The following is a 57,671-nucleotide window of genomic DNA, read 5'->3' as shown; positions in this document are numbered from 1 at the left end:
ATTTCATAGCTTTTAAAACTCTTTCATTTTCAGTAACAGCATGTCTAACTCTAGGTATAGCTTCTTCAGAGTTTATGAAATGTTTTGTATTTTCAAATTTTTCTGAATCCATATCACAAAGAGTATTAATGTTAATACCATTATCTTTTAAATCTTTTAGTGCATTTTCACAAGAAGCTCTTCTTTCATTATATTTAGATTCACCAAGACCTCTTCTTTTATTTGTATTTGCAATAATAATAGACGCATTATTTAAAATAAATGGAGCATAAGAATATTCAAGCGTATTACAGTCTAAAAGTATAGCGTGATCTTTCTTACCCATTCCAATAGAAAATTGATCCATAATACCACAATTAACACCAATAAATTCATTTTCTGTTTTTTGACTTAATTTAACCATATCAACCATATTAATATTTAAATTAAATAGAGATTTAAGAATAACTGATGTTAAAACTTCAATAGAAGCAGAAGATGATAAACCTGCACCGTTTGGAATATTTCCAAAGAATAAAACATCAAATCCACTATTTATATTAAAACCAGAATCTAAAAAAGTTTTTACAACACCTTTTGGATAATTAGCCCAATCATCTTTTTTGTCATATATTAAAGAATCTAAAGAAAATTCAATAATTCCTAACTCTTTAAAATTTTCAGAATACATTTTAAAAATTTTATCCTCTCTCTTAGTTACAACTGCATAAGTACCAAAATCTAAAGCACATGGGAAAACTTTACCACCATTATAATCAATATGTTCTCCAATTAGATTAACTCTACCTGGTGCAAAGAAAACTTCAACTGAAGTTTTCTCATCTTTTTTAAATTCTTTTTTAAAATTTTTTACTAAGTTATTGATAAGTTCCATAAATACTCTCCCCTTTGTTTTGTTTATTTTGATTTGAGTATACTTTAAAAATAGATTACTTAAAAGTAAAAATATAATTTTAGAACAAAGTTAATTAAAAAAGTTAAAAAAGTTAGTGTTAAATACATTGACTTAGAGACTTGGATAGAGGTATTATAAATTATATAGATTTAGGGAGGAATATATGGATTTTACACAATCTCAATTAAGAATATTAGAGATGATTAAAAATAAAAACAAAATATCAAGAAAAAGAATTGCTGAAGAGTTGGAACTAACTCCAGCAGCTATAACAAAATCAATTGAACCTTTATTACAATGTGGAATAGTTTTAGAAGTATCTCAAAGAGAATCAACTGGAGGAAGAAGAGCGATAGATTTATCTTTAAATAAATATTGGGTAGGAAAAATTTTGGGAATATCATTAACTCCTACATCGTTGGTAATATCAGTTGGAAATGTAGCTGGAGAGATAGTTAAAACAAAAAGTTATAAAATATCAGAAGATAAAGAGTTAATAGATTATTTAGAAAAAATTATTGAAAAAGAGTTAGAAGAGGAAAAAGGAATAAAAGTTATATCGATGGCAATAACTGGACTTATAAACTCAGAGAAGGGGATTATTATATTTTCTCCTCACTATAAAAGAAAAAAAATTGATATAAGAGATAGGATTGAAAAAAGATTTAATTTGCCGACACTAATAGAAAATGATGTTAGAGCTATGGCCTTAACAGAAAAATATTTTGGTGGAGCTCAGGATAGTGAAAATTATGTAGTTTTAAATGTTTCAGAAGGAATTGGAAGTTCAATATTTGTAAATGGGAATTTATTATCAGGTCATGGATTTATTTCTGGAGAGATTGGTCATGTAGTAATGGATAGAAGTAGTTTAAGAAGATGTTCTTGTGGAAAAAGAGGGTGTTTAGAAGCAGAGGCATCAAATAAAGCCATAATAAATAGACTTATTTCTATGATTAAATTGAATAACTATAGTTCGTTAAAAGAAAAATTAAATACCAAAGGAATAATTGGGATTCTAGATGTATTACAAGGAGTTAAAGAGAGAGATTTTTTAAGTACAAAGGTTAGTACAGAAGCCATGGTTATAATTGCTCACAGTATAGATATGATAATTTCTTTAATAAATCCAGAAAAAATAATTTTAGTAGGAGAGCTATTTAAAGAAAAATTACTTTTAAATACTTTGAAGTTAGAGTTACAAAAAGTTACTTTAGAGGAACAAAAATATGATTTGATAGTTTCAAATATGTTAGATGAAATGCATACTTATAATCCGATATCGGTTGTAAGACATAATTTATTTAAAAAAAATATGTGGAGGGATGAGATTTGAAATTAAATATTACAGAGTTTGGAACAACTTTGAATGGTGAACAAGTATTTTTGTATAATTTGAAAAATGAATTTGTTGATTTGGAAATTATTTCTTTGGGAGGAATTATAAAATCTTTAAAAACTTCTGATAAAAATGGAAATTTTGAAAATATAGCTTTAGGATATAAGACTTTAGAAGAATATGAAAAAAATGAATATTTTTATGGATGTATAACAGGAAGAGTAGCTGGAAGAACAAAAGACGGAATTTTAAAAATAGGAAATAAAATTTATGAGTTGCACAAAAATAATGGGGGAAACAATTTACATGGAGGTCCTAATGGTTTAAATACAAAAGTGTGGAAGGGTGATGTAAAAATTTCTGAGGATAAAGGAATTTTAACATTAACATATAAAAGTCCTCACTTAGAAAATGGATTTCCAGGAGAAGTAGACTTTAAAGTTGTATACACTTTAGTGAAAAACAAATTGAAAATAGAATATTTTGGAGATAGTGATAGAGATACATATATAAATTTAACAAACCATACATATTTTAATTTGAGTGGAGAAGCAAAATATGATATAAAAGAACAATTTTTAAAAGTTAATGCAGAGGGGTATGGTTGGGTAGATGAAAATACAGTTCCTTTAAAAATGGAGAGAGAAGATAATTTTATTAACTTTGAAAACTTTCAAAAATTAGGAGAGATTTTACAGTTACCACATAAACAAGTAGAGATTGTTGGAGGAGGAATTGATCATCCTTTTGAATTATCAAAAAAATATAATTTTGATATTGAGTTAAAGGATGAGGAATCAGGAAGAAACATTAAAGTGAAATCTAGTGAACCTGTAGCAGTTATTTATACAGGAAATTTCTTAGATAAAAAGCATAATGGAATATGTTTTGAAATGCAAGATTATCCAGATATTTTTAACTTTATGCCAGAAAAGGCTAAAATTTATAATAATAAAACGAAGTATTATACACATACAACATTCGAATTTAACAACTAATTGTAGAATAAATGTAAAAAAAGAGTTAAAAATAAACAAAATAGTTGAAAAAAATAAAAAGATGCTATATAATAACCTCAGATTTAGTAAAAAACAAGGAGGAAGAATTAATATGGCAGAAGTAGTACTAAAAAAAGTAGAAAAACAGTATCCTAATGGATTTAAGGCAGTTCATGGTATCGACCTTAATATTAAAGATGGAGAGTTCATGGTATTTGTAGGACCATCTGGTTGTGCAAAATCAACTACTCTTAGAATGGTTGCAGGTTTAGAAGAAATTACAGGTGGAGAAATCTATATAGGAGAGAAGCTAGTTAATGACTTACCTCCAAAAGATAGAGGAATCGCAATGGTTTTCCAAAACTATGCACTATATCCTCATATGACAGTTTATGATAATATGGCGTTTGGACTTAAAATGGCAAAAGTTCCTAAAAATGAGATTGATAAAAGAGTTAAAGAAGCAGCTGAGAAGCTTGAAATTACAGATCTTTTAGATAGAAAACCTAAAGAGATGTCTGGAGGACAAAGACAAAGGGTTGCTGTAGGAAGAGCTATTGTGAGAAAGCCAGAAGTATTTTTATTTGACGAGCCATTATCAAACCTAGATGCAAAATTAAGAGTTTCTATGAGAGTAAGAATAACTCAACTTCATAAGCAATTAAAAGAAGAAGGACAAAATGCAACAATGATTTATGTAACTCATGATCAGGTTGAAGCTATGACAATGGGTGATAGAATTTGTGTATTAAATTATGGAAAAATTATGCAAGTAGATACACCATTAAATTTATATAATACTCCAGCAAATAAATTCGTAGCAGGATTTATTGGTTCACCAGCTATGAATATAGTTAAAGCCTCTTTAATTTCAGACGAAGGAAAAACTCTTGTAAAATTGGCTAATGGAGACAAATTAGAATTACCAAAAGAAAAAGCTGAAAAAGCAAAAGCGCATATAGGAAAAGATGTATGGTTTGGAATAAGACCAGAAAATGTAGGAAATAAAAATACAGCAAAACCTGGTGATTCATCGTTAGTAGGAAAAGTAAATATAGTAGAGCAAATGGGTAATGAGGAGTTTATCTATTTCTTTATAGGAGATACTCAGTATACAGCAAGAATTCCAGCAGAGAAATCTACAGGAGCAAACTTTAATCAACAAGAGAATTTCTATTTTGAAATGGATAAGTGTCATTTATTTGATATAGAGACAGAAAAGAATATAACAATTTAATAGTATGAATATAAAAAGAGGTCTTTTTAAAGGCCTCTTTTTTGTATTAAATTTATTTTTTGATTTCTACTGTAACAGATAACAAATCTTCGTTTAATTTATAAGCTGTAAAAAACAAAGAACTTGCTTCTTTTGAAAAGAGATTAGGTGTTCCCTCTGGATAATAATCTTCAAAGTCATCTGAGTCTTCAACAATATATGGAGATTCTAAAAAATCAATAAACTCTCCATCATTAAAATATTGTTTATAAATTTTTAAAGCTTCACTCTTATTCATTTCCATTTTTATTCCTCCCTTAGCCTAATTAGCTTATGTTACTTTCTACTAAAGAATTGATAAAAATCCTACAAAGAATTTTATAGTTTTTATTGTATTTGACAAAAAAGAAAAATTAAAGTATATAGAGATATTGAAATAACTCAAAATAGGAGGAGATTTATGAAGAAACTTATCAATAAAAAAGAGAATATCGTAAAAGAGATGATTGATGGAATGATAAAAGCATATCCAAATAGTATTGAAAGTGTGAAAGATTTACCAATTATTGTGAGAAAAGAAAAGAAGAGTGAAAAGGTAGCTTTAATCAGTGGAGGCGGAAGTGGCCATGAACCAGCTCATGCAGGATTTGTAGGATATGGGATGTTAGATGCAGCAGTAGCTGGAGAGATATTTACTTCTCCAAGTGCTGATAAAGTTTATGAAGCAATAAAAGCAGTTGACTCAGGTGCAGGAGTTCTTCTTATAATTAAAAATTATAGTGGAGATGTAATGAACTTTGAAATGGCTGCAGAAATGGCAGAAATGGAAGGGATAAAAGTAGGGAAGGTAATTGTTGATGATGATATAGCAGTAGAAAATAGTACATATACAGTTGGAAGAAGAGGAATAGCAGGAACTATATTTGTACATAAAATTTTAGGAGCAGCAGCAGAGGCTGGATATTCTTTGGAAAAGCTCGAAGAGCTTGGAAAAGTTGTTGTAGAAAATATAAAAACAATGGGAATGTCTTTGAAATCATGTATGGTATTTACTACTGAAAAAAATAGTTTTGATTTAGCAGAAGATGAAGTTGAAATTGGATTAGGAATACATGGTGAACCAGGGACTCATAGAGAAAAATTTGTAGATGCAAATACACATGTAGATCATCTTTTAGAAAAAATATTGAAAGAATCCAAAGTAGAGAATGAGAAAGTAGCGGTTTTGGTAAATGGATTAGGAGAAACAACTTTAATAGAATTGTTTATAGTTAATAATAGAGTTACAGATATTTTAAAGGAAAAAAATATTATCATAGAAAAAACTTTAGTAGGAAATTATATGACATCTTTAGACATGGGAGGATTTTCAATTACAATATTAAAACTTAATGATGAAATTGAAAAATTATTAAATGCTAAATCTGATACTGTGGCATTAAAAACATTCTAGGAGGACAGATGGAATTAATAACTTTAATAGACAAAATAGCAGATAGAATATATGAAAATAAAGATTACTTAAGTGAATTAGATAGAGAGATTGGTGATAGTGATCATGGTGTAAATCTATCTAGAGGTTTTCAAAAAATTAAAGATGAAAGTGAAACATTAAAAAGTCTTAATTATTCAGATTGCTTCAATAAAATAGCAATGATACTAATATCTAATGTAGGTGGAGCATCAGGAGCAATATATGGAACCGGCCTAATGAAAGTAGCACAAAGTTTAAAAGGAATTGACATATTAGATAGGAATAATATAATAAAAGCAGCTGAAGCAATGGTAGAAGGAATAAAAATGAGGGGAAAAGCTCAATGTGGTGAGAAAACAATGTTAGATACAATAGTGCCAGTAGTTGAGGTATTAAAAAATAATAAAGAAGATTCTTTAGATATATTATTGAAAAAAATTCAAATAACAGCAAAAGAAGGAATGGAATCAACTGAAAATATGTTAGCAACAAAAGGAAGAGCGAGTTATCTAGGAGCAAGGAGTATTGGTCATATAGACCCAGGAGCAATGTCTTCATATTTAATCATTGATACAATCTGTAAAAATTTAAAGTAGGTGATAAAATGTTAGGTTTCGTAGTTGTTTCTCATAGTAAACGTTTAGCTGATGAGGTTATTGAACTTTGTAATGAAATGAAAAAATATAACTTTCCTGTAGTAAATGGAAGTGGAACAGATGAAGATTATCTAGGATCAAATCCTTTAATTATAGCGGAAGCTATAAAAAAAGCTTATATAAAAGGAGGGGTTGCTATTTTTGGTGATTTAGGAAGCTCAATATTAAACGCAGAGTTGGCTTTGGAATTCTTAGATGAAGATTATGATAAAGAAAAAATAAAAATAATGGATGCTCCTTTAGTTGAAGGTGTATTAATGGGAATGGCAATAAATGATGAAAAATTAACTTTAAAAGAGTTAGAAGCTGAATTAAAAGAGTTAAAGTTTTTAAGTAAGATATAGAGAATACAAGCTATTAAAGTTATATTTTAATAGCTTGTTTTTATATAAAAAAATAAAAAATGTAACTTATGTTACAGAAAAATTGTCCAAAAAGATATATTATATATTCAGAAAAGAAAGGAGAGGATATTGTGGGAAATTTTGGAGGAAATTTACAAAAGATTAAGAATGGTAAAAAAACATATGGAATAACACCTCACATTCCTGGAGGATTTGTAACACCAAATATGCTAATAAAAATAGCAGAAGTTGCTAAAAAATATAAAGGTGTCTTAAAAATTACATCGGGCCAAAGAATTTTAATAACAAATTTGAAAGAAGAAGACTTGCCTAGCATTTGGAATGAATTAGGGATGGAACCAGCTGTAAAAACTCAAAATTCTATAAAAAATGTGGAGATTTGTCCTGCAAATTTTTGCAAAAGATCAAAATATCCTACAATAGGTTTGGGTATGAAAATTAGTAATGATTTTCATGGAATGGAACTTCCATGTAGAACTAAAATAGCAGTAGTTGGATGTAGAAACGCATGTACAAGTGCTTATTCTAAAGATATTGGTGTTATTGTAGATATGGATGGAAAATTTTTTATTACAGTTGGTGGAAGTGCAGGTTTTAATCCTAGAAATGCAGATATTTTAGTTAAAAATCTTTCTGAAAATGAAGCGTACCTTTTAGTAAAAATTGTGTTGGAGTATTATAATGAGAATGCTCAAATGGGAGAAAAGTTAGGTCATTTTATAGATAGAATAACAATAGATAAGTTTAGAAACGATATTATAAAAGAAAGAAATTCAAAGGAGGAAAAAAATGATAACTAAGGATACTATAATAGCGGATATTATTGAGATAAATCCAATGGCAGTAGAAATTTTAATGGGGTATGGCATGGGATGTATAGGGTGTCCGTCAGCACAAATGGAAACTTTAGAACAGGCATGTGAAATACATGGATTAAATATAGATGAAGTTTTAGAAAAATTAAATAAAAAATAGAGAGGTGTAAAGTGAGTTTATTTTTAGGAAAAATACACTATTGGCTTTTTAATAAAATATTATGGTTTGAAAATATAGAGGAATGTGTTATTACCTTAGCTTTAGAAGAGGGAATAGATATTAAAAATGTTAGAAATGAAATTGAAAGTAAATATGGAAAAAAACTTGAAAATAGAAATTTAGAAGAGATTATTGATTTAGAAAATATACACGGATGGTTACAAAATAGAATACATTCATCAGAAGCAAAATTAGCAGCATGGATAAAAATTATTTTGGAAGATGATTTAGATGCTAAGGAAAAATTAGAGGAGATCTTTCAAGAGCAAGGTATTTTAGCAGCAAGAGAGGCTAAAGTTGAAAGAGAATATAATAATGCCATTGATATATATAATAGTGTAAATAATTATATTTTAGATGGGATGCCTTGTGATAGAGTAAATATCATATCTATCTCTGAAGAAAATCTTGTGAGCTGGAAAAGAAGGATTTGTGTTCACGAAGAAATCTGGAATAAAGAAGGTATAGATGTAAGGGTTTTTTATAACTTAAGAAATATTTGGATAAAATATTTTATAAAGGAATTAAACAATAATTTTGAGTACTTAGAAGAATCTTTAGGAGAGTATAAGATATTAAAAAAGAATTAAAAAATAAACATTTAAAAATGGCGAAGTTATTAACTTCGCTATTTTTATAAATGTCACTAATTTGACTGAAACTATAAATCATGTTTAAAAAAAGGGAGGTTTTACATGAGTGTGAACAAAAGAGAAAATATAGGGTTAGATATTAAAAAAACAAAAACTTTCAAAAAAGTTTTATTAAAAGAGGATCCCATTTTTTACATTTCATTTTTCATCATTTTTGCAATTTTATCTGTTATTGGATTAAATAAATCTCAGTTTGAAAAGATAACAAAAGTATTATTAAATTCCATAATAACAAATTTTGGATTTTTATATTTAATAATAGTATTGTTAATAGCATTAGTATGTTTATATCTTTGTTGTAGTAGTTATGGGGATATTCGATTAGGAAAAGATGATTCAAAACCAGAATATTCAAATATTTCTTGGTTTTCAATGCTTTTTTCAGCTGGAATGGGAGTAGGATTGGTATTTTTTGGAGTAGCAGAGCCTATGACTCATTTTGTAAATCCAATAGGTGGAATAGAGAGCGGTTCCAAGTCAGCAATAGATTTTGCGTTTAATACATCGTTTTTTCACTGGGGAATACATCCTTGGGCAATTTATAGTTTTTTAGCTTTAGGAATGGCATATTTTCAATTTAGAAAAGGAGAAAAAGGACTTATTAGTTCATTGTTTTCACCGATTTTAAAAGGAAAAAAATATGAAAAACAAATAAAAATGGGAATAGATGTAATAGCAGTTTTAGCTACTATAACAGGGGTAGCAACAACTCTTGGATTAGGTGCTCTTCAAATAAATAGTGGATTAAATTATCTTTTTAATATTCCTAATAATATAACTAGTCAAATTATAATAATAGGAGTTGTAACAGTTATCTTTGTATACTCGGCATTAGGGTCTTTAGATAAAGGTATAAAAACTTTGTCTAACTTAAATGTACTTATATCATTTTTATTACTTTTTATTGTTATTATATTTGGGCCAACAATTGGAATTTTTAATGTTTTTTCAGAGAGTTTGGGAAACTATTTGAATAATTTTTTGAAGATAAGTTTAAGAACAAATAGTTTTGGTGACAAAACATGGTTATCTTCGTGGACAATTTTTTATTGGTCTAATTGGGTTGCATGGACTCCATTTGTAGGAACTTTTATAGCTAGAATATCTAAAGGAAGAACTATAAGAGAGTTTATTATAGGAGTTGTGGTAATCCCATCGCTAGTTTCATTTATTTGGTTTTCAGCTTTTGGAACATTAGGAATATCTTTAGGAAAAGAGTTCGCAAAAATAGCAATAGAACACACTGAAACAGCATTATTTTTAGTTTTTGGTGAGTATCCTTTGGGAGATTTAATGAGTGGGGTAGCTATAGTACTTTTAGCTTCATTTTTTATAACCTCAGCAGATTCAGCCACTTATGTTTTAGGGATGATGAGTTCAGATGGAGATTTAAATCCACCAGGATATAAAAAATTAATTTGGGGAATTTTCCAATCACTTTTAGCAATAGCACTTATATTTGCTGGTGGATTAGATATGTTGAAAACAGCATCTATAATAATAGCTTTTCCACTTTTGATATTGCTTCCTATAATGATTTTTTCACTTTTTTACTCTCTTAAAAGAGATATTTTTATAAAAAAGCGTATGAAATTGAAAAATGAAATAAAAAAAATGTCTTTAGAAGAGATAGGATATCTTTCTGATACCTTGAAAGAGATAAATATGAGATAAAAGATTTAATTTAAAAGCTGTAGATCATTAGTTATCTACAGCTTCATTTTTTATTTTTTCAGAGCCTTTTAATTTTAAAATAGGATTTATAATAATTTTTTGAGTGTGCTCCGTATTGTTTTTTAATTTTTTAAATAACATTTTTGCTGAAATCAATCCTATTTCAGAAATAGATCTAGTAATAGAGCTTATATTTAAATTTAATATATCAAAATAATCTGGATTGTCAAACCCGATGATAGAAATTTTATTTTTTTTATTAATTTCATTTTGATATTTTATAAAACCAAGTGTAATAAGATTACTACAGGAAAAAATAGCTGATAGGTTAGAGTTTTTTGAACAAATACTTTTTGCAACATTGTAACCATCTTGAACTTCTAAGTCAATTTCATAAATAAAACTATTATTGAATTCAATATTATAAACTTTTAGAGCGTGACAATAACCAAGAAATCTATTATACATATTTTTATGCTTCAATTTTCCAACTAAAATTCCTATATTACTATGATTCTCTTTTATTAAAGCTTCTGTTGCGAGAAAACCTGCTTTAAAATCATCTAAAAAAACTCCATCATGATAAAAATCTAGCTCTCGATCAAATAAAACAAAGGGGATAGAATAGTCTTCTAGTTTTTTTAAATTTTTTTCAGAGTTACTACCACCAGAAGGACACATTATAACACCTAGAATATTTGATTTAATTATAGAATCAATTGATTCTATTTCATTTTGAAAGTTTTCATCTGTATCAAAAATTAGTACTTGATAGGACTCTTTTCTTGACTCTTCAGTTATCTTTTTTACAATTTCAGAAAAAAAAGGATTTTTCAAATCTGAGACAATGACAGCAATTCTTTTTATATCATTAGCTATTTTATAAGAGTTATTATAAAATCCAGATTCTATTAAAAGTTTTTCAATTAAATCTCGTTTTTCTTTTCCTACACCTGTTTTATTATTTAAAACTCTAGATACTGTTGAAACAGAGGTATTTGCACTTTTAGCAATTTCTTTTAATTTCATAAGGTTCCTCCCTAAAATTAAGCTGATATATTTTTAAGTATATAACAGAAATAGAAAAAAATGTATATATTTAATATAATTTTCTTATGAAATTTACGCAAATTTTTGCGTAAATAAATTATAAAATTCCTTGTTTTATTATTGATTTCAAGAAAAATATAAAGTATATATCTAATAGAATAAAAAATATAGACAGTATTTTACTGAAAATAGGGAGGTAATTTTAATTGAAAATTGAGCATATTAGAGAAAAAATTATTGCAACATCACTAAAAATGTTGAGTGATCAACTTACAAATGGAACAGCAGGAAATATTAGTATCTACGATAGAAATGAAAAATTAATCGCAATAACTCCTTCAGGAATTCCATATGTACTTTTAAAACCTGAAGATGTATCAGTTGTTGATTTAGATGGAAATTTAATAGAAGGAAAAACACCAAGTAGTGAGTTAGAGATGCATTTAATGCTTTATAGAAATCGAAATGATATAAATGCAGTGATACACGGTCACACTAAATATTCAACAGCCATAGCATGTTTAAGAAAAAAGTTACCTGCAATAGATTATATGATAGCAGTTACAGGTGACAAAGAAGTTAGATGCGCTGATTATGCAAGTTATGGAACAAAAGAACTAGCTGAAAATTGTTTTAATACTATGAGAAATTCAAGAGCGTGTCTATTAGCTAACCATGGAATAACAACAGTAGGAGAGGATATTGAAATAGCTTATAATGTTTTAATTCAAGTAGAATATATTTCAAGTTTGTATCTATTATCTTCAGCTGTTGGAGAGCCAGCAATTATAGAAGATGAAGAAATATATAATATGATAGAAAGATTCAAAGATTATGGTAAAAAAATAAAATAGGGAGGTTTTATGAAATCCGTTTTATGTTTAGATTTAGGTGCTTCTAGTGGAAGGGCAATCATTGTTACAAATAATAATTGCTTAGAATTAAATGAAGTTCATAGATTTCCAACCAAAACTTTAAATAAAAATGGAAAAATTTATTGGGATTTGCCCTATATTTTAAATGAAATTAAAATAGGAATAAAAAAAGCACTTAAAGAAAATTCAAATATTCAATCTTTAGGCATAGATACTTGGGGATGTGACTATGGATGGTTGGATGAAAATGGTCAACTTTTTAGAAATCCGAGATCATATAGAACTTGTATACCACAAAAAGTAATTGATGAGGTTCATAATAAAATATCATTGGAAGAACATTATAACATTTGTGGAAATGGTCATTTTGCATTTAATTCAATATATCAACTATGTTATGATATAAAGTATGAAAATATATTAGAGAGTGGTGCTAAAGAATTTTTATTTATGCCAAACTTAATTTTATATTATTTAACAGGAGAAAAAGTATGGGAATATACTATAGCTTCTACCTCTGGATTATTAAATGCTGAAAATCGAGATTGGTCTAAAACTATTTTCCAAAAGTTAGAAATTCCTTCAACGATTAAAGGTGAGCTGACTCATCCAGGGACTACATCTTATTTTTTAAAAGATGAAATTTTAAAAGAGTTAGATATATCTCAAAATATACCAATAGTTTGTGTTCCAGGTCATGATTCAGCTTGTGCAGTTATTGGAGCTAATTTAGATAACAATAGTGCATATTTGATAAATGGAACTTGGTCTCTTTTAGGAGTTGAGCTTTCTAAAACTATAACTGATTTAGTAGGATTAAAAAAGGGGTTGGTAAATGAAGGATCTTTAGAAAAAAAAATAAGATTTATGTCTATGACAATAGGAACGTTACCATTACAATCTTTAAGAAATCAATGGAAAAAAGAAAATGAAAATATAGATTTTAAAGATTTTTCAAATCTAGCTAAAAATTCTATTTTGAATAATCATATTGAAATAACTGAAGAGTTTTTAATCACATCTGATATTGAAAATCTAATAAAAGATAAATATTTTAAAAAGTATCGTTGTGTAATAAATTCTAAAGAAGATATTTTAAGAATAATCTATAACAGTTTAGGAAATAACTATAGAGAATCTTTAGAATTAATAAAAACTTTATCTAATAAAGAGATTAATAATGTTGTACTTTTAGGAGGAGGTAATCAAGATAGTTTTTTAATAGAAATTATTAGAAAATCTTTTGATTGTTCCATTATAATAGGTCCAATTGAAGCTTCAGTTACAGGAAATGCTTTAATACAATTTAAAAGTTTATAATTAATAGGAGGAATTTATGATAAAAAAAATAATTAAATCACTTACTCTTTGTAGCATATGTTTAGCTTTTCTTGCTTGTGGAGATAAATCTAAAGATAATGATAGGGTTAAAATTAGATTATTAACTAGAATGGCTGGAACATCAAATTCAGTCAAAGTTTATAAAGATATTATTTATCAGTTTGAACAAAAATATCCAGATGTTATTGTTGTAGATGAATCTCAAGGAGATGAGTCTTCTTTTAATAATAAATTAAAAACAGATTTAGCCTCTGGAACTTTACCTAATATTTTTAGAATACAAGGAGTTGCTAATTTAGGGGAATATGTTGATACAAACTTATTAGCTGATATGAAACCAATTTTAGATGAAGATAAAGAGTGGGGTGAAGGATTTAATAAAGGAGCTTTAAATTATTACACAATTCCTGGGAAAGATGGAATATATGCGATTCCTATGGAACAAGGATTAATGGGATTCTATTATAACAAAGATTTATTTAATAAAGCAGGTGTTGAAAAGTTTCCTGAAACTTGGGATGAATTCTTAGTTGCTATTGATAAATTAAAAGGTATTAATGTTATCCCAATTGCTTTAGGTGCAAAATCTACTTACTCAGTAGGACATTTACATAATCAGATTTTTTATCGTTGGTTAGGTGTTGATGCAGCTAAAAAACTAGGTTCAAGAGAAATTAAGTGGACTGATCCGGAAGTTGTTCAAACTTTAGAGTTTATAAAAGTTTTAAATGATAAAGATGCTTTTTCTCCTTCTGCTCCTGGAATAAGCAATGATATTGCTACAACTCAGTTCAAAAATGGTGAAGCAGCTATGATATTTACTGGTCCATGGAATATATCTACATTTGTAGACTCTGAGAAAACACCAGTTTATGCAAATATAGATTTTGCTAAATTTCCTTATTTTAAAGAAAAAGCAGAGTTTAAAAATCAAGACATGCAAGTTATTAGTCCATATATGATTTCTGGAAATTTAAAAGGAAAAGAAAAGGATTATACAATTGAACTTTTAAAAATGTTAACTTCTAAAGATGCTGGAATTAGATATGTAAATGAAGCAGAATTTTTACTTCCTCGTATTGATTTTGAAGCGGATAAAAATAAAGTAGGAGAGCTATTCTTAGCTAATAATACATTAGCTCAAACTTCTGATGGAATAGGTGTTGATGTCTTTGATTTTGATAAAATACCATCTATGCAAGATAGAACTAGAAACTCTATTGTTAGTGTTTTGATGGGAGCTTCACCAATGGAAGCTGGAAAAGAAATTCAAGAAGAGATTTCAAGAAAGGAGTAGTTAATGATAAAAATTCATAAAAAATCAGATAAAATGTTAATCCTAGGATTTGTTTTACCAGCGTTACTTATATATGTTGCTTTTCAAATTATCCCACTAATTGGAGCATTAGTATTTTCTGTTTCTAAATGGAATGGATTAGCTGTCTCTCCTGTTAAATTCGTTGGATTAGATAATTTTAAAATTCTTCTAAATGATAAGAATTTCTTAATATCTTTAAAAAATATGATAAAAATGGTGGTATTTAGTGTTGGCTTTCATACTCCTATAGCTCTTTTGTTAGCTGTAGCTATAAACTCAAAGTGTAGAGGTCATAAACTTTTTAAAGCTATATTCTTTGTTCCTACTATATTCCCTTTAACTGCAGTAGGACTTATGTGGTATTTTATATTTATGCCCAATGGTGCTCTAAATTTATTTTTAAAATCTGTAAATTTACATCAGCATGTTGTACCTTGGCTAATAAATGAAAGTACTGCTATGAATGCTATAATATCAGTTAATATTTGGGTAGGTGTTGGATTTTATATGGTTATTTTATTGGCAGGATTAGCAACAATTCCAGATGAGCTTTACGAGGCTGCACAAATTGATGGAGCTAATTCAATTAAACAATTTTTTTTAATAACTATTCCAATGTTAAAGCCAATCATAGGAATATGTATTGTTATGGATATTATAGGGTCTATTAAAGTTTTTGATCTAATATTTGCCATGACTGAGGGTGGACCTAATGGTTTGACTAATTTACCAACCACTTTGCTTTATTACGAATCTTTTAGATATGATAATTTTGGAAAGGGAAGTGCAATTGGAGTTTTACTTTTGCTCTTAGCATTATCTTTAGTATTTTTAAGTAATTTTTTAACTGGAGAAAAAAGGAGGAGTAAATGAAACAAAAGCAAACTCATCACGTAGTTATAACTTATTCATTTTTAATTTTTGTAAGCTTATCTTTCATAGGTCCTATGATTTTTACAGTTTTTTCTTCTTTTAAAAATAATAATGAGATATTTTCTACTCCCTTTTCAATTCCTAAAATTTTTAGAGTGGAAAATTTCATTGAAGCTTGGAATGCTGCTAATATGGGAACTTATTTTTTCAATAGTATAGTGATTTCGGTATCAACTGTTATTATTTTAATTTTTACTGCATCAATGGTTTCGTTTATTTTATCGAGATTTAACTTTAAATTTAATAAGTATCTGTCAGTATTCTTTCTTCTTGGGATGATGATACCTATGCAAAGTGTATTGGTTCCTATTTCATATTTTGTGGGAATTCTTAATCTAAAAAATAATTTAATAGCTTTAGTTTTAGTTTATGTTGCATTTTCTTTACCATTTAGTATTTTAGTTTTGACAGGATTTATGAAAGGGATAAATAACTCTTTAATAGAAGCTGCTATTATTGATGGTGCCAGTTTTTGGCAAGTTTACTTAAAATTAGTGCTTCCTTTAAGTATGCCAGCTATTGCTACTGTATCTATTTTTAATTTTTTAGGAGCATGGAATAATGTGGTTTTTCCTCTCCTTTTTATAAATGATAATAAATTAAAGCCTATAACTCTTGGGCTTCTTAACTTTAATGGTGAGCGTGGTTCAGAATATGGATTGTTAATGGCTGCTATCACAATTACAGTTTTGATACCTTTGATTATCTATATGTTATTTCAAGAAAAAATAGAAGGTGGGTTAACCGCTGGAGCCATAAAGGAGTAATTATGAAAAAAGAAATCCAAAGACAAATACATTTAGATTTCCATACTAGTGAATTTATAGAAGATATTGGAATAGATTTTGATCCAACAGAGTTTGGAGAAACTTTAAAAAATGCCCATGTCAATTCAGTGACGTTGTTTGCACGATGTCATCATGGATGGCTTTATTATCCATCTAAAAAATACCCACATTTAATTCATCCTAATTTAAAAAATAAAAATCTATTAATAGAACAAATAGAGGTTTGTCATAAGCAAGGTATAAAAACGCCAATATATACAACAGTTCAATGGGATGGAAGAGTGATGAGAGAAAATCCAGAATGGTTATCTTTAGATGAAAATGGCGAGTTTATCGATACACAAAATATTCCAAAGCCTCATTTTTATAATACAATTTGCCTAAATACTGAGTATCGTCAATTTTTTAAAGAACATTTGGAAGATATTGTAAGTTCTGTTGGAAAAGATAGAATTGATGGTTTTTTTCTAGATATTTTATTTAAAGTCGATTGTAATTGTAAACAGTGTCAAGAAAAAATGAAGGCTCTAAATATGGATATATATGATAAAGAAGAAAGACTAATTTATTCCTCTATTATGCTAGATGAGTTTAGAAGAGAAATTGCAACTTATATTGAAAATCTTGTACCAGGAAAAAGTTTATTTTTTAATAGCTCTCATGTAGGACCAAATTTCAAAAAAGCTTTAGATGTATATTCTCATTTAGAACTAGAATCTTTACCGAGCGGTGGATGGGGATATGATCACTTTCCTGCTACGGTAAGGTATGCTAGAAATTTAGGAAAAGATATTATTGGAATGACTGGTAAATTTCATACTTATTGGGGAGATTTTCATTCATATAAAAATTTAGAAGCTTTAGAATTTGAATGCTTTAATATGCTGACATTAGGGGCTGGATGTTCTATAGGAGATCAGCTTCATAATAAAGGGCAATTATCTTTAAGTTCTTATGATTTAATTGGAAAAGTTTATGAACAAATAGAAAGAAAAGAAGAGTTTTGTACAGAAATTACACCGATGTCAGAAATAGCGCTTTTAACACCAGAAGAATCTTATTCTTCTAATGAAAGTGGAATAGATCCTGGGCTCATAGGTGCTATGAGAATACTTCAAGAAATGTCTTATCAATTTGAAATTATAGATTCTTCTATGGATTTTTATAAATACAAAGTCCTTATTTTGCCAGATAAAATAGAATTTAATATAACATTAAAAAATAAATTAGAAAATTATATGAAAAATGGTGGAAAAATAATTAGTTCTTACATATCTTTAATAGATACTAGTAATGAAAATAATCTTTTTTCATTAAAGTATCTTGGAGAATCAGAGTTTGACAGAGATTTTATTCTTCCTAATGAAAAGATAGGGAGATCTCTTCCTAAAGAAGAGCATGTAATGTATTTAAAAGGAATCAAAGTAGAAGCAATAAATAGTGAAGTTGTTTTAGAAACAATAGAACCTTACTTTAATAGAGAGGGTATATTTTTCTGCTCACACCAACACGCTCCATCATCTGGAAAAAAGGGGTTTCCAGGAGCTTTAAAGGGCAATAATTACATTTATTTTTCACATCCAATTTTTAGAATATATAGAAAAAATGGTGCTAAATGGTGTAAGGAGATACTTAAAGATAGTTTGGAAATGCTATTAGATAAAAAATTAGTTGATCACAATGGTCCCACAACTCTAATAACTAGTTTAAATGAACAAAAAAATGAGAATCGAATTATTCTTCATCTTTTAAACTATCTTATAGAAAAACCTTCTCAAGATATTTATACAATCCAAAATAAATTAAAATTATATGAATTAGAAGTTAAAGTTAATATCCCTGATAAAAAGATTGTATCTATTTTTGAAGAGGAAACAAGAGAGGAGATTCCGTTTGAACAGAATGGACAAATAATAAAATTTAAAATTAACTCTGTGAATGGTCATCATATGACTATATTTAATTATGAAAATTAGCTTAAAATACCAAAGAAGGAGGATGTAGTGATAAATAGACTTATATTTATCATACAAAATGAAAATGAAAAGAGTTTTAGTAGGATCTATGCATCATGAATCAAATTCTTTTAATCCGATTATCACAGATGAAAAGGATTTCTCTATAAGATATGGAGAGGATTCATTAGTTTTTGAAACAAAAAATAATGCATTAAGAGGTATAGTTGATACTTTAAAAGAAAATGGATATGATGTTGTTCCAACGCTTAGTGCAAGAGCAGTTCCAAATGGGGAGGTAAGCTACGAACTTTATAGTAGATTAAAAAAAGAATTTATTGAGAGAGCTTTAGAAGCAGACAAAATAAAAAAACTAGATGGAATCAACTTAGCTCTTCACGGTTCTATGAGAGTAGTTGGATTGGGAGAGGCAGAAGGTGATCTTTTAGAGGAACTTAGAAAGCATTTTAAAGATATCCCAATTGTAGTTGCCCTTGATATGCATACAACTATGACTGATAAAATGCACAAATACGCTGATGCATATGTTGGATATAAATGTGCTCCACACACTGATTGTTTTGAAACTGGAGAGCATGCAGCAGAGATATTAATGTATATTTTTAAAGAGAATAAAATTCCTAAAAAATCTTGGGCAAGCGTTCCAATGCTAATAGCTGGAGAACAGTCAGAAACTTCAACTGAACCTATGGTTTATTTTATAAATAGATGTAGAGAATATGAAAAAAAGCAGGGAGTTTTAGGAGTTTCTATTCTTATGGGATATCCTTGGGCAGATAGTGAAGATGCTGCTGTTGGAATCTATGTTGTAGCAGATGATGAAAATTTAGCAAATACAATTTCAAAAGAGATAGGACAAGAGTTTTTTGATAGAAGAGACGAGTTTTCTTTTCATACAGAAACTTATCAGCCTGAAAAAGCTTATGAGGTTGCCTTAAAAGCTTTAGAGGAAAATAAATTTCCAATATATTTATCAGACTCTGGAGACAATCCTACTGCAGGTTCATCATCAGATTGTACAGGATTTTTAAAAATAATTTTAGAAAATTCTAAAACGAAAGATGTATCTACTCCAGTTATTTACGGAGGAATTTATGATCCTGAAGCAACGCTATTTTGTAAAGGAAAAATTGGACAAACTATAGAGGTTGTTGCAGGAGCAAAGTTTGATACTAAAACTACAAAACCTTTAACTTTAAAAGGAGAGGTTATTAATTATTTAGAAAAATGGGGAACATATGAAAGTGATTTAGCAGTCTTAAGAGTAAATAATGTAGATGTAATTTTAGCAGAGAAACATGTAGGGTATGTGACTCCTGAAATGTATGAAGATTTAAGATTAGATCCTAAAAATCGTAATATTATTGTTTGTAAATTGGGATATTTAACTGAGCACCATAAACTTCTTTCTAAAAGAACTATCATGGCTTTAACAACAGGAAGTACTAATGAGGATATTTTAAACATAAAATATGAAAAAGTTAAAAGACCAATATTTCCGTTAGATATAGACTTCAGTTATAAAGCAAAAACTAAGGAGGATAAACGTGTATAGATTAAATGGGAAATTACCAAAAGTTGGAATAAGAGCTACTATAGACGGAAGACGAAGAGGAGTAAGAGAATCCTTAGAAGGACAAGCTATGGATATGGCTAAAATGGTTGCTAAATTTATTGAAGAAAATTTAAAATATCCTAGTGGTGAGTCAGTGGAATGTTATGTTTTTGAAGAAACAATAGGAAGAGTTCCTGAGGCAGCTCGATGTGAGCAAAAATTTAAAGACAATAATGTTGGTGTTTCACTAACGGTAACTCCTTGTTGGTGTTATGGAACAGAAACGATAGATTGTACTCCAAATATACCAAAAGCTATATGGGGATTTAATGGAACTGAAAGACCAGGAGCTGTATATTTAGCAGCAGCAGCAGCAGGGCACGCTCAAATTGGAGACCCCGTGTTTTCTATATATGGAAAACATGTACAAGATGGAACTGATAAAGAGATTCCTGAAGATGTAAAGGAAAAAATATTAAAATTTGTTGAATCTGGTTTAGCAGTTGCTTTAATGAAAGGTAAATCATATCTATCTATTGGTAGTGTCTCTATGGGAATAGCAGGTTCTATAGTAAACCCAGATTTTTTCTCTGATTATTTAGGAATGAGAAATGAATATGTTGATATGGTAGAATTGAAAAGAAGATTAGATGAAGAGATATACGATGCTGAAGAGTTTAAAAAAGCTATGGAATGGACAAAACTTCACTGTAAAGAAGGAGAGGATTGTAACAATTCATATATTCAGAAAACTAGAGAAGCAAAAGATAAAGACTGGGAGATTGTTGTAAAAATGACAATTATAATGAGAGATCTTATGATTGGAAATAAAAAGTTGAAAGAAAAAGGTTACATAGAAGAAGCTGAAGGCCATAACGCTATTGCTGCAGGATTCCAAGGACAAAGACAATGGACTGATTATATGCCAAATGGAGATTTTTCAGAAGCAATATTAAACTCATCTTTTGATTGGAATGGAATCAGAGAAGCATTTGTTGTAGCAACAGAAAATGATTCTTTAAATGGTGTAGCAATGTTATTTGGTCATCTATTAACAGGAAGAGCTCAAATATTCTCCGATGTTAGAACATTTTGGTCTCCAGAAGCTGTAAAAAGAGTTACAGGAAAAGAGTTAGATGGAAAAGCTAAAAATGGATTAATACATTTAATAAATTCAGGTTCATCTTCTTTAGATGGAACGGGAGATCAAATAGATAAAGATGGAAATAGAGTGATGAAACCATTTTGGGAAGTAACAGAAGAAGAAGTAAATAAATGTTTAGATTCTACAAAATGGTGTGAAGCAGATTTAGGATATTTTAGAGGTGGAGGATATTCATCACAATTTTTAACTAAAGGTGAAATGCCTATAACAATGACAAGAATAAATTTAATAAAAGGATTAGGTCCTGTTTTACAAATAGCAGAAGGATATGCTGTTGACATACAAAAAGATGTTCATGATATTTTGGATAGAAGAACAAACTTTACATGGCCAACAACTTGGTTTGCTCCTAATTTAACTGGTGAGGGAGCATTTACAGATGTTCATACTGTTATGGATACATGGGGAGCAAATCATGGAGCAATTTCATATGGGCATGTTGGAGATAAATTTATAACGTTGGCATCTATGTTAAGAATACCTATTGCTATGCATAATGTATCTGATGAAAAAATATTTAGACCAAAAGTTTGGTCGTCATTTGGTACAATAGATAAAGAGGGAGCAGACTACAGAGCTTGTAAAAACTTTGGACCTATTTATGGAAAACTTAAAGGATAAGGAGATTAGATTAAAAATATGATAATATGAAAAAATATGAAACTAATTTTACCTAGGTGAAATTAGTTTCATATTTTTATTTGTGCGCTCTTTACAAAGTCCAGTTTATAGGGTAATAAAGTGGGGACTAAAATTTTGAGGGGGTTTACAAAAATGAATACAGTAAAGATGATGCTATTATTAAGTTCAGTATTAACAACATTATGCTATTCGGATAATTTAGATGGGTCTAATCATGCAAAAGGTCACGAAGGCATAAATCCAGGGAGTTATTCTAAAAAAAATCCATTTTGGACAAATAATCCAGAAATATTTGGAGATAACAGAGAGAAAGCACACGTAACTAAAATATCTTTCAATACTGTTGAAGAAGCACTAAGTAATCCAAATTATGCTGACTTTAAAAATTCTAAAAACTTTAAAAGTTTAAATGGAGATTGGAAGTTTAAATTGGTAGATCATCCAGATCAAGATTTAAAAGATTTTTATAAAACTGCCTATAATACGGAAGATTGGAAAACTATACCTGTTCCATCAAGTTGGCAATTACATGGATATGATCAAATTAGATATAACGATACAGCGTATCCTTGGGAATATCAAAAGACACCTATAAATCATCCGGATACTCCTAAAGATTATAATCCAATTGGTTATTATAAAAGAGAGTTTAATATAGATAAAAATTGGGATGGAAGAGAGGTTTATATCTCTTTTCAAGGTGTTGAATCAGCATATTATTTATATGTAAATGGAGAATATGTAGGATATAGTGAAGATTCTTTTACAGGTCATGATTTTGATATAACAAAGTTTTTAAAAGAGGGAAGCAATGAGATTGCAGTTAAAGTATATAGATGGAGTGATGGAAGTTGGTTAGAATCTCAAGATATGATTAAATTAAGTGGTATTTTTAGAGATGTTTTCTTATATTCAACTCCAAAAACATATATAAGAGATTATACAGTTGTAACAGACTTAGATAAAAATTATGAAAATGCAGATTTAAATGTAAAGGTAGATGTATCTACAAAATCAGGTTTTGTTCCTGGGAAATACACGGTTATTGGAAAAGTTTATGATGATAAGAAAAAAGAAGTTAAAAACTTTGAAAAAATTGTTGAAGTTACAGGAGATGAATTAAAGCAAATTATAAATTTTAACGAAAAATTTATAAATCCTAAAAAATGGAGTTCAGAAGAACCAAATTTATATACTTTAGTTTTAGCTTTAAAAAATCCTAAAGGTGAAATAATTGAAACTGTAAGTAATAGAATAGGATTTAGAAAAGTTGAAATAAAAGATAATAAAATAATGGTAAATGGAAAGAAACTGATGTTAAGAGGTGTTAATAGACATGAGTTTACAGGAGATAAGGGTAGAGTTGTAAGTGAAGATGTAATGCGTAAAGATATTGAGCTTATGAAACAAAATAATATAAATACAGTGAGATCTTCACATTATCCAAATGATCCAAAGTGGTATGATTTGTGTGATGAGTATGGACTTTACGTTATGGATGAAGCTAATTTGGAAACCCATGGAAGACTTGATGAAATTCCTCAAGATAGAGTTGAGTGGACACCAGCAGTTATAGATAGACAAGAAGCTATGGTTGAGCGTAGCAAAAATGAACCGTCTATAATTATGTGGTCAATAGGAAATGAATCGTCGACAGGGAAGAACTTTGAATTAGCTGCAAAATATTTAAAAGAAAAAGATCCAACAAGACTTACTCACTATGAACCACAAAGAGATATAACTGATACATATAGTAGGATGTATAGATCAATAGAAGAGATGAAGGCATACTTAGTTTATGAAGATAATACAAAACCATATTTACAATGTGAATTTGCTCATGGAATGGGAAATAGTATTGGAAATCTTCAAGATTATTGGGATGTTATGGAAAGTAATGAGATATTCCATGGCGGATATATTTGGGACTGGGTAGATCAAGCTATAGAAACAGTTGATCCTAAAACAGGAGAAAAATATTTTGCATATGGTGGAGATTGGGGCGATGAAGAATTTACAGATAAAAACTTCTCAGCTAATGGATTAATATTTGCTGATAGAACAGTTCAACCAGAACTTATAGAAGTAAAAAAAGTATTCCAAAATATAGGTATAAAAAATTCTGATTTATCCAAAGGAAAAATATCGTTAGAAAATAAATATATGTTCACTAACTTAAAAGATTATAATGGAAATTGGGAAGTTATTGAGAATGGAGAAGTTATAAAAAGTGGAAAATTTGAAGTAGATTTATTACCTGGAGCTAAAAAATATATAGATATCCCATTAAAAGATATAAAGTTAGATTCTAAAAAAGAGTATTTCATAAATATAAATTTTGCATTAAAAAATGATAAAAGTTGGGCACCAAAAGGTTATGTTGTTGCAAGCGAGCAATTTCAGGTAAAAGATAAAAATATAAGTAAGAAAATAGAGTTAAAGGATGTTAAAGAATTAAAGTATAAAGAAAATAATAGTACTTTAGATATTTCAGGGGAAAATTTTAAAGCAGAGATTGATTTAAAAAAAGGTGGAATAAAATCTTTTGAAAGTAATGGAAAAAATATTGTAGAAGCTCCACTTGAATTTAATTTCTGGAGAGCTCCAAATGATAATGATAGAGGAAATGGAGCGATGAAAAGACTGGATACTTGGAGATATGCTGGTAAAAATAGTAAGGTTGTAAACTATAAAGTTGAGAATATAGAGAATAAAGTTATTAAAGTAGATTTAGAAATAGATATTCCTACAAAAGAAACATCAAAACTTTATGTAACGTATCTTATTGATGGAAATGGAGAAATTTTAGTAGATTCGTCACTGTATTCTCCAAAAACTTTACCAGAAATACCTGAATTTAGTATGATAACAGAATTAAATTCTAAAAACAATAGAGTTAAGTGGTATGGAAGAGGACCAGAAGAGAATTATATTGATAGAAAGACAGGATATGATGTTGGAATTTATGAAGAAAATGTAGAAAATTTCTTTATTCCATATATAAATCCATCTGAGACAGGAAATAGAAGTGATGTTAGATGGGTTGAAATTGTTAATGAGAATGGAGAGGGATTATTAGTTACATCTGTTCCAGAGAGAGAAACTTTAGAGTTTAATACACTTTATTATACTCCAGAGGAGCTTTCAAGTGGAAAAAGACATCCTTTTGAATTAGATAAAAATAAGAATGTAGTTTTAAGAATAATTGGAAAACAGATGGGAGTTGGTGGTGATAATTCGTGGGGAGCTAGACCACATGATCAATATCAATTAAAATCTGGAGAAGTACAAAGATATACATTTAAAATAGTAGGAAAAAATAAAAATGTAGATTCATTCGAAAAAAGAGATAATAATTTAGCTGTAGATTCTAAGAATTATTTTGAAGCAAGAAGATCTATTGAGCAAGTTGCAGATAATGTAGTATATTTATCTGATTTAGGAGTAAAAAATTCAAATAAAATGACAGCTAAAGATAAAACTATCGCTGAAAATCCATTGACTCTAAGACTTGAGAATGGAGAGGTTATAAAATTTGATAAAGGTATAAATGGAGTATCAGATAATGATATAATTGTTAATATTGAAGGGAAAGGATTTAAAAAGTTCCAAAGTTATGTAGGATTAGACAGAGAAGTTTTAGGTTATAGAGGAACAGCTGAGTTTAAAGTTTTTGCTGATGGAAAAGAAGTTTTTAATAGTGGCGTTATGAAAAGTTCTGATAGAGCTAAATTCATTGATGTTGATTTAAATGGAGTTAAAGAACTAAAATTACAAATATTAAATTCAGACGGTGTAACAAAATATGATCATGGGACATATGGAGATGCAAAATTTATAAAATAAAAGGTTAAAGTAATTAGTTAGAAAAAGAGTTATGAAGAAATTTCATAACTTTTTTTTTTAGAAAAAATATAAAAAATTATCCAATAAAAAAAAACTATATAGTTATAAAATGATTGATGTTTGAACATAAAAGTGCTATAATTTGGTAATATGTAAAAAATGAAATTAGGAGCGTACAAATATGAATGACTGTGTAATTCTAAAGGGAAAAAAGGACAGGTTAGTTGTGCAATTAGATAGTAACATCGATTTTAGCTCTTTAAAAGATAAATTTTCTGAAAAGATTAAACAGGCGGAAGCATTCATAGGAGATGCGAAAATAGCCATTGAATTTACTAATAGAAAACTAACAGAAATAGAGGAAAATATTTTAATCGGAGTAATAAATAGAGAGACGAATATAAAGATAGCTTTCATTTTTTCTGAAAAGTCTACTTTCTCACAATTACCAGGAGGGCAACTTCCATTTAATAATATAAAAGATGTAACAGATGAAGGGTGCACAAAGTTTCATAAAGGAACTTTACGTTCTGGACATAATTTAGAGTTTGATGGAAATGTAGTTGTGTTAGGAGATGTAAACCCAGGTGCAGTTATTAAATCTAAAGGAAATGTAGTGGTATTAGGATATTTAAATGGAACTGTTTATGCTGGAGAAAATGATGGATCAGAAGCATTTGTAGGAGCATTTTCTTTAAATCCTATTCAAATTAAAATAGGCCAAGTTATAGCAAAAAATCCTAGTACAAATGTATTAGATGTTAACAAAGTAAAAAAAACCTTAGATTTTGAAGTAGCTTATTTAAAAGATGGGAATATTTTTATTGAAAAATTCAATAAAGCAACTTTAGAGCATATGATAAAAATATAAAGGGAAAATAGGAGGAATTATGGGAAAAGTTATAGTAATTACTTCAGGAAAAGGTGGAGTAGGGAAAACGACAAGTAGTGCGAACTTAGGTGCAGCACTAGCTATGCAAAATCAAAAGACGCTATTAATTGATACAGATATAGGTTTAAGAAATTTAGATGTTGTTATGGGATTAGAAAATAGAATAGTTTATGATTTAATAGATGTGATAGAAGGAGTTTGTAAACCTAAGCAAGCTATAATAAAAGATAAAAGAAATGATAACTTGCATTTATTGCCAGCAGCTCAATCAAGAGATAAGAATGCTGTAACTCCAGAGCAAATGAGAGAATTAATTGAAATATTAAAAGCTGAATATGATTTTGTATTAGTTGATTGTCCAGCAGGAATAGAGCAAGGATTTAAAAATGCTATCGCAGCCGCAGAAGAAGCTTACGTTGTAACAACACCAGAAATTTCTGCAGTTAGAGATGCAGATCGTATTATTGGATTGTTAGAAGCAAATGAAATTAGAAATCCAAAACTAATAGTTAATCGTTTAAGAGTAGAAATGGTTAAAGATGGAAATATGTTAAGTGTTGATGATGTAACAGATATTTTAGGAATTAAACCTATAGGAATAGTTCCAGATGATGAAAATATAGTTATATCTACAAATAAAGGTGAACCTTTAGTATATAGAGGAGAATCTTTAGCAGCTAGAGCATATGTAAATATAGCTTCAAGAACACTTGGACAAAATGTTGAATTTTTAGATTTAGATCCTAAAGTTGGTTTTTTTGATAAGATAAAAGAGATATTTAAAAAATAAGGGGAGGCGAAATATGGGATTTTTTAGTTTTTTGAATAAAGAAAAATCTAGTTCAGTAGCTAAAGACCGTTTGAAGTTAGTACTGATACATGATAGAGCTATGCTTTCTCCCAAAATGCTTGAAACTTTAAAAGATGAGATAATTGCAGTAATATCTAAGTATGTAGATATAGATAGGGATTCTTTAAATATTGAAGTTTCTCAAGAAGCGGAAACGGGAAGAGAAACAGCACTGATAGCGAATATACCTATAAAAATAAAAAAATAGTACTACGGTGCTATTTTTTTTTGATAGGTTAGGGGAGAAAAATTAAATAATACAGGGGGATAAAAATGAAAAAAGAAAACTTTAGTAAATTATTATTGCTTTTAGTTGCCATGATTTGGGGAAGTGGATTTCCAGCTACGAAAATAATTTTAGATAGTGGCATAAAGCCATTTGAGTTTTTAGGTATAAGATTTTTTATAACGGCAGTAGTTATGTTTTGTATTATGAGAGTAAAAAAAATAAAAATTGAAAAAACAGAAAAAAATTTAGGTTTAATAGCTGGTTTAATTTTATTTTCAGCTTTTGCTTTTCAAACGGTTGGATTGGTTTACACAACTTCATCTAAAAATGCCTTTATAACTGGGGCAAATGTTATTTTTGTACCATATATTGTATGGATCATTACAAAAGAGAAGCCAAAATTAATTTATATACTATCATCTATTCTGTGTTTTATAGGGATAGGATTTCTTTCTTTTGAAAAAAATTTAACGATTAATTTTGGAGATTTTTTAACATTTATATGTGCGATATGCTTTGCACTTCAAATCGTAGTTATAGGAAGTCGGATAAAAAATAAAAATCCCTTTACGATTAATGGTTTTCAAATGTTTTCAGCAGGAATTATTGGTATCTTGCTGAATATAATATTTGAAGGAGCAACAATCTTTACTAGAACATATGAATTAAAACAGATTTTGGCCTTAGTATATATAATTCTTTTTAATACTTTCATCTGTTATTCAATTCAAACGTATGCTCAAAAAGAGATTAATCCTAGTCAAGTTTCTTTAATTTTAACAACAGAGATAATATTTGGAGCACTATTCTCTGTTTTACTATTGGGAGATAAGATGACTTTTCAAGTTATAATAGGTGGATTACTGATTTTTACATCTATACTATTAACAGAAGTCAAAAAACGATAAAAGTTAATTAGGAGGAAAACATGAGCCATATTGTAGGTAAGTCAGCATATAAAAGTTTAGAGGAGAGACTGAATAGATTTCCTCAAGGAGCACCACCATCTAAAGTCTTATATGATATACTAGCGATACTATTTTCAGAAAAAGAGGCAGAGTTAGTAGCACAACTTCCAATAAAACCCTTTACAGTAAAAAAAGCAGCGTCAATTTGGAAGATATCAGAAAAAGATGCTAAAAATATTTTGGATACATTAGCATCAAGAGCGATTTTATTAGATACTATACATAAAGGGGTTCAAACTTATATATTACCACCACCAATGGCTGGATTTATAGAGTTCTCTATGATGAGAACTAGAGGAGATATTGATCAAAAACTTTTAGGTGAACTTTTATACCAGTATATGAATGTAGAAGAGGATTTTATAAAAGATCTTTTTTATAGTTCTGAGACAAAATTAGGAAGAGTTTTTATAAATGAAGATGCCCTAGAAAAAACTAGAGAAGCGCAAAAAACTATGTCTTCAAATACTTTAGACAATTTAGTTCAAGTTTTAGATTATGAAAAAGCTTCCCATATAATAGAAACATCAGATCATATGGGGATTAGTATGTGCTATTGCAGACACAAGATGCAACATGTGGGAAAAGCTTGTGATGCACCAATGGATATTTGTATGACTTTTGGAAATGTAGCAAACTCTTTAATAAATAACGGGTACGCAAGAAGAGTTGATAAAATAGAAGGAATGGACTTACTTCAGCAAGCATATGATAGTAATTTAGTTCAATGTGGTGAAAATGTTAGAGAAGGAGTAACATTTATTTGTAATTGTTGTGGATGTTGCTGCGAAGCTTTAGTAGCGGCTAAAAAATTTGGGATGATGCATCCTGTAGAAACAACAAATTTTATTCCTAAAATAAATCATGATACATGTGTAAGCTGTGGAAAGTGTTTAAAAGTTTGCCCAGTTAATGCAATAAAGAAAGTAGAAAGTGAATATGTAGTTCAAGAAGAGCTGTGTTTAGGATGTGGTGTATGTGGAAGAGCTTGTCCTAAAAGTAGTATATTATTAATGCCTCGTGAAACAAGAGTAATAACTCCGATAAACTCTGTTCATAGATCAGTTTTGATGGCTATAGAAAAAGGAATGCTTCAAGAGTTAATTTTTGATAATAAAGCTTTGTTTAGTCATAGAGCTATGGCAGCTATACTTGGAGCAATTTTAAAACTATCTCCTGTTCATAAGATTATGGCGAGCAAACAGATGAAGTCAGTTTATTTAGAGAAGTTATTAAAAAACTATTAATTTTAAGGATGGAGAGATTTATGAAAAAAATCATAGTTTTCCTATTTATTTCATTTGTATCTTTTATAAAAGGTGATGAAATTAGTAAAAATAAAATGAGAGAGCTTATTGAACAAATAAAAATCCAATCCAAAGAAAAAATATTAGTGCCACAAAATGGAACTAATATTTTTTTTAATGGAGATAAATTGGATAAGATTTTTATAAAAAATGTAGAAGGCGTTTCACAAGAATCACTATTTTATGGAGTGGGAGGTATAAATGAAGAGACTCCTGAAGATGAAAAAAATTATCTTTTAAAGAATTTAATCGAAATAGAAAAAGAGGGAAAAGTTGTACTCTCAGTAAATTATGCCAATGCTAAAAATCTTAGAAATAAAATTTTAAAAGATACACGAAAATATAATTTTATAGGAGAGGCAGTTCCATCGTATAGTGCTAATAGTATTTTTCAACCTCTTCAAAAAAATAGTTTAAAAAATGTAACTAACTTAAAGGAAGTTAAAAATTTTTTATATCTTTTAAATCCTGAAAAATTTAAAAATATAGATGATTATTATAGAGTTTTAAAGAATACAGATTTTGATTTATTAATTATAGAACCTAGTTTAAATGGTAAATTTTTGACAAAAGAACAAATTGATTCTTTAAAAATAAGAAAAAATGGAACCCGAAGATTGATAATTGCTTACTTTAGTATAGGAGAGGCAGAAAATTATAGAGATTATTGGCAGACGTCTTGGAATAAAAAACTACCTGAGTGGATAGTTAAAGAGAATGAAAATTGGAAGGGTAATTTTATAATAAAATATTGGAGTCCACAATGGAAAAAAATTATCAAAAATTATCAAAAGAAATTAGATGACATAGGAGTAGATGGTTATTACTTAGACACTATAGACACTTATGAACAGTTTTAGAGGTGGTATTTTATGAAAAAAAAATTTATTTTAAGTATAGTTGAAAGTATTTTATATTGTTTAGGGGTATACTTAATATTTTTTTACTTTTCAGATTTTAAAAGTGATTTTTTAAATATGAATATGCAGCCATTAGCAATTATTATAGGAATAATGGCATTAAAATATGGGGTTTATATTAGTCTACAAACAGTTATAATAGCTTCATTATTTTATATGCTTGCATATTATCAGCTAGGAAATGATATAGTAGTCTTTTTTTTAGATTTTAATTATTATAAATTTGTATTAATTTTCTTTTTTATTGCTTTATCTCTTGGAAGATTTTCAGATAATCTTAGAAAAAAAATAGATGAATTAAAGGATGAAAATAAAATATTAGAAGAGAAAAATAAAAATCAAAGAGAGAAAAATTTAGAGTTAGTAAATATAAATGAAAGATTAAAAAGTAGAATAGTAGGAAGTAAAGAGAGCATTTTAACTTTGCATCAAATAACATCTTCAATATTAACTAAAAATGTGGAAAAAATATTTACTCAGATTTTAGAAATATTAACAGATTTTTTAGGAAGTGATGTAGTTTCAATTTATATTTATAATAAAGAAAGAAATACCTTTAGAGCAAGAGTAAAAATTGGAAATAGTATAATTCCAAATTTTATAGTTGTAGAAGAAGGTGATATTTATTCTAAAGTTTTAAAAAATAAAGAAACTATTGAAGGAAATAGAGATTTAAATATAAAAAATCCTGTCTATGTAGCTCCAATTTTAAAAGGAGAAGAGGTTGTTGGAATTATAAATATAGAAAGATTAAAATATGGAAATCAAGAGAAATATTTATTAGAACTTTTTAAGGTAATCAGTCAATGGATAAATAACGCTTTAGTAAATGCTTTTGATAAGGCAGAGATTGAAACATTAAAAAATTCATACGAGAATACAAGAATATATAATTTACAATATTTTTCATATATATTAGAAGAGGATAAAAAAAGAAAAAAATTATTTGGATCTGAATATATAGCCTTAGAGGGTGAAAATCCAGGAATTACTCCAAAAGAGTTGAATGAAAAATTGAAAGGAAAAGTGAGAGATATAGATGTTGTTGGAATGAGTAATGAAGCTATAAAATTCCTTTTTGTAAATGCTAATAAAGAGAGTAAGGAAGTTCTAATGAAAAGAGTATCTGAAATTATTCCAGGAGTTGAAATAGATGAAATCTAAATATATATTAGGTTTAGTATTAATAACAGTATTCTTTTTTCAAGAGTTAAGGATAAAAAATTTAGAAGATTTATTTAATTTAAAGCAAATTTATAATTTTAATCTTCCTGATCCAATATCTGGAAATTTAAAAATAGAAAAACCTGAAAAATATCTTATTTTATATGGAGATGGAAGTGAAGGAAGTCAAGATATAAAGAATGGTTTAGAAGAAATTTTTAATTTTTCAAAAGTTAAGTATGATTCTATTTCAATTTCTACAGATGAAGTATTAGATTTTTCGGAATATAGTTTAATAATTTTAGCAGTAGAAAACTATAGTGGATTATTAAAAGAAAATTTTTTAGGAATAAAAAATAAAATTGAAAAGGGTGGAAATTTATTTATAACTCAAAGATCATATAGAAGTCCATTTAATCAAATGGCTGGTATAGAAAAAATAGGAGAATTTATTGAAACTAAAAGTTTCAATCTAAAAAAGGATATATTTCCAGGATTAAAAGAGTTGAAACCAGGAAGTATTATTTTTGGTAGTTCTGGACTAAAGATGGATCTAAAAAAAGATATAGATGTAATAGCAACAACAGATACTAATGAACCACTAATGTGGATTAGAAAATATGGAGAGGGGAAAATATTTTTTAGTAATACTACACTATTTCAAGGTAAAATTTTCAGAGGAATAATGAAACAACTTATAGCTTATGTGGAGGATGTTACATTTTTTCCGATTTTAAATTCTAAAATACTTCAAATTGATGATTTTCCCTCACCAATTCCAGTAGTTCAAAATGAAATTATAAAAAAAGAATATGGAATGAATACTTCAGAATTTTTTAATCTTATTTGGTGGCAAGATATGATGGGAATTGCAGAAAGACAAAGGTTAAAAATGACAGGATTTATTATAATAGAATATAATGATTTAACTATTAAAGATAAAATAGTTAAAGTTGGTAAAAAGACATTCGACGATCTTAGTAAAAGAGGAAGAGAGTTAAAGTCAGTAGGTGGAGAATTAGGATTACATGGATATAATCACTATTCTTTAGGTTTGAAAAAAGAGATTGATTATGAGGACTATGGGTATACTCCTTGGGAAAGTATTGATGCAATGAAAAAAGGATTAATAGTAGCAAAAGATGAGATAAAAAATATTTATGGAGAAAATTTTAATATCTATAGTTATGTTGCACCAAGTAACTTATTACCTGTAAGTGGAAAAAAAGCAATAGTTGAAACATTTACTAAATTAAAAGCATTTTGTGGAATTTTTTATGGAGAACATGAACCTGGATTACTTTTACAAGAAGTAGGAAGAGATCCAGATTTTAAGGATATATATTCTCTTCCTAGAATGTCTTCAGGTTTTTTTTATACAGATACAATTATTTGGCAAATATATAATGCTATTGGAGCGTATGGGTATCTTTCTCATTTTATACATCCAGATGATATTATGGATAAAGAAAGAGGAAATGGAAAATCTTGGGAAGAGTTAAAGGCAGAGTTTGAAAAGATATTTTCAACTGTAAATAGTAATTATCCAGTTTTAAAATCACAAATTCAAAGTGAAATGACATATGATTATAGTATTATAGAAAATATCGAAGTAGAATATGAAAGAAAAGATAATATGGTATTGGTAAATATAAAAAATTATAGAGGAAAATTTGATTCACATTTTAAAGTAAAGAATAAAAAAATAGTTAAAGTCTTAGGTGGAGATTTTAAATTTATAAGTACTAGTGAAAATGAATCTTTTTATATTGTGACAGTAAAAGAGCCGGAAGTTAAAATAATATTGGAGGACTTATAATGAAAATAAAATATATATTATTTATAAGTGTATTTCTTATATTAGATAGTCTAATATTTTATAATTTTAAAAATGAAGTTTTAAGTTTTAGATCATACTTTTGGATTTGCCACTTCTCATTATCTTTAATTTTTATATATTTAAATAAATTAATTTCAGGAGAAAAGCAATTTGACATCTTAATTTTAATTTTTCCTGTAATTGGTTATTGTATGATTTTAATAAATCAATTTTTATTTTTTAGAGACTACTTTAAAAGCGAGATTGAAATAAATGAAGATTTAGAAAAATATATTTTAAATGAAGAGAAAGAGATAATAGTAAATAGTTCTATTGATCTCAATTTAATAGGAGCTTATGATATTTTAGCTGTTGGAACTCCAGTAGAAAAGAAAAATTTTTTAATTGGATTTGAAACGCAAAATTTAAAATTTAAGATTGAAGTTCTAAAAAAAGCTTTATGGGATGAAGATATCGAAGTTATTCACTATGCTGCAACAGAGATAAATAAAATTGATGAAAATTTTCAAAAATTAATAAAAGAAAAAACTAATCTAAAGAATTTAAATGAAATTTGTGAAGTATATTACGATTACTGTACGTCCGGACTTTTAATTGGAGAAATTTTAGAATTTTATCAAAAAAAGTATATATATTATGTAAAATCTAAAAAGGAGATAGAGTCTAGAGATAAATATAATCTTTTAAATATATATAAAGATATGAAAAATTATATGGAATGCGATAAACTTATTGAAGATATTATAAAAAATGAGAGCTTGGATCAAACTACAGTAGAGTTTATAGAAAAATATTATTATGATTTAAATAATAATGAAATGTTGAAAGAGGTTAGAAGATGGCAAAAATCTGTTTGATATGTGAAGGGTCTTATCCATATGTTGTAGGTGGAGTTTCCTCATGGATTCAAGAATTAGTAAAATCTAATGAGGAACATACATTTTCCATTGTATGTATAATACCAAATTTGGATTTTGCAAAAATAAAATATGAAATACCTAAAAATATAATAGAAATTAAAAATATAGTTTTAGATAAAAACTATGAAATTTCACCATTTAAAGTTTTAAAAAATAGATTTGATTTCAAAAAATTAGAGGGAGATATAGAGAAAATTTTAAATTTTAACAATACTAACTCTGAAGAAGTCATAAAAATTATAGAAAAAATATCAGATAAAAAATATGGTAATCCATTAGAGATAATAATTAATAAAAGTTTTTGGAATAGTTTATTAAAATATTATAATGAGAATTATAGTAAAATAGGTTTTAATACTTTTTATTGGACATATAGAAATATATTTTTGAATATGATTTCTCTATCTCAAGAAACTTTACCTAAAGCAGATATATACCATCCTGTGGCAACGGGGTACTCTGGGTATATATCAGTAGTTGCAAAGCTTAAAAATGGAGGCTCGTTACTTTTAACAGAACACGGAATTTATCCTCGTGAAAGAGAAGAGGAAGTTATTGGAGCTAAATGGATAGAGAAAGATTTTAAAAAAATTTGGATAGATTTTTTTTATTTTTTATCGAGATTAACTTATGATAGATGTGACAAAATAATATCTTTATTTGAATATAATAGAAAACTACAAATTGAAAATGGGGCAAATTTTAAAAAATGTGAAGTGATTCCAAATGGTATTGATATTGAGGCTTATGAAAAAGTTATTAGAGAAAAAAGAGAAGGATTTAATATAGGTTCAGTTTTAAGAGTTGTACCAATAAAAGACGTGAAAATGATGCTAAAAGGATTTAAAATGGCATTACCTAAACTTAGAAATACAAAACTTTTTTTAATAGGACCAATAGAAGAAAATGAAGAATATTATAATGAATGTTTAGAATTGGTTGAAAATTTGGATTTAAAAAATTATGTTATTTTTACTGGTAGAGCAGATGTAAAAGAATATTATAAATTTTTAGATTTTTTAATGCTTACATCAATTTCAGAAGGACAACCTCTTAGTATCTTAGAAGGATTAGCTTGTGGAATACCATTTATAGCTACAGATGTAGGGAATTGTAGAGAAATTTTAAAAGAAAAGCCTGAGGGTGAGGCTGGAATAATTGTTCCACCAACTTCATACTCAGATTTAGGGGATTCTATAGTTTCACTTTTTCAAAATAGAGAAAAAATAAAAGAGATGGGTAAAAATGGAAAAGAGATAGTAAAAAAATACTATTCAAAGAAACAGTTTATAGATTCGTACAAAAGATTATATAAAGAGTTAGGAGAGTAGTAATATGGCAGGAATAGGATTTGAATTAAAAAATCTATTTTCAGACGATAATAATACCTTTCAAGATATAAAGGCTATGGCCTATTCGGCTCTTATCGGAGTAGGCCCATGGTTAATAACCGTTATAACTTTAAATATTCTTATGTTTATTGGGAAACAGTATATTTTATCAAGAGGAGAGAGAAATCTTTTTATGACAGGAATAGTATATTCTTTCATTTTTTCTCAACTTTTAACAGGAGCAGTTCAATATCTTATAACAAGGTTTATATCAGATTGTATATATTCAAATGAACAAAAAAAATTAAAAGCAACGTATATAGGAACAATAAAGTTTATATTAATAATAGCCTTTTTTATAGGAATTTTATATTTTAAAGGTCAAGATTTATCTTGGTTTTATATATTTACGCTTACATCTTTATTTTGTTTTTTATCTGGAATTTGGGTAAGTATGAACTATATATCAGCAGTAAAAAATTATAGTTACTCAATATTGGCTTATATAATAGGGAATATTACAGCAATAGCATTAGGTGGATATATTTTAAAGTATTCAGACAATGAATTTTTTAAAAATAATTTAGCTTATTCGATTATATTATCTTATACAATTGGGATAGGAATAACATTTTTTATGCTATTTTCATATTTAACATATATATTTGAAGATTCAGATGAAAGCGAATTTGAATTTTTAAGAGCATTTAAGCGATATACATCTTTAAGTTTTATTGGAATATTTTTTAATTTTGGAATGTGGTCACACATATTTGTAAATTGGATATATGGTGATTCATATAGAGTAGGAGGAGTATTTTTAAGTTCACCCTTATATGAAGTAGCAGTATTCTATGCTTTCTTTTTAACAATTCCAACGATGATTTATTTTTTAGTATTTATGGAGACTAAATTTTTTCCGATTTATAAGAAGTACTACGCTCTTTTAACATTAAATGGAAATTTAGTTGATATAAATATTGAAAAGAAAAAAATGATTGATGTATTAAAAGAGGAAATCTATTATATAATGGAGTTGCAATTTTTTGTTTCCTTTTCAGTAGCTCTTTTATCTAAAATCATATTTTTGAAATATGGAATGGATTTATATCTACTGGATTTATTTAGAGTTATGATTTTTGGAGCCTATTGTACCGTTTTTATATCTGTGTATATAACGATATTTTTATATTTTGATTCTAGAAAAGAAGCTTTATTGGTCTCAATGGTATTTTTCTTTTTAAGCACTTCTTTTTCAATACTAACATCATTAATGGGAAAAGAATATACGGGACTTGGTTTTTTTATAGCAGCATTTTTATCTCTTATTTTATCAGAAATAATGCTAGATAAAATAGCGCAAGAATTAAATTATATTACTTTTTATAAACAGAATTTTACCTTTAATATTGAAGCACCTTTTATTGAAAAATTAGAGAAAATATTAAATCGTAAGCTGTTATTTCCAGTGATTATAGTTATACTTCTATTTTTAAGTGGTTGTACAAATACTCATACAAAAGATGGATTTAATAAAAAAACTAAAAGAAACTGGAATACAATGAGTTATTATAATAAGGCTGGTTATAATTATGAAGGTTATAATCAAGAAGGAATAAATTCAAGAGGTTTTACAAAAGAGGGATGGAATGTGTACACAGATTCACCATATGATTATTTTAATTTTGATTTTGGTGGAATCAACAGTGATACTGGAAAAAATGTTGATGAAAGAGGATTTGATTATACGGGATATAATAGAATAACTAAAACCGACTATGACAAAAAAGGTTTTGATTTTCAAGGAATAAATAGAGAAACAATGACAGAGTACGATAAAAATGGGTGGACATGGTATGGTCTAAATAAAGAAACCAATAATTATTATAATAAAGCCGGTTATAATTATGAAGGTTATAATCAAGAAGGCTATAATAAGAATGGCTATGATCAAGCTGGAAATAAAAAACCAAAAGATGATTTAGAAAATAATAGTGAAGTAATTACTTCATATGATACTAATTATGATAAAGAGGGCTATGATAAAAATGGTTATGATGAAAATGGAGTAGATAGAGAAGGCTTTAATAGAAAGGGAGTGTATGTGGGAGATGAATATTAAGAATGTTATATGTACATTTCTACTACTTCATGTAAGTTCTTTTAGTGTTGGACGGGAAATACTAAATTTTTATTTAGAAGAATCAGAGAATAACCTATATCAGAATTATGGAGAGTTAGAAAATAAAGATGGAAAAGAATATTATAAATGGAAAATTGGAACTGGAACATCAAAATTAAGAGAAAATTGGACTTTTGATTACGATATTGAAAAAAAGTATGATAAAAACTCTAATACAGATGGTTGGGAAAATACATTTTCTTTATATAAAAAATTAAAAGAAAAAGAAGCTTTTGGAAAAAGTTGGTCTAGAGATATAGGACCATACATTAAATATAATGTAAGTGATATAGCTGGAGACTTTGGAGAAAATTTTAAGGAAAATAAATATTCAATCAGATATAGAGTTCGAACAAATTCAGATATTGGTTTGGGTGGATCTTATTGGGGATTTGATTCTTTTCTTTCATCTATTGACACAAACTCTCGAGACGGATATTCTTTAGAGGGAAATTTAACAGGAAGTATAAATTTAGGTTATGGATTCCAGAATTTTTTCACAATTTATAATGAATATTTAGATTACGGAAATAATAAAGGAACATATTTATTTAGAATCGAAAATAATTTTAGATGGACATATGATTTAAACGAAAACTTCGCATTTTCATTGGATTCAGAAATTGATTCGTATAATTATTATAGAAACACAGATCAAGATAAATCCTTTAAATTCAATATAGGTCCATACTTGCTCTATAGTCAAGATTTAACAGAGAAGTTACGAATTTTTGCGAAAATTGGAGTAACTGGATATAATTTTGAAGAAGTAAAAACAAAATTTTCAAGTGTTTCAGAATCTGGACTATATATGAAAATTAGATGTGGTTTTGAATATATATTTTAAAAAAAATAGTTAAAAACATTGATAAAAAAGTCATTATGTGCTAAAATTTTCTTTGAATATTTGTTCAAAGAAAATTAAAAGGGGTAATAATGAAAGTAAACAGGTGTAAATTAGCAATTTTTTTAGCAAGTTTAATGTTAATGGCTTGCGGTGAGAAGGAAAAATCTATTATAGGTAAAGGAAATGGATTTTCTGGAGAGATTAAAGTAAATGTAATTACAAAAGGAGATAAGATTGAAAATCTTGAACTAGTTTCAGATAATGAAACTTCACATATAATGTCAAGATCATTTCCAATTTTAAAAGATAGAATCTTGAAAGCTCAATCTCCAATAGTTGATAGTGTATCAGGAGCAACATACACATCTTTAGGAGTTAAAAGAGCAGTAGCCGCAGCATTAAAAGAGGGTGGAAAAGATTTCGGTAGAATAACTGTAAAAACGGCAGGGCCAGAGCAACCAGTGGCATATTTAGAGCCAGTGTCTACAGATTTAGTTATAGTTGGTGGAGGACCAGCAGGTCTTGCAGCAGCAATATCTGCAAAAGAAGCTGGATTAAATAATATAATATTAATTGAAAAATTAGATATATTAAGTGGTAATGGAAAGTATGATATGAATTTCTATGATCTTATTAATTCAGAAGCAGAAAAAAAAGCAGGTGTGGAAGATTCTGTTGAGAAATTAATTGCTGATAATACAAACTGGATGGATACTCCAGAAAGAACTAGAGCTCAAGCAGAAGGAGCTTCAAAATTAGATTCTTGGTTAAGAGAAATGGGAGTAAAATTAAATCATTATTACGGAAAAAGAGGGCATATGGCTGAAAAGGATGCTTATGCTGGAGAAGAAGTACAAGATGGAATGGAAGCAAAAGCTAAGAGTTTAGGTATAGATATAAGAACGGGAACAAAAGGGACAGATTTAATAGTAGAAGATGGAACTATTAAAGGAGTTAAAGTTCAAAATGGAAATAACTTTTATGATATAAAAGCAAAAGCTATTGTAATGGCAACAGGAGGATTTTCGGCAAACAAAGAGTTACTAGCTAAGTACTCTCCAGGAACTGAAAAGTTACAAACTTCAAATCAACTTGGAGCAACAGGAGATTTTATTCCTGTATTTGAAGAGAATAATATGCAACTAGCCAATTTAGATGAACTAAATTTATTCCCATTTATAGTTAGAACTACTAGAGATCTAACAGGTGGTGGAGATGGCTTCATGTTAGTAAACGCAAATGGAGAAAGATTCTTAAACGAGAATATCTCTAAAAATGATAGATTTAAAGCTGCTCAAACAATATTAGCACAACCAGAAGGAAAAGCCTTTTATATATATGATCAAGCTTTATATGAAGCTAGCTATCGTTTACAAAAACATACAGCAAAGGGATATCATGTAAAAGCTGATACTTTAGAAGAGTTAGCACAAAAATTAGGTGTACCAGCAGATAAATTGATAGCTACAAGAGATCACTTTAATAAAGCAATACGTGGGGAAGAGCAAGATCCATTTAGAGCGAAACCATTTAAAAGAGAGTTTAGAACAGAAGGGCCATTCTATGGTGTTCAAGTTGAATCAGCTGTTCATATGACTAGAGGTGGAGTAGTAGCAAATGAAAAAACTGAAGTTTTAGATGTAGAAGGTAATGTAGTTCCAGGAGTATTTGCTGCTGGAGAAGTAACAAATAGTAGCGCTGCATATAGTGCTGCAGTTATATTTGGACGTATTGCAGGAGAAAATGCAGTTAAATTTATAAATCAACAATAAAAAAAAGGGTTGCATAAACCCTTTTTTTATATATCTATGACTTTTCCATTTTCAAAAGAAATAATACGATCACACATATACTTTACAACATTTAAATCATGAGATATAAAAATATATGTTAGATTTAATTTTTGTTGTAGCTCAACTAAAAGATTTAGAATTTGAGCTTGAACAGAGATGTCTAAAGCGGAAACAGATTCATCTAAAACAATAATTTTAGGATTTATAAGTAAGGCAGCTAAAATTAGAACCCGTTGTTTCTGTCCTCCACTTAATTGGTTAGGATATTTATCTAAATAATCTTTTGATAAACCAACTAATTCTAACATAGAAAGTATTTTTTTTAGTCGTTCATTTTTAGGGTAATTTAATACAGCTAGTGGTTCTTCTAAATGCCACTTAATATTTTTTCTAGGATTTAGAGAAAGATATGGATCTTGTAGAACCATTTGAACATCTTTACGAAATTCTAAAATTTCATTCTTGTTATAATCAAATATATTTTTATTTTTATATATAATCTCTCCAGAATTAGGGGATAAAAGTAAAAGCAGAATTTTACCAAAGGTACTTTTTCCACATCCACTGGGACCTACAATTCCAAGTGTTTCTCCTTCAAAAATGTCAAAATTAACATTATCCAAAATCATAGAGTTTTTAAACTTTTTATTTAAATTTTTTATTTTAAAAATTATTTTATTTTTCATAATTTTTTTTCCTTTATAGGATTTATGCACCTAATTCCTTTATTATTTTTTTCATCTAAAATGTAGTCAATTCTATTTTTTTTACAATTTTCTGTAACTTCAGGACATCTAGGAGAAAAAAAGCATCCTTCAATATTATCATTTATATTTGGAATTCCACCTTTCATCACTTTAATCGGTTCTCCTTTTCTGAAGTTTTCGGGAAGAGAATCTAAAAGCCCTTTGGTATAGTGATGGCGTGGATTTAAAAAGATATCATGTGTACTACCACTTTCTACGATTTGTCCAAAATACATAATTAAAGCATTATCAGTAAAATTTTTAATAATATCTAAATCATGAGAAATTAAAATAATAGAAGTTTGGTATTTTTTTTGAATATCTTTTAAAAGTTTTAAAATTTGTTCTTGAGTATTTTTATCTAAGGCAGTTGTTGGTTCATCAGCAATAATAATCTTTGGATTATTAGCGATAGCCATAGCAATACCAATTCTTTGACCTTGTCCACCACTAAGTTCATGGGGATATTTGTGATATATTTCTATAAAGTTATCTTTAAATCCTACATCTGATAAAACTTCAAAAGTCCTATTAAGCCTTTGATTTTTATCTAAATTTTGATGTTTTTTAATTACCTCTGAAATTTGTTTTCCAACTTTCATTAAAGGATTTAATGAACTAATTGGATTTTGAAATACAATAGAAAAACTATTACCTCTAATTTCTTCTAACTCTTTTTCTGAAACATTGCAAAGATTTTTATTTAAAAAGCAAATAGAGCCTTTTGAAATTTTTAAATCATCAGACAATAGATTTAAAAGACTCATAGCAGTAACAGTTTTACCACTACCACTTTCACCAACGATTCCTAAGACTTCACTTTTTTTTAAAGAAAATGAGATTTCATCCACAACAACTCTATTAACTTTAGAAATTTCTTCTATAGAAAGATTTTTAACATTTAAAATAACCATATTTATATATACTCCTATTTCTTTATATACTCTTTGATACCTTCACCAAGTAAATTAAAACCAATAGCAACTAAGCTTATTAAAACTCCGGGAACAAAAGCATAGAATGGATTTGTTGTAATATATTCTTGTGCTCTATAAATAATCTCTCCCCAAGTAGGTTCAGGAGGATTAGCTCCCATTCCTAAATAACTTAAGCTAGCTTCTGTTAAAATTGCAGTTGAGAAAGATAATGCACCAACAACAATTATAGTGGAAAGAATATTTGGAAAAATATGAGAAAAAATAATTTGAATTTCTTTAACACCAATTATTTTAGCCCAAGTTATATATGGTAGATTTTTAATTTCCATAACTTTACTTCTACTAATTCTAAAAAAAGTTGGGATATTTAAAATACCAATTGAAATTGCAGTATTTTTGAGATCTTTTCCAAATATAGTAATAAAAACTAATAAAAATAAAATAGATGGAATAGATACAAACGCATCAACTATTTTTGAAAGAATTTCATCAATCCAATTTGAAAAATAGCCAGAGATAGTACCTAAAAAACTTCCGATAATACCACCGATAAGAACAGAAATAAAACCAACATAAAAAGCTCCTTGAGAAGCAATCATTACTCTTGACAAAATATCTCTTCCCAATTGATCAGTTCCTAATATGTGAGTAAAAGATGGTGGTTTTAATCTATTTAATTCATCAATTAAATAAGGATTATAAGGTGTCCAAAATATACTTAAAATCATAAAAAAGAAAAGAACACCAATGATAGATAAACCAACTTTTAGATTTGTATTTTTAGATACATTCATCTTTTTTCTCCTCCTTTTCTAATTCTTGGATCAATAATAGAATAAATGATATCTATAATAAAATTTATTAAAATAACAGAAAAACTTATATATAGAACTATTCCTTGAACAAGAGGATAATCTTTTCGATTGATTCCTTCCATTAAAAGAGTTCCTAATCCAGGTAGAGCAAAAACATTTTCAATAACAATAGTTCCTGTAATAAGATAAATAGTAATCATTCCAATTACAGTAACAACACTGATTAAGGAGTTTCTAAATATATGATTTTTATAAATTTCATTTTGATTCAATCCCTTGCTCTTTGCAACTCGAACATAATCTTTTGAGCTTTCTTCAATCATACTATTACACAAATAATGACTTACTAAAGGAACTTTACTTATACTAAGAGTAAGTATTGGAAGAATAAGTGATTTCATAGATTTAATAGGATATCTATCCCAATTAATACTTCCTAACGTCGGTAAAAGTTTTAGTTTTAATGAAAAAATATACATTAAAACTATAGCAGTCCAAAAGGCGGGTATTGAAAAACCAATTTGAGAAAAAACTTTTAAAAATTTAAAAGTTTTAAGCTTATGATTTTTAGCTAAAATAGTTCCTAAAGGTATAGATGTGATTAATACAACTATTAAAGTAGAAACTGTAATTATAAAAGTAGTTAAAAATCTTGATTTTATTAATTCAACAACCGTATAACTAGAGTAAGAAAAAGAATGTCCTAAGTCTCCTTTTAGGAGTTGGAAACACCATTTAAAAAATCTTATATAAAGAGGAGCGTTTAGACCGAGCTCCTCTCTTAAACGAGCTTCTAATATAGGATCACTTTCAATTCCTAATCTAATTAAAACAGGGTCACCAGGTAAAAATTCAAAAAGTAAAAAAATAATTAAAGATACTATAAAAATAGTAGTAATAGCTGAAAAAATTTTTTTTAAATATATCAAAATTTTCACCTACTTACTATTCTTTTTTAATTTTATAGTTGAAACATCGATAAAAGCAAAAGGATATGTTTTATATCCAGTATATTTAGATGAAAGAGCTATAGCTACTCCTTGATCCATTAAATAAATAGATGCAATATCCTCATTTAATAAGGTTTGAATTTCTTTATAAATATCAATTCGTCTACTAGTATCATAAGTTTCAGTAGCCTCTTTTAAAAGAAGATCAACTTTTTGATTTGAATAATTCCCCATGTTTGAAGAGTAATTTGTTTCGTATCTTTGAAGAATTCTTTGAGGGTCAGGATATCCAGCAACTCTTAAAAGTGCAGCTTCATATCTATGAGCTTTATAAACTTCTGGAAGATATTGTCCCCATGGAATTGGGTTAATACTTACATTAACACCAATTTTGGCTAAATCCTCTTTAATAAAAAGAGCAAGGTCATTTTCAAAAGTATTTTCTGAAATAGTTGTTAAAGTAAAACTTAAATTGGAATAACCAGCTTCTTTTAAAAGTTCTTTAGCTTTTTCAGGATTATAAGGGTAATTTTTTTCTAAACCATTCTTATAAAATTCCTTTAAATAAGGAGACATATGTGTATATAATTTTTCTGCTTTAGGTAAAGCTAAATTTTCAATAATTCGATCCATGTCAATAGCTTCCCAAATAGCTTGTCTAACTTTTTTATTTTGAAAAGCTTTAAAAGAGTTATTTAAATATAAAATGTTAACATCATTTCCTAAAGAAGATATGACCTCTATATTTTTATCTTTTGTTACTTCTTTTAAAGATTCTAAATTTAAAGGAAGAAAGTCAATTTCACCGTTTTTAAACGAAAGAAGTCTACTTGCCCCTTCTTTATAAATTTTGAATTCTACTTCTTCTATTTCAGGCACACCTAAATAATAGTTTTCAAAGGCTTCTAATACAATTTTTTGCCCAGGAATATATTCAACAAATTTATAAGGCCCTGCACCAATAGGATTTTTCTCAAGTTCATTTTCAGATATTCCTTTTGGAATAATAGAAACATCGGTAATGTTATATATATCAGAACTACTATGTTCACTATCTTTTATATTTATTTCGATAGTATTCTCATCTAAAACATTGATACTTTCTAATTTTTTATTCCATTCACCAACAATAACTTTACCTGTATTAATTCCAGAAACTCTTTCAAAAGAGTATTTAACATCTTCAGGAGTAATTTTTTTATTATTATGGAAGAAAATATCATCTCTTAGTTTAAAAATATAAGTTCTTCCATTATTTTTTATTTCATAAGATTTAGCTAAAGCAGGAACAAGAGTTTTAGAGTCGGGATCAAATTTAATTAATCCTGTGTTCATATTTCTAATAACCTCTTTAGTAGCTGCAGAAACATCAGTATCAGGAGCGATAGAGTTAAAACCTACTTTAATAGGAATTATTATTTTTGTTTTGTCTTCAACTTTTTCCTCCTTACATCCACTTAAAGAAAGTAGTGATATTGCTATTAAAGCAGCCATAATTTTCTTTTTCATAATGCCTCCAAAAATTTAATCTAAACTGTATTAAGTTTAACACAGTTTTACAAGAAATTCTACTTGTAGTATAGAAATAAAAAAATAAAGAATTTTTATATTTTATAAAATATGATAAAATATAGAGCAAAGATAAAAATTAAGAGGTGTAAGATGTTTAAAGATACATTATTAGACAATCTGACAATAGGAATACTAGTTTTAGATAATGATTTAAAGACTATATATTTAAACAAAAAAATGAAAAATATTTTAAAAGAGCAAAATATTGATAAAAAATACTTTAATTTTTCAATAAAAAATTTTAATACTATTGAAAATTATAAAATAAAAACTTATGAAATTAAAAAAAATAAGAAAAAATTTATTCAAATGGAATTTCATGAAACGATAGAAAGGTCTGAGTATAAGTTAGTTACTATGTTGGATACAGTTCAAGATTTTATATTTTATTTAGATTCAAAAGGAAGAATAGAATATTTTAATGAAGCTTATGCAAATTATCTTGGAAAATCATATTTAGAAATAATTGGTAAAAAAGAGAGTGAATTTTTTCCAAAAGAGATGGCAGAAAAATGTGAGGCAAACAATAGAAAAGCTTTAGATAATGGAAATTTTTATGAAGAAGAAAATTTTGAAGGAAGATGGTATCAAACATTCAAATCTAGAGTAGATTTAGGAAATAATAGTTATGGAATCTTAGGAATGGTTAAAGAGATTACAGCTTCTAAAAAGAAAACACTTGATTTAAAAGAGAAAGTATACAAGGATATTTTAACAGGAATATATAATAGAAATTTTTATGAAGAGAAGATGAATAAACTTTTAGAAAATAAAAAAACGAAGATTTTTTCTATGATGCTTTTAGATATTGATAAATTTAAAAAGATAAATGATGATAAAGGACATGATGTTGGTGATTTAGTCTTAAAAAAAATTGCAGAAATTTTAAAAAGAAACGTAAGAAAAAGTAATGACTTTGTAATAAGAATCGGCGGCGATGAGTTAGCGGTAATAATAGATGGAAATTTAAAAGAGCTAGAAAAAATTTTAAAAAGAGTGGAAAAAGACATTTTAAAAGAAAATTTATTAGGTGATTTAAAATTTAATATTAGCGTTGGTTTAGCGGAAAGAGAGCAAGAGGAAAATTTAAATAATTTATATAAAAAAGCAGATATAGAGCTTTATAAAATGAAATATAAAAAGCAAGGAGCTACTAATGAGTCGAATAAAGTTATTTAGAATTATTTCTATAGCAATAATGATTTTAATCTTTTGGTTTTCACATCAAAATGGTGAAGAATCATTGAAACAATCAAATTTTATACTTCAATATTTAAAAGAATTTTTAGATATATTTAATTTAGGTATTAGAAAATTAGCACACTTTACAATATATTTAATATTAGGGAGTAGTTATTTTTTAAGTTTTAAAAGTTTAGATAAAAAATCAGTTATAATAAGCATAACCTTAACTTTTTTATATGCTTGTACAGACGAATTTCACCAGGGATTTGTACCTGGAAGAGGACCAGCTTTAAAAGATGTTTTTATAGATACTTTGGGAGGATGTTTAGGAATAGTATTGATATTTTTATTTTTTAACTCCAATAAAAAACCTATAATCAAATAGAATAAGAAAAATAATAGTCTGAGAATAAATCTCAGACTATTATAATATTATAAAGACATCGTTAATATTTCTAAAACATCTTTATAATTTAATTTTTTCATAGTTCCTATTGGTCCTAGTCTTGTTGCTCCAGTTGCCATTTCTTCAAATCTTGAACTATCAATTCCAATATCTGTTAAAGTAGAAGGAATCTCCAGAGAATCAAAAAATTCTCTTGTTTTTGTAATTACTTTTTTAGCAACTTCAAAATCATCTTCTCCAAAAATTCCCCAAACATTATTTGCATAATCTACAAATCTGTGGACATTTTCTTTATCAAGAACATACTCCATCCAATAAGGAGTTAAGATTCCTAATCCAACACCGTGAGTAATATCATACTTTGCGCTCAATTCATGTTCTATTTGATGAGTTGCCCAATCGGTAGATTCTTTTCCAGCAGATGTTAAACCATTTAAAGATAAAGAGCTTGCCCACATAATGTTAGCTCTTGCTTCATAATTAGTAGGATTATCATAAGCGATTGGAGCATAATGAATAACTGTTTTTAAAAGTCCTTCCATCATACGAGCTTGTAAATATCCATTTTTATCTGGAGAAAAATACTGTTCAAAAATATGACTCATTATATCAACAGCGCCTGCAGCAGTTTGGTATTTATTAACAGAAAAAGTATATGTTGGATCAAGTATAGAAAATACAGGTCTTAAAATGTAGCTATTAAATCCTAATTTTAAATTTTCTTTTACATTAGATAAAACACTATTTCCATTCATTTCACTTCCAGTTGCAGCAAGAGTTAAAATAGAAGCTACAGGTAATGCTTCAGTTAATAGGTCAAATTTTTTATCTACACAAAGATCTTTCCAAATATCTCCATGATATTTAGTTTGAGCAGCTATTCCTTTTGCACAATCGATAGTACTTCCACCACCAACAGCTAAAATTAATTCTAAATTATGTTTTCTACAAAGATCAGCACCCTCTCTAACGGTTTCAATTCTAGGGTTAGGATCAACTCCAGAAAGTTCAATAACTTCAATGTTTTCTTTAGTTAAAAATTTTATAACTTCATCATATAATCCATTTTTTTTAATACTATTTTTTCCATAAAGAAGTAAAATTTTACTTGCATGTTTTTTTACTTCTTTTCCTACATTTGATACTTGTCCTTCTCCGAATAGAACTCTCGTTGGAACATCGTAAATAAAATTTTTCATAATAAAAACCTCCTATAAAATTTTAATAAAATTTCTATCCTTAACTATGGTACCCTTATTAATATAAAATTTAATTATTCTAGTTAAGTTTCGATAGCTTATATTAAGCCTACCAGAAAGTTCATCTAGAGATTTAAAAGTTATTTCTCCACCATTATCCTCAAGATATTTTATAAAAATATCTTTTGCTTTTAAAGTACTTTTATAAAATATAGCTCTATTTGTATTTAAAAGTTTTTTATTTCCTTCAATAGCTAAAAATCTCCAAAAGTTAATATTGTCTTCGAGATAGTCTTTTGCTAATTGAAAAGGTAAAAGTATGACAATAACATCACTTTTAGCTACTACATCAAACAGAACTTCCTCTTTGTTAATATATTCAATATCCCCAAAAATTTCTAAAGGTCTAAGTATATTTAAGCATATTTGATTTCCATTATCAAGAATACAGGAAACTTCAACAGTTCCTTCTACTATAAAATAAATACTATTAGTTCCTTTGTGAGCTTCTAAAATGTATTCTCCTTTTTTATAGTGCTTTATTAGTAATTTTTCATGAACTTCTTTAATTAAAATATCGTCTAAATTATAAGAGGTTATATATTGTTCTATTTTTTTCATAAATTCTCCTTAATGGGCCAATTGTCCTATCTATTATATAAGAATTTATATATCATAAAAATAGAAAAAATGCTAGAAAAATATATAAAATATGAAAATAAAACGAGGTGGAGTATGAGAGCGGTAGATATTATTCAAAAAAAGAGAGACAATATTGAGTTAACATCTGAAGAGATGAGCTTCTTATTAGGAGAGTATTTACAAAATAAAGTTCCTGATTATCAAATGTCTTCGTTTCTAATGGCAGTTTATTTTAATGGAATGACAAAAGATGAATTAAAAGTATTTACAGAACTTATGATGAATAGTGGGGAAGTTATAAAGTTTGATGGAATAGAAAAGTTTTTAATTGATAAACATTCAACAGGAGGAGTAGGAGATAAAACTACTATCGCTTTAGCGGGATTATTTGCAGCTTTTAATATAGGAACTGCAAAGCTTTCTGGAAGAGGTCTTGGACATACTGGAGGAACAATAGATAAATTTGAAGCTATTCCTGGTTTTGTTTTTCCAGAAACAAGAGATGAATTGGTAAAAATGGTAAATAAAGTTGGAACAGGTATTATGGGTTATTCAGATACAATAGTTCCTTTAGATAAAAAATTATATTCTCTTAGAGATGTAACTGCAACAGTATCAAGTATACCTTTAATAGCAAGTTCTATTATGAGTAAAAAGTTAGCAGTTTATGCTGATGGAATCATTTTAGATGTTAAAGTTGGTTCTGGTGCATTTATGAAAAACTTAAAAACAGCCGAAGAGTTAGCAAAAACTATGATTGATATTGGAGATTCTTTTGATAGAAAAGTGGTAACTTTACTAACAGATATGGATCAACCACTTGGATATGCTGTTGGAAATGCCAATGAAATAATAGAAGCGATTGAAACTTTAAAAGGAAGAGGTCCAAAGGATTTTACTGAGCTTGTAGAAACAATAGTTGCAACTGCTCTTCAAATTAAAGGGGATGTAAATTCTTTGGAAGAGGGTAAAGAAAAAGTAGCAGAAGTTATAAAAAATGGAGCTGCAATTCAACACTTAAAAGATTTCATAGAAGCAGCGGGAGGAAATCCAAAATTAGTTGATGATTATACATTACTTCCAAAGTTTAAATCAGAATATGAATTTAAATCTAAAAAATCAGGATGGATTTCTAAGATTGAAGCAGAAGAGATTGGAAAGGCTGCAATGGTTTTAGGAGCTGGAAGAGCAACTAAAGATGATATAATTGATCATTCTGTTGGAGTTCTATTAACTAAAAAAGTTGGAGACTATGTTGAAGCAGGAGAAGTTTTAGCTTTTGTTCAACACAATGATAAAAATTTAGAGTCATCTATTAGATTTTTAGAAGGTGCTTATACAATAGTGGATGAAAAAGTGGAAAAAAATAAAGTAATTCTAGAAATTTTATCTAATATTGGGTTATAATAAATACAAAGAATATTTTAGGAGGAAAAATGAATTTAAGTAAATATATTGATCACACAGTATTAAAAGCTACAACAGAACCAAAGGATATTATAAAATTATGTGCAGAAGCTAAAGAGCATAAATTCTTTTCAGTTTGTGTAAATGGATGTTATGTTGAATTAGCAGCAAAAGAACTTGCAGGAACAGATGTTAAAGTTTGTGCTGTAATTGGGTTCCCTTTAGGAGCTATGTCAACAAAGTCAAAAGTTTTTGAAGCAAAAACTTGTATAGAAGATGGAGCATCTGAAATTGATATGGTTATCAATATTGGAATGTTAAAAGCTGGTGAGACAGAGTATGTTAAAAATGAAATAGCTGCTATTAAGGAAGCTATTGGAACAAATGTATTAAAGGTAATAATAGAGAATTGTTATTTAACTGATAATGAGAAAAAAATAGCGACTCAGTTATGTTTAGATGCAAAGGCTGACTTTGTAAAAACATCAACAGGTTTTGGAACAGGTGGAGCTACTTTTGAAGATATAATGTTGATGAAAGAGATTGTTGGAGATAAAGCTGAATTAAAAGCTGCTGGAGGAGTAAGAGATTTAGCAACTGCAGAGAAGTATATATCTTTAGGTGTAACAAGATTAGGAACAAGTTCAGGTGTTGAATTAGTGACAACTGGAACTGCTGATCCAAATAAATACTAATTATGAATCAAGATTACTTAAGTAGTTCATTAACAAAGGAGTGCTTAGATAATTTATTAAGAGTTTCTCAATGCCAAGAGTTTAAGCAGGGAGAAACTCTTTTTTTAGAGCACTCATTTTGTGAAAATATATATTTCATTATTAGTGGAAATGTTACAGTATATAAAGATAATTCAGATGGAAAAAGAAAAATAATCTATTTGCTGGGAAAAGATTCATTTTTAAATGATACTATGGTATATGATGAATCACAAAAGACAAGTGTTAGTTGTGATGCTTTTACTGATGTTAAAGTGATGATTATTCCAATAAAAGAGCTTAAAAGATTAATTTTAAAGTATCCAGATTTAGCTATCTTAATGATAAAATCTCTTTCAAAAAAAACAAAACGATTATATAGACAATTAAAAAATACAACAACTATCTCTATGGATAAAAGAATTGCTGCAAAATTATGGAAGTTAGCAAAAGATTTTGGATATGAACACAAGGAATTTCATGGTTTTACAGTAAAAGTAAATAACACCTATTTGGCAGATATGTTAGGAACTAATAGGGAAACAGTTTCAAGAGGTATAAAAAAACTTAAAGAGTTAGGCCTTGTAAAAGTTGAAAATGGACAAATTTTTATTTTAAAAAAAGAAATCAGAGATTTTTATAGACGTTAAAATAAAAAATAGGAATACTCCTATATTTGTGGTATAATTATGAGTAAAATTAAAAAAAAATAGGAGGAACAAATGACAAATAATGACGTTCTAAGAAGAGTTAGATATGCTTTAAGAATAAATGATAAAGCTATGATGGAAGTTTTCAAATTAGGAGGAATGAATATCTCTTTAGAAGAGTTAACAGCTCTTTTAAGTAAGCCAGAAGATGAAAACTTTAAAACTTGTAACAATAAAACTTTAGATGTATTTTTAAGTGGACTTATAACTTATAAAAGAGGACCGCAAAAAAATGCTCCAGAAAAAACTGAGGAAGTACCAAATAATAAAAATATAAATAACTACATCCTAAGAAAATTAAAGATTGCTTTAGCTTTTAGAAGTGAGGATATGATAGATGCATTTAAGACTGGTGGAATTAACATGTCTGAATCAGAATTAAGTGCAATTTTCAGAAGACCAGATCATAAAAATTACAGAGAAGCTGGAGATAAATATGTTAGAGTATTTATTAAGGGAATCACTGAACTTTTCAGAGGAGAAAAATAATAAGATTACAAATTGATCTTAAAAAAATTTATTTTTTGTCAATATAGAAATGTGTGACTAGAGTCACACATTTTTTTCTATATAAAGTAATAGAATGAGATACTAGTATAAAAACAGTTGTATAAGAGGTGAAGAGATGAAAAAATTATTAACAAATGATGAATTTAATACAGCATTATTAAATTTATCAAAAGAGTATGATATCTATGCTCCAGTTACACTTCCTTTTAAAGGAACGTTCTCTGATACTGATTTAGTTAAATATGAGAAGATAACTAAATTAGAAGAGATCAATCTAAAAGATAAAAGTTACTATTCAGCTAAAGAGATTCTACTACCTATAAGACAAACAATATTTTACTTTAATGAAAATGAGTTTAAAAAGCCAGAAGGAAGAACAAAAAAAGCTTTAGTTTTATTAAGAAGTTGCGATCTTCATGCTATTGAAAGAGTAGATAATATATATTTAAATAACAAATTTGCAGATGAGTATTATGCAGATGCAAAAAAAATGGTTAAATTTGCAGTTATTGGCTGCCCAGGAAAAGGATGGGAGAGCTGTTTCTGCGCTTCAATGGGAACAAATACAACAGAGAATTATAACTTAGGTCTTACATTTAAAGATGGTGCAGTTTATACTCATATAAAAGATGAAGAGTTAAACGAGTTCTTTAATGACGGAAAAGATGAAGAGTTTCAAATGGAGTTTGTAACAGAAAATGTTGAAAAAGTTACAGTTCCTGAAAATATAGAGTTAGAAGATATTATAAATGATGAGATGTGGAGAGATTACGATAGATGTATTAAGTGTGGAAGATGTAATTTTGTTTGTCCTACTTGCACTTGTTTTACAACTCAGGATATTTTTAATAGAGATAACTCTAAAACTGGAGAGAGAAGAAGAGTTTGGGCTTCTTGCCACGTAGATGGGTTTTCAACTATGGCTGGTGGACATGAGTTTAGACAAAAATCTGGAGACAGAATGAGATTTAAAGTTATGCATAAAATATCTGATTATAAAAAAAGATTTGGAACACATATGTGTATTGGATGTGGAAGATGTGACGATGCTTGTCCAGAGTATATCTCTTATATAAACTGTATAAATAAACTATCTAAAAAGTTAGGTGATAATAATGAGTAATATATATATGCCTGAAAGAGGAGAAATTTTATCAATAGTTCAAGAGAGTCCAATTGAGTGGTTATTTAAAGTTAAAACAACTATAAAACCAGCTCCAGGACAATTTATACAACTATCTATTCCTATGGTAGGAGAAGCACCGATATCTGTTGCTAATTATAATCACGATGAGGAATGGATTGAGTTTCTAATAAGAAAAGTTGGAAAAGTTACTGATGCAATATTCAATCTTCAACCAGGAGATTCAATATTTTTAAGAGGAGCTTATGGAAATTGTTTCCCTATGGAGACATACTCTGGAAAAAGAGTTATTGTAGTTGCTGGTGGAAGTGGAACTGCTCCCGTAAGACCATTAATAAAGCATTTTATAGATGATGAGAATACAAATATTGAGCTAATTTTTGGATTTAAAGATCAAGAATCTATTCTATTTAAAAAAGAGATAGATGAGTGGAGAAAAAAAGCTCCAATGATTTTAACTGTAGATAAAGGTTGTGGAATTGATGGAGAATGTGTAGGACTTGTAACTGAGTATATTCCTCATCTAAAAATGTATGAAAATTTTGATAATTTAGAAGTTGTTATAGTAGGGCCTCCTATGATGATGAAATACTCTGCATTAGAGTTTTTAAAGTTAGGAATTCCAGAGGACAAAATTTGGGTTTCTTTTGAAAGAAATATGTCTTGTGCTGTAGGAAAGTGTGGACATTGTAAAATTGATGAAACATATGTTTGTTTAGAAGGACCTATATTTAATTATGTAAAAGCTAAAACGCTTTTAGATTAGGAGGAGACCATGGCTTTAGAGTTAAGTAGAAAAAGTTTTACAAAAAATGCGTATAGAATAACAAAAGATAGAAAAAAAACAGCTTTAAGAGTTAGAGTTCCTGGTGGAGAGATAACGGCAGAACTACTTTTAAAAGTTTCTGAAATAGCTTCAAAATATGGAAACGGAAAAGTTCATATAACAACTCGTCAAGGATTTGAAATTAAAGGTATTGATATTACAAAAATTGATGAAGTAAATAAAGAGATTCAAGTTTTAATTGATGGTTTTGATATTAATCAACCAAATGGAGAGGGAAATGGATATCCAGCAGCTGGAACAAGAAATATAACAGCTTGTATTGGAAATAGTGTTTGTCCTAAAGCTCAATATAATACGACAAACTTTGCTAAAAAAATAGAAAAAGAAGTTTTCCCTAATGACTTCCATTTTAAAATTGCTTTAACAGGATGTCCCAATGATTGTATCAAAGCAAGAATGCATGACTTTGGTATTATTGGAATGACTATGCCTTTATACGAAAAAGAGAGATGTGTTTCATGCGGAGCATGTGTAAAAAAATGTAAAGGATTATCGACAGGTGCTTTAAGAGCAGAAAACTATACAGTTATAAGAGAACATAGTAAATGTATAGGGTGTGGAGAGTGTGTTTTAAACTGTCCAACATCATCTTGGGTTAGAGATGAGAAAAAGTATTATAGACTTGCCATTATGGGTAGAACAGGAAAGAAAAATCCAAGACTTGCTGAAGATTGGATTTTATGGGCTGATGAAGAGAGCATAATAAAAATTATTAAAAATACATATAGATATGTAGATACATATATTAACAGAGCACTTCCAAAAGAACACATCGGATATATTGTTGATAGAACAGGATTCAATGAGTTTAAAAAGTTTGCATTAGAAGGTGTTAACTTAGAAGAGGTAGCAATTGAAAGAAATATGGTTAACTGGAACGGAATTATCTACTCTGGTGCTGAAAATGATATTGGTAAATAATTAAACTGAATAAAACTGTAGAAGGAGTAAAATCAATCTACAGTTTTTTTATTGACTTAGAGTTTACTCTAAGTGATATAATATTTTACAGTTTAAAAATTAGCTCACTAAAATGGAGGAACGATGATTTGGATTTTACAAAGATTGCTATTATTAATACTTCCTATATTAGGAGTAGCGTATATTTTTTATAAAATATATGGAAGCTTATGGTATTTTCTTTTTATACCAATTTTTACTTTTTTACCTTTTGTTCTTTTTTATTTTTATCGAAATAAAAGGAGTGTATCTTTAGAAATTTTTTTAGGACATTATCTATTTTATCTTAACTATATAATATTTGGAGCTTTAATTCTTTTATCAATTGCCCTTGTTTTTAAGATGTTTTCAATTGATATATTAAAAGAGGTTAGTTACAGAAAGACGAGTTTTCATGTTTTTATGATTTTTAGTTTAGGTATTCTGTCAATTTTAGGATATAAAAACTTTAAAAATATTGCTGTAGAAAATTATGAAACACCAAAAGAGATAATTAAAAATGAAAAAAACTTAAAATTTGCTTTTATAAGTGATGTTCATTTAAATGGGAAATTTGATGGGAGTAAATTAAAAACAGCTTTTGAAAAAATGAAAAATGAGGATGTTGAATTAGTTCTTATAGGTGGAGATTTTTTAGATAATTCATATAAGAGTGTAACAGATGATATTAAAAGTATAATTGATGAAACGAACTTTAAACATGGAATTTATTTAGTTTTAGGAAATCATGAATACTATGGTGGAATAGATGGAAATATTGAATATATAAAAAATCTTGGAATAAATATTTTAAGAGATGAAATAGTAGAGATTGAAGGAATAACAATTGTAGGAAGAGATGATAGATATAATAAAAAGAGAAAATCGTTAGATGAACTTTTAAAAAATATCGATAAAAAAAGTTCTGTTATAGTTATTGATCATAATCCTCAATCTTTAAAAGAGTTAGGAAATGAAAAAGTAGATTTATATTTGTCAGGTCATACACATAAAGGGCAACTATTTCCTTTTAATTTAGTAGTAGATTATATGTATGAAAACTCTGGTGGGTACAGAAAAATAGGAGAGACACATACATATGTAAGTTCAGGATTGGGAACTTGGATGATTCCATATAGAATTGGAAGTAGTAGTCAGATAATGATTTTTAAATAAAATTAATAAAAGAGATAACTTTATTATGTAATGGAGTTATCTCTTTATATATTGTTTGAAAAATTATTTTTTTATATAGTTATTTACAATAGAAAGGATATCGTTACCGTATTTTTCAAATTTAGCTTCACCAATTCCATTTATTTTTAGAAGGTCATCTTTTTCTTTAGGTTTATAATTACAAATATCAATAATAGTTTTATCAGAAAAAATTATATAAGATGGAACATGATTATCATGAGCAGTTTTACTTCTATATTCTGATAGAAGATTAAATAGCTGTTCTCCACCAGGAATAAGAGGTAAAGAAGTTTTTTTATCGTTGAATTTTTCTTTTTTCATAACAGAATCATTATCATTACTTAAAACTTTCATAGATAAAGTTTCTTTAGATTTTATAAAAATATAAGCACTCTCTTTTAATTTTAAAAGTGGGTATTTACCCTCAGTACTTTCAATAAAATCACTTCCTATAAGGTAATCCATAACTGTTTTTATATAGTTAGAGGATTTGTCTTTTAAGCACCCATATGTAGACTGTTCATTTAAACGATTTTCTCTAATTCTTGCGTTGTTAGAACCTTTTAAAATATCTAAAATTAGCTTTGCGCCATATTTATTATTCAATCTTCCAACACATGAAATGATTTTTTGAGCTTCAATAGTTATATCAATAAGTTCACCTTTATTTTCACAATTTCCACACATTCCACAGTTCTCAGCCAAAGGTTTATT

General features: G+C 27.8%; 53 protein-coding genes (2 of these 53 cut by a window edge). 42 read left to right on the top strand and 11 right to left on the bottom strand.

Translation table 11 applies throughout. The annotated features are described in order from the left end of the window. A protein-coding gene (locus tag MKD34_RS10580; protein ID WP_240221557.1) for a galactokinase crosses the window boundary here: on the bottom strand, positions 1 to 874 show its 5' portion. 314 nt of this gene lie to the left of the window's left edge; only the first 874 of its 1,188 coding nucleotides appear in the window; the start codon lies at positions 872 to 874; the stop codon falls past the left edge of the window. A gap of 184 nt (positions 875 to 1,058) precedes the next feature. On the opposite strand from MKD34_RS10580, the gene MKD34_RS10575 reads away from it, so the two are divergent. The 3 genes from MKD34_RS10575 to MKD34_RS10565 all read left to right on the top strand — a co-directional run bounded on the left by MKD34_RS10575 (position 1,059) and on the right by MKD34_RS10565 (position 4,469). Further along, the gene (locus MKD34_RS10575) at positions 1,059 to 2,231 is read left to right on the top strand and encodes an ROK family transcriptional regulator (protein ID WP_240221555.1); all 1,173 of its coding nucleotides are present in this window, start codon (positions 1,059 to 1,061) and stop codon (positions 2,229 to 2,231) included. Continuing rightward, positions 2,228 to 3,232 (top strand): aldose epimerase family protein, encoded by a 1,005-nt coding sequence (locus tag MKD34_RS10570; RefSeq protein WP_240221553.1) that lies wholly within the window; start codon positions 2,228 to 2,230, stop codon positions 3,230 to 3,232. Before MKD34_RS10575 ends, MKD34_RS10570 begins: the two co-directional genes overlap by 4 nt. A 112-nt stretch (positions 3,233 to 3,344) precedes the next feature. Then, positions 3,345 to 4,469: an ABC transporter ATP-binding protein gene (locus tag MKD34_RS10565; RefSeq protein ID WP_240221551.1), complete on the top strand. Its 1,125-nt coding sequence runs from the start codon at positions 3,345 to 3,347 to the stop codon at positions 4,467 to 4,469. Between the two features lie 52 nt (positions 4,470 to 4,521). On the opposite strand, the gene MKD34_RS10560 is transcribed toward MKD34_RS10565, so the two are convergent. Beyond that, positions 4,522 to 4,752, bottom strand: coding sequence for a hypothetical protein (locus tag MKD34_RS10560; protein WP_240221549.1), 231 nt, complete (start codon positions 4,750 to 4,752; stop codon positions 4,522 to 4,524). Positions 4,753 to 4,908: 156 nt separating this feature from the next. Here MKD34_RS10560 and dhaK point away from each other — a divergent pair, with 156 nt between their 5' ends. From dhaK to MKD34_RS10525, 7 genes are all read left to right on the top strand, one after another. Then, positions 4,909 to 5,901 carry a dihydroxyacetone kinase subunit DhaK gene (gene dhaK / locus MKD34_RS10555; RefSeq protein ID WP_240221547.1) on the top strand — a complete coding sequence of 331 codons (993 nt, stop codon included), beginning with the start codon at positions 4,909 to 4,911 and terminating at the stop codon, positions 5,899 to 5,901. An 8-nt stretch (positions 5,902 to 5,909) separates the two neighbouring features. Next, positions 5,910 to 6,518 (top strand): dihydroxyacetone kinase subunit DhaL, encoded by a 609-nt coding sequence (dhaL, locus tag MKD34_RS10550; protein ID WP_240221545.1) that lies wholly within the window; start codon positions 5,910 to 5,912, stop codon positions 6,516 to 6,518. An 8-nt stretch (positions 6,519 to 6,526) separates the two neighbouring features. Continuing rightward, on the top strand, positions 6,527 to 6,922 hold the full coding sequence (dhaM, locus tag MKD34_RS10545) for a dihydroxyacetone kinase phosphoryl donor subunit DhaM (RefSeq protein ID WP_240221543.1): 396 nt from the start codon (positions 6,527 to 6,529) through the stop codon (positions 6,920 to 6,922). Positions 6,923 to 7,053: 131 nt separating this feature from the next. Next, entirely contained in the window at positions 7,054 to 7,743 is a 690-nt protein-coding gene (locus tag MKD34_RS10540) for a nitrite/sulfite reductase domain-containing protein (protein ID WP_240221541.1), read from the top strand. Then, the gene (locus tag MKD34_RS10535) at positions 7,733 to 7,918 is read left to right on the top strand and encodes a DUF1858 domain-containing protein (protein WP_240221539.1); all 186 of its coding nucleotides are present in this window, start codon (positions 7,733 to 7,735) and stop codon (positions 7,916 to 7,918) included. The genes MKD34_RS10540 and MKD34_RS10535 overlap by 11 nt, the downstream gene beginning before the upstream one ends. Positions 7,919 to 7,929: 11 nt before the next feature. Next, the gene (locus MKD34_RS10530; RefSeq protein ID WP_240221537.1) at positions 7,930 to 8,568 is read left to right on the top strand and encodes a hypothetical protein; all 639 of its coding nucleotides are present in this window, start codon (positions 7,930 to 7,932) and stop codon (positions 8,566 to 8,568) included. Between the two features lie 111 nt (positions 8,569 to 8,679). After that, positions 8,680 to 10,305 carry a BCCT family transporter gene (locus MKD34_RS10525; RefSeq protein WP_240221536.1) on the top strand — a complete coding sequence of 542 codons (1,626 nt, stop codon included), beginning with the start codon at positions 8,680 to 8,682 and terminating at the stop codon, positions 10,303 to 10,305. Positions 10,306 to 10,332: 27 nt separating this feature from the next. Here MKD34_RS10525 and MKD34_RS10520 read toward each other — a convergent pair whose 3' ends face one another. Beyond that, positions 10,333 to 11,334, bottom strand: coding sequence for a LacI family DNA-binding transcriptional regulator (locus tag MKD34_RS10520; protein WP_240221534.1), 1,002 nt, complete (start codon positions 11,332 to 11,334; stop codon positions 10,333 to 10,335). A gap of 227 nt (positions 11,335 to 11,561) precedes the next feature. On the opposite strand from MKD34_RS10520, the gene MKD34_RS10515 reads away from it, so the two are divergent. From MKD34_RS10515 to MKD34_RS10410, 22 genes are all read left to right on the top strand, one after another. Beyond that, positions 11,562 to 12,209, top strand: coding sequence for an L-fuculose-phosphate aldolase (locus tag MKD34_RS10515; protein ID WP_240221532.1), 648 nt, complete (start codon positions 11,562 to 11,564; stop codon positions 12,207 to 12,209). A gap of 9 nt (positions 12,210 to 12,218) precedes the next feature. After that, entirely contained in the window at positions 12,219 to 13,550 is a 1,332-nt protein-coding gene (locus tag MKD34_RS10510) for a rhamnulokinase (RefSeq protein WP_240221530.1), read from the top strand. Between the two features lie 16 nt (positions 13,551 to 13,566). Further along, positions 13,567 to 14,868, top strand: coding sequence for an ABC transporter substrate-binding protein (locus MKD34_RS10505; protein WP_240221528.1), 1,302 nt, complete (start codon positions 13,567 to 13,569; stop codon positions 14,866 to 14,868). A gap of 3 nt (positions 14,869 to 14,871) precedes the next feature. Continuing rightward, positions 14,872 to 15,762: a carbohydrate ABC transporter permease gene (locus MKD34_RS10500; RefSeq protein ID WP_240221526.1), complete on the top strand. Its 891-nt coding sequence runs from the start codon at positions 14,872 to 14,874 to the stop codon at positions 15,760 to 15,762. Then, the gene (locus tag MKD34_RS10495) at positions 15,759 to 16,589 is read left to right on the top strand and encodes a carbohydrate ABC transporter permease (RefSeq protein WP_240221524.1); all 831 of its coding nucleotides are present in this window, start codon (positions 15,759 to 15,761) and stop codon (positions 16,587 to 16,589) included. The genes MKD34_RS10500 and MKD34_RS10495 overlap by 4 nt, the downstream gene beginning before the upstream one ends. Positions 16,590 to 16,591: 2 nt before the next feature. Next, on the top strand, positions 16,592 to 18,586 hold the full coding sequence (locus MKD34_RS10490; RefSeq protein ID WP_240221522.1) for a beta-galactosidase trimerization domain-containing protein: 1,995 nt from the start codon (positions 16,592 to 16,594) through the stop codon (positions 18,584 to 18,586). Between the two features lie 88 nt (positions 18,587 to 18,674). Then, complete coding sequence (locus tag MKD34_RS10485) at positions 18,675 to 20,141, top strand: M81 family metallopeptidase (RefSeq protein WP_240221513.1); 1,467 nt, start codon at positions 18,675 to 18,677, stop codon at positions 20,139 to 20,141. Further along, entirely contained in the window at positions 20,134 to 21,927 is a 1,794-nt protein-coding gene (locus MKD34_RS10480) for an L-fucose isomerase (RefSeq protein WP_240221511.1), read from the top strand. The genes MKD34_RS10485 and MKD34_RS10480 overlap by 8 nt, the downstream gene beginning before the upstream one ends. Before the next feature lie 153 nt (positions 21,928 to 22,080). Then, positions 22,081 to 25,794 carry a glycoside hydrolase family 2 TIM barrel-domain containing protein gene (locus tag MKD34_RS10475; protein WP_240221509.1) on the top strand — a complete coding sequence of 1,238 codons (3,714 nt, stop codon included), beginning with the start codon at positions 22,081 to 22,083 and terminating at the stop codon, positions 25,792 to 25,794. A gap of 181 nt (positions 25,795 to 25,975) precedes the next feature. After that, positions 25,976 to 26,665 (top strand): septum site-determining protein MinC, encoded by a 690-nt coding sequence (locus MKD34_RS10470; RefSeq protein WP_240221503.1) that lies wholly within the window; start codon positions 25,976 to 25,978, stop codon positions 26,663 to 26,665. A 19-nt stretch (positions 26,666 to 26,684) separates the two neighbouring features. Beyond that, entirely contained in the window at positions 26,685 to 27,476 is a 792-nt protein-coding gene (minD, locus tag MKD34_RS10465; protein WP_240221501.1) for a septum site-determining protein MinD, read from the top strand. A 13-nt stretch (positions 27,477 to 27,489) separates the two neighbouring features. Beyond that, entirely contained in the window at positions 27,490 to 27,744 is a 255-nt protein-coding gene (gene minE, locus MKD34_RS10460; protein WP_023050345.1) for a cell division topological specificity factor MinE, read from the top strand. A gap of 65 nt (positions 27,745 to 27,809) precedes the next feature. Continuing rightward, on the top strand, positions 27,810 to 28,673 hold the full coding sequence (locus MKD34_RS10455) for a DMT family transporter (RefSeq protein ID WP_240221499.1): 864 nt from the start codon (positions 27,810 to 27,812) through the stop codon (positions 28,671 to 28,673). Between the two features lie 20 nt (positions 28,674 to 28,693). Then, entirely contained in the window at positions 28,694 to 29,980 is a 1,287-nt protein-coding gene (locus MKD34_RS10450; RefSeq protein WP_240221497.1) for a 4Fe-4S binding protein, read from the top strand. 20 nt (positions 29,981 to 30,000) lie between these two features. Next, positions 30,001 to 30,900 (top strand): endo alpha-1,4 polygalactosaminidase, encoded by a 900-nt coding sequence (locus tag MKD34_RS10445; protein ID WP_240221495.1) that lies wholly within the window; start codon positions 30,001 to 30,003, stop codon positions 30,898 to 30,900. A gap of 12 nt (positions 30,901 to 30,912) precedes the next feature. Further along, positions 30,913 to 32,124 carry a GAF domain-containing protein gene (locus MKD34_RS10440; protein WP_240221493.1) on the top strand — a complete coding sequence of 404 codons (1,212 nt, stop codon included), beginning with the start codon at positions 30,913 to 30,915 and terminating at the stop codon, positions 32,122 to 32,124. Further along, a complete protein-coding gene (locus MKD34_RS10435) occupies positions 32,114 to 33,943 on the top strand; it encodes a DUF2194 domain-containing protein (RefSeq protein WP_240221491.1) in 1,830 nt (609 codons plus the stop codon). The genes MKD34_RS10440 and MKD34_RS10435 overlap by 11 nt, the downstream gene beginning before the upstream one ends. Further along, positions 33,943 to 34,821, top strand: coding sequence for a hypothetical protein (locus MKD34_RS10430; protein WP_240221489.1), 879 nt, complete (start codon positions 33,943 to 33,945; stop codon positions 34,819 to 34,821). The genes MKD34_RS10435 and MKD34_RS10430 overlap by 1 nt, the downstream gene beginning before the upstream one ends. After that, the gene (gene pelF / locus MKD34_RS10425; RefSeq protein ID WP_240221487.1) at positions 34,803 to 36,215 is read left to right on the top strand and encodes a GT4 family glycosyltransferase PelF; all 1,413 of its coding nucleotides are present in this window, start codon (positions 34,803 to 34,805) and stop codon (positions 36,213 to 36,215) included. The genes MKD34_RS10430 and pelF overlap by 19 nt, the downstream gene beginning before the upstream one ends. Positions 36,216 to 36,219: 4 nt before the next feature. After that, positions 36,220 to 38,337: an exopolysaccharide Pel transporter PelG gene (gene pelG / locus MKD34_RS10420; protein WP_240221486.1), complete on the top strand. Its 2,118-nt coding sequence runs from the start codon at positions 36,220 to 36,222 to the stop codon at positions 38,335 to 38,337. Beyond that, entirely contained in the window at positions 38,327 to 39,244 is a 918-nt protein-coding gene (locus MKD34_RS10415) for a hypothetical protein (RefSeq protein ID WP_240221484.1), read from the top strand. Before pelG ends, MKD34_RS10415 begins: the two co-directional genes overlap by 11 nt. An 89-nt stretch (positions 39,245 to 39,333) precedes the next feature. Further along, the gene (locus MKD34_RS10410; protein WP_240221482.1) at positions 39,334 to 41,016 is read left to right on the top strand and encodes an FAD-binding protein; all 1,683 of its coding nucleotides are present in this window, start codon (positions 39,334 to 39,336) and stop codon (positions 41,014 to 41,016) included. 26 nt (positions 41,017 to 41,042) lie between these two features. Here the strand turns inward: MKD34_RS10410 and MKD34_RS10405 are convergent, their stop codons facing one another. Genes MKD34_RS10405 through MKD34_RS10385 form a run of 5 tightly spaced genes read right to left on the bottom strand, consistent with a single transcriptional unit; the run spans position 41,043 to position 45,995 of the window. Further along, a complete protein-coding gene (locus tag MKD34_RS10405) occupies positions 41,043 to 41,723 on the bottom strand; it encodes an ABC transporter ATP-binding protein (RefSeq protein ID WP_240221474.1) in 681 nt (226 codons plus the stop codon). Next, complete coding sequence (locus tag MKD34_RS10400; protein ID WP_240221472.1) at positions 41,720 to 42,697, bottom strand: ABC transporter ATP-binding protein; 978 nt, start codon at positions 42,695 to 42,697, stop codon at positions 41,720 to 41,722. The genes MKD34_RS10405 and MKD34_RS10400 overlap by 4 nt, the downstream gene beginning before the upstream one ends. Positions 42,698 to 42,711: 14 nt before the next feature. Further along, complete coding sequence (locus MKD34_RS10395; RefSeq protein ID WP_240221470.1) at positions 42,712 to 43,515, bottom strand: ABC transporter permease; 804 nt, start codon at positions 43,513 to 43,515, stop codon at positions 42,712 to 42,714. After that, positions 43,512 to 44,465 carry an ABC transporter permease gene (locus MKD34_RS10390; RefSeq protein WP_240221468.1) on the bottom strand — a complete coding sequence of 318 codons (954 nt, stop codon included), beginning with the start codon at positions 44,463 to 44,465 and terminating at the stop codon, positions 43,512 to 43,514. The genes MKD34_RS10395 and MKD34_RS10390 overlap by 4 nt, the downstream gene beginning before the upstream one ends. 9 nt (positions 44,466 to 44,474) lie before the next feature. Further along, positions 44,475 to 45,995, bottom strand: coding sequence for an ABC transporter substrate-binding protein (locus MKD34_RS10385; RefSeq protein WP_240221466.1), 1,521 nt, complete (start codon positions 45,993 to 45,995; stop codon positions 44,475 to 44,477). Between the two features lie 153 nt (positions 45,996 to 46,148). On the opposite strand from MKD34_RS10385, the gene MKD34_RS10380 reads away from it, so the two are divergent. Both MKD34_RS10380 and MKD34_RS10375 read left to right on the top strand, forming a co-directional pair. Then, positions 46,149 to 47,237 (top strand): diguanylate cyclase, encoded by a 1,089-nt coding sequence (locus MKD34_RS10380; RefSeq protein ID WP_240221465.1) that lies wholly within the window; start codon positions 46,149 to 46,151, stop codon positions 47,235 to 47,237. Continuing rightward, on the top strand, positions 47,215 to 47,628 hold the full coding sequence (locus tag MKD34_RS10375) for a VanZ family protein (RefSeq protein WP_240221463.1): 414 nt from the start codon (positions 47,215 to 47,217) through the stop codon (positions 47,626 to 47,628). Before MKD34_RS10380 ends, MKD34_RS10375 begins: the two co-directional genes overlap by 23 nt. Positions 47,629 to 47,675: 47 nt before the next feature. Here the strand turns inward: MKD34_RS10375 and MKD34_RS10370 are convergent, their stop codons facing one another. Both MKD34_RS10370 and MKD34_RS10365 read right to left on the bottom strand, forming a co-directional pair. Next, positions 47,676 to 48,848, bottom strand: coding sequence for an iron-containing alcohol dehydrogenase (locus MKD34_RS10370; RefSeq protein WP_240221461.1), 1,173 nt, complete (start codon positions 48,846 to 48,848; stop codon positions 47,676 to 47,678). Between the two features lie 12 nt (positions 48,849 to 48,860). Further along, positions 48,861 to 49,469, bottom strand: a complete 609-nt coding sequence (locus tag MKD34_RS10365) for a Crp/Fnr family transcriptional regulator (RefSeq protein ID WP_240221459.1) — start codon at positions 49,467 to 49,469, stop codon at positions 48,861 to 48,863. A 114-nt stretch (positions 49,470 to 49,583) separates the two neighbouring features. On the opposite strand from MKD34_RS10365, the gene MKD34_RS10360 reads away from it, so the two are divergent. From MKD34_RS10360 to MKD34_RS10325, 8 genes are all read left to right on the top strand, one after another. Continuing rightward, on the top strand, positions 49,584 to 50,897 hold the full coding sequence (locus MKD34_RS10360) for a thymidine phosphorylase (RefSeq protein WP_240221457.1): 1,314 nt from the start codon (positions 49,584 to 49,586) through the stop codon (positions 50,895 to 50,897). A gap of 29 nt (positions 50,898 to 50,926) precedes the next feature. After that, complete coding sequence (deoC, locus tag MKD34_RS10355) at positions 50,927 to 51,592, top strand: deoxyribose-phosphate aldolase (RefSeq protein WP_240221455.1); 666 nt, start codon at positions 50,927 to 50,929, stop codon at positions 51,590 to 51,592. Positions 51,593 to 51,594: 2 nt separating this feature from the next. Further along, on the top strand, positions 51,595 to 52,260 hold the full coding sequence (locus MKD34_RS10350; RefSeq protein ID WP_240221453.1) for a Crp/Fnr family transcriptional regulator: 666 nt from the start codon (positions 51,595 to 51,597) through the stop codon (positions 52,258 to 52,260). 72 nt (positions 52,261 to 52,332) lie between these two features. Continuing rightward, positions 52,333 to 52,809, top strand: coding sequence for a YehS family protein (locus MKD34_RS10345; protein WP_023050322.1), 477 nt, complete (start codon positions 52,333 to 52,335; stop codon positions 52,807 to 52,809). A gap of 136 nt (positions 52,810 to 52,945) precedes the next feature. Beyond that, entirely contained in the window at positions 52,946 to 53,953 is a 1,008-nt protein-coding gene (gene asrA / locus MKD34_RS10340) for an anaerobic sulfite reductase subunit AsrA (protein ID WP_240221451.1), read from the top strand. After that, entirely contained in the window at positions 53,946 to 54,740 is a 795-nt protein-coding gene (asrB, locus tag MKD34_RS10335) for an anaerobic sulfite reductase subunit AsrB (protein ID WP_240221442.1), read from the top strand. Before asrA ends, asrB begins: the two co-directional genes overlap by 8 nt. 9 nt (positions 54,741 to 54,749) lie before the next feature. Beyond that, on the top strand, positions 54,750 to 55,742 hold the full coding sequence (asrC, locus tag MKD34_RS10330) for a sulfite reductase subunit C (RefSeq protein ID WP_240221431.1): 993 nt from the start codon (positions 54,750 to 54,752) through the stop codon (positions 55,740 to 55,742). A gap of 123 nt (positions 55,743 to 55,865) precedes the next feature. After that, positions 55,866 to 56,936, top strand: coding sequence for a metallophosphoesterase (locus MKD34_RS10325; protein WP_240221421.1), 1,071 nt, complete (start codon positions 55,866 to 55,868; stop codon positions 56,934 to 56,936). Positions 56,937 to 56,999: 63 nt separating this feature from the next. Here the strand turns inward: MKD34_RS10325 and recQ are convergent, their stop codons facing one another. Beyond that, a protein-coding gene (gene recQ / locus MKD34_RS10320) for a DNA helicase RecQ (RefSeq protein WP_240221419.1) crosses the window boundary here: on the bottom strand, positions 57,000 to 57,671 show its end. Its footprint extends 1,155 nt past the window's final position; 672 of the gene's 1,827 nt are visible here — the last part of the coding sequence; its start codon lies off the right edge, out of view; it ends in the stop codon at positions 57,000 to 57,002.

The organism is Cetobacterium somerae, assembly GCF_022430525.1.
Lineage (GTDB): Bacteria > Fusobacteriota > Fusobacteriia > Fusobacteriales > Fusobacteriaceae > Cetobacterium_A.
The sequence above is the reverse complement of the archived record's forward strand: the minus strand, read 5'-3'. Positions and strand labels throughout refer to the sequence as shown.

Coding starts and splice junctions, on each gene's coding strand:
- MKD34_RS10450 (WP_240221497.1), top strand. CDS start 28,694: ATGAGCCATATTGTAGGTAAGTCAGCATATAAAAGTTTAGAGGAGAGA.
- MKD34_RS10415 (WP_240221484.1), top strand. CDS start 38,327: ATGAATATTAAGAATGTTATATGTACATTTCTACTACTTCATGTAAGT.
- MKD34_RS10395 (WP_240221470.1), bottom strand. CDS start 43,515: ATGAATGTATCTAAAAATACAAATCTAAAAGTTGGTTTATCTATCATT.
- MKD34_RS10325 (WP_240221421.1), top strand. CDS start 55,866: ATGATTTGGATTTTACAAAGATTGCTATTATTAATACTTCCTATATTA.
- MKD34_RS10445 (WP_240221495.1), top strand. CDS start 30,001: ATGAAAAAAATCATAGTTTTCCTATTTATTTCATTTGTATCTTTTATA.
- MKD34_RS10375 (WP_240221463.1), top strand. CDS start 47,215: ATGAGTCGAATAAAGTTATTTAGAATTATTTCTATAGCAATAATGATT.
- minE (WP_023050345.1), top strand. CDS start 27,490: ATGGGATTTTTTAGTTTTTTGAATAAAGAAAAATCTAGTTCAGTAGCT.
- pelF (WP_240221487.1), top strand. CDS start 34,803: ATGGCAAAAATCTGTTTGATATGTGAAGGGTCTTATCCATATGTTGTA.
- MKD34_RS10485 (WP_240221513.1), top strand. CDS start 18,675: ATGCATCATGAATCAAATTCTTTTAATCCGATTATCACAGATGAAAAG.
- MKD34_RS10470 (WP_240221503.1), top strand. CDS start 25,976: ATGAATGACTGTGTAATTCTAAAGGGAAAAAAGGACAGGTTAGTTGTG.
- dhaK (WP_240221547.1), top strand. CDS start 4,909: ATGAAGAAACTTATCAATAAAAAAGAGAATATCGTAAAAGAGATGATT.
- MKD34_RS10405 (WP_240221474.1), bottom strand. CDS start 41,723: ATGAAAAATAAAATAATTTTTAAAATAAAAAATTTAAATAAAAAGTTT.
- dhaL (WP_240221545.1), top strand. CDS start 5,910: ATGGAATTAATAACTTTAATAGACAAAATAGCAGATAGAATATATGAA.
- asrC (WP_240221431.1), top strand. CDS start 54,750: ATGGCTTTAGAGTTAAGTAGAAAAAGTTTTACAAAAAATGCGTATAGA.
- asrA (WP_240221451.1), top strand. CDS start 52,946: ATGAAAAAATTATTAACAAATGATGAATTTAATACAGCATTATTAAAT.
- MKD34_RS10565 (WP_240221551.1), top strand. CDS start 3,345: ATGGCAGAAGTAGTACTAAAAAAAGTAGAAAAACAGTATCCTAATGGA.
- MKD34_RS10430 (WP_240221489.1), top strand. CDS start 33,943: ATGAAAATAAAATATATATTATTTATAAGTGTATTTCTTATATTAGAT.
- MKD34_RS10360 (WP_240221457.1), top strand. CDS start 49,584: ATGAGAGCGGTAGATATTATTCAAAAAAAGAGAGACAATATTGAGTTA.
- MKD34_RS10535 (WP_240221539.1), top strand. CDS start 7,733: ATGATAACTAAGGATACTATAATAGCGGATATTATTGAGATAAATCCA.
- MKD34_RS10520 (WP_240221534.1), bottom strand. CDS start 11,334: ATGAAATTAAAAGAAATTGCTAAAAGTGCAAATACCTCTGTTTCAACA.
- MKD34_RS10510 (WP_240221530.1), top strand. CDS start 12,219: ATGAAATCCGTTTTATGTTTAGATTTAGGTGCTTCTAGTGGAAGGGCA.
- MKD34_RS10495 (WP_240221524.1), top strand. CDS start 15,759: ATGAAACAAAAGCAAACTCATCACGTAGTTATAACTTATTCATTTTTA.
- MKD34_RS10490 (WP_240221522.1), top strand. CDS start 16,592: ATGAAAAAAGAAATCCAAAGACAAATACATTTAGATTTCCATACTAGT.
- MKD34_RS10560 (WP_240221549.1), bottom strand. CDS start 4,752: ATGGAAATGAATAAGAGTGAAGCTTTAAAAATTTATAAACAATATTTT.
- MKD34_RS10575 (WP_240221555.1), top strand. CDS start 1,059: ATGGATTTTACACAATCTCAATTAAGAATATTAGAGATGATTAAAAAT.
- MKD34_RS10410 (WP_240221482.1), top strand. CDS start 39,334: ATGAAAGTAAACAGGTGTAAATTAGCAATTTTTTTAGCAAGTTTAATG.
- MKD34_RS10440 (WP_240221493.1), top strand. CDS start 30,913: ATGAAAAAAAAATTTATTTTAAGTATAGTTGAAAGTATTTTATATTGT.
- MKD34_RS10435 (WP_240221491.1), top strand. CDS start 32,114: ATGAAATCTAAATATATATTAGGTTTAGTATTAATAACAGTATTCTTT.
- deoC (WP_240221455.1), top strand. CDS start 50,927: ATGAATTTAAGTAAATATATTGATCACACAGTATTAAAAGCTACAACA.
- asrB (WP_240221442.1), top strand. CDS start 53,946: ATGAGTAATATATATATGCCTGAAAGAGGAGAAATTTTATCAATAGTT.
- dhaM (WP_240221543.1), top strand. CDS start 6,527: ATGTTAGGTTTCGTAGTTGTTTCTCATAGTAAACGTTTAGCTGATGAG.
- MKD34_RS10345 (WP_023050322.1), top strand. CDS start 52,333: ATGACAAATAATGACGTTCTAAGAAGAGTTAGATATGCTTTAAGAATA.
- MKD34_RS10350 (WP_240221453.1), top strand. CDS start 51,595: ATGAATCAAGATTACTTAAGTAGTTCATTAACAAAGGAGTGCTTAGAT.
- MKD34_RS10385 (WP_240221466.1), bottom strand. CDS start 45,995: ATGAAAAAGAAAATTATGGCTGCTTTAATAGCAATATCACTACTTTCT.
- MKD34_RS10475 (WP_240221509.1), top strand. CDS start 22,081: ATGAATACAGTAAAGATGATGCTATTATTAAGTTCAGTATTAACAACA.
- pelG (WP_240221486.1), top strand. CDS start 36,220: ATGGCAGGAATAGGATTTGAATTAAAAAATCTATTTTCAGACGATAAT.
- MKD34_RS10370 (WP_240221461.1), bottom strand. CDS start 48,848: ATGAAAAATTTTATTTACGATGTTCCAACGAGAGTTCTATTCGGAGAA.
- MKD34_RS10455 (WP_240221499.1), top strand. CDS start 27,810: ATGAAAAAAGAAAACTTTAGTAAATTATTATTGCTTTTAGTTGCCATG.
- MKD34_RS10400 (WP_240221472.1), bottom strand. CDS start 42,697: ATGGTTATTTTAAATGTTAAAAATCTTTCTATAGAAGAAATTTCTAAA.
- MKD34_RS10505 (WP_240221528.1), top strand. CDS start 13,567: ATGATAAAAAAAATAATTAAATCACTTACTCTTTGTAGCATATGTTTA.
- MKD34_RS10380 (WP_240221465.1), top strand. CDS start 46,149: ATGTTTAAAGATACATTATTAGACAATCTGACAATAGGAATACTAGTT.
- MKD34_RS10365 (WP_240221459.1), bottom strand. CDS start 49,469: ATGAAAAAAATAGAACAATATATAACCTCTTATAATTTAGACGATATT.
- minD (WP_240221501.1), top strand. CDS start 26,685: ATGGGAAAAGTTATAGTAATTACTTCAGGAAAAGGTGGAGTAGGGAAA.
- MKD34_RS10500 (WP_240221526.1), top strand. CDS start 14,872: ATGATAAAAATTCATAAAAAATCAGATAAAATGTTAATCCTAGGATTT.